This is a genomic window from Vibrio sp. 1874 (assembly GCF_033344395.1).
GTDB classification, from domain to species: Bacteria; Pseudomonadota; Gammaproteobacteria; order Enterobacterales; family Vibrionaceae; genus Vibrio; species Vibrio alginolyticus.
Window position 1 is genome coordinate 54,187 of sequence record NZ_JAWPOR010000005.1, and the last position, 57,671, is coordinate 111,857.

55 protein-coding genes and 1 pseudogene (2 of these 56 only partly in view) are annotated in these 57,671 nt (G+C 40.9%); 20 read left to right on the forward strand and 36 right to left on the reverse strand.

Going from position 1 to position 57,671, the window contains the following annotated elements:
- The 3 genes from galU to R8N46_RS12160 form a co-directional block, all read right to left on the reverse strand.
- Positions 1 to 556 carry the 5' portion of a UTP--glucose-1-phosphate uridylyltransferase GalU gene (gene galU / locus R8N46_RS12150; RefSeq protein ID WP_315874274.1) on the reverse strand. 323 nt of this gene lie to the left of the window's left edge, so 556 of the gene's 879 nt are visible here — the first part of the coding sequence; its start codon is at positions 554 to 556; its stop codon lies off the left edge, out of view.
- 52 nt (positions 557 to 608) lie between these two features.
- Positions 609 to 1,613 (reverse strand): NAD-dependent epimerase, encoded by a 1,005-nt coding sequence (locus R8N46_RS12155; protein WP_318098427.1) that lies wholly within the window; start codon positions 1,611 to 1,613, stop codon positions 609 to 611.
- A gap of 68 nt (positions 1,614 to 1,681) precedes the next feature.
- On the reverse strand, positions 1,682 to 2,848 hold the full coding sequence (locus tag R8N46_RS12160) for a nucleotide sugar dehydrogenase (protein WP_318098426.1): 1,167 nt from the start codon (positions 2,846 to 2,848) through the stop codon (positions 1,682 to 1,684).
- 180 nt (positions 2,849 to 3,028) lie between these two features.
- Between R8N46_RS12160 and wecA the strand changes: the two genes are divergently transcribed.
- The gene (wecA, locus tag R8N46_RS12165; protein WP_318098425.1) at positions 3,029 to 4,099 is read left to right on the forward strand and encodes a UDP-N-acetylglucosamine--undecaprenyl-phosphate N-acetylglucosaminephosphotransferase; all 1,071 of its coding nucleotides are present in this window, start codon (positions 3,029 to 3,031) and stop codon (positions 4,097 to 4,099) included.
- Between the two features lie 741 nt (positions 4,100 to 4,840).
- Here the strand turns inward: wecA and R8N46_RS12170 are convergent.
- From R8N46_RS12170 to R8N46_RS12245, 16 genes are all read right to left on the reverse strand, one after another.
- A complete protein-coding gene (locus tag R8N46_RS12170; RefSeq protein WP_318098424.1) occupies positions 4,841 to 5,659 on the reverse strand; it encodes a glycosyltransferase in 819 nt (272 codons plus the stop codon).
- Entirely contained in the window at positions 5,656 to 6,741 is a 1,086-nt protein-coding gene (locus R8N46_RS12175; RefSeq protein WP_318098423.1) for a CapA family protein, read from the reverse strand. Before R8N46_RS12175 ends, R8N46_RS12170 begins: the two co-directional genes overlap by 4 nt.
- Complete coding sequence (locus R8N46_RS12180) at positions 6,734 to 7,624, reverse strand: glycosyltransferase family 2 protein (RefSeq protein ID WP_318098422.1); 891 nt, start codon at positions 7,622 to 7,624, stop codon at positions 6,734 to 6,736. Before R8N46_RS12180 ends, R8N46_RS12175 begins: the two co-directional genes overlap by 8 nt.
- Before the next feature lie 9 nt (positions 7,625 to 7,633).
- On the reverse strand, positions 7,634 to 8,464 hold the full coding sequence (locus R8N46_RS12185; RefSeq protein WP_318098421.1) for an ATP-grasp fold amidoligase family protein: 831 nt from the start codon (positions 8,462 to 8,464) through the stop codon (positions 7,634 to 7,636).
- Between the two features lie 7 nt (positions 8,465 to 8,471).
- Positions 8,472 to 9,251: a glycosyltransferase domain-containing protein gene (locus R8N46_RS12190; RefSeq protein ID WP_318098420.1), complete on the reverse strand. Its 780-nt coding sequence runs from the start codon at positions 9,249 to 9,251 to the stop codon at positions 8,472 to 8,474.
- A complete protein-coding gene (locus R8N46_RS12195) occupies positions 9,241 to 10,308 on the reverse strand; it encodes an EpsG family protein (RefSeq protein ID WP_318098419.1) in 1,068 nt (355 codons plus the stop codon). Before R8N46_RS12195 ends, R8N46_RS12190 begins: the two co-directional genes overlap by 11 nt.
- A 1-nt stretch (position 10,309) precedes the next feature.
- Positions 10,310 to 11,185, reverse strand: a complete 876-nt coding sequence (locus R8N46_RS12200) for an ATP-grasp fold amidoligase family protein (RefSeq protein WP_318098418.1) — start codon at positions 11,183 to 11,185, stop codon at positions 10,310 to 10,312.
- Positions 11,179 to 12,162: a CapA family protein gene (locus R8N46_RS12205; protein ID WP_318098417.1), complete on the reverse strand. Its 984-nt coding sequence runs from the start codon at positions 12,160 to 12,162 to the stop codon at positions 11,179 to 11,181. The genes R8N46_RS12200 and R8N46_RS12205 overlap by 7 nt, the downstream gene beginning before the upstream one ends.
- Entirely contained in the window at positions 12,159 to 13,403 is a 1,245-nt protein-coding gene (locus R8N46_RS12210) for an oligosaccharide flippase family protein (RefSeq protein WP_318098416.1), read from the reverse strand. Before R8N46_RS12210 ends, R8N46_RS12205 begins: the two co-directional genes overlap by 4 nt.
- Positions 13,396 to 13,935, reverse strand: coding sequence for a dTDP-4-dehydrorhamnose 3,5-epimerase (gene rfbC, locus R8N46_RS12215; protein WP_318098415.1), 540 nt, complete (start codon positions 13,933 to 13,935; stop codon positions 13,396 to 13,398). Before rfbC ends, R8N46_RS12210 begins: the two co-directional genes overlap by 8 nt.
- Positions 13,936 to 13,939: 4 nt before the next feature.
- Positions 13,940 to 14,821, reverse strand: a complete 882-nt coding sequence (rfbD, locus tag R8N46_RS12220; RefSeq protein WP_318098414.1) for a dTDP-4-dehydrorhamnose reductase — start codon at positions 14,819 to 14,821, stop codon at positions 13,940 to 13,942.
- Between the two features lie 2 nt (positions 14,822 to 14,823).
- Complete coding sequence (gene rfbA, locus R8N46_RS12225) at positions 14,824 to 15,708, reverse strand: glucose-1-phosphate thymidylyltransferase RfbA (RefSeq protein WP_318098413.1); 885 nt, start codon at positions 15,706 to 15,708, stop codon at positions 14,824 to 14,826.
- Positions 15,709 to 15,796: 88 nt separating this feature from the next.
- Positions 15,797 to 16,870 (reverse strand): dTDP-glucose 4,6-dehydratase, encoded by a 1,074-nt coding sequence (rfbB, locus tag R8N46_RS12230; protein WP_318098412.1) that lies wholly within the window; start codon positions 16,868 to 16,870, stop codon positions 15,797 to 15,799.
- A 219-nt stretch (positions 16,871 to 17,089) separates the two neighbouring features.
- Positions 17,090 to 18,052, reverse strand: coding sequence for a Wzz/FepE/Etk N-terminal domain-containing protein (locus R8N46_RS12235; RefSeq protein WP_318098411.1), 963 nt, complete (start codon positions 18,050 to 18,052; stop codon positions 17,090 to 17,092).
- 302 nt (positions 18,053 to 18,354) lie between these two features.
- Positions 18,355 to 21,036: an SLBB domain-containing protein gene (locus R8N46_RS12240; protein WP_318098410.1), complete on the reverse strand. Its 2,682-nt coding sequence runs from the start codon at positions 21,034 to 21,036 to the stop codon at positions 18,355 to 18,357.
- Positions 21,037 to 21,102: 66 nt separating this feature from the next.
- A complete protein-coding gene (locus R8N46_RS12245) occupies positions 21,103 to 21,618 on the reverse strand; it encodes a porin family protein (protein ID WP_318098409.1) in 516 nt (171 codons plus the stop codon).
- A 642-nt stretch (positions 21,619 to 22,260) separates the two neighbouring features.
- On the opposite strand from R8N46_RS12245, the gene R8N46_RS12250 reads away from it, so the two are divergent.
- The 10 genes from R8N46_RS12250 (at position 22,261) to R8N46_RS12295 (ending at position 32,754) form a co-directional block, all read left to right on the forward strand.
- On the forward strand, positions 22,261 to 22,485 hold the full coding sequence (locus R8N46_RS12250; RefSeq protein ID WP_020904330.1) for a hypothetical protein: 225 nt from the start codon (positions 22,261 to 22,263) through the stop codon (positions 22,483 to 22,485).
- 73 nt (positions 22,486 to 22,558) lie between these two features.
- On the forward strand, positions 22,559 to 23,233 hold the full coding sequence (locus R8N46_RS12255; RefSeq protein ID WP_318098447.1) for a YjbF family lipoprotein: 675 nt from the start codon (positions 22,559 to 22,561) through the stop codon (positions 23,231 to 23,233).
- The gene (locus R8N46_RS12260) at positions 23,230 to 23,991 is read left to right on the forward strand and encodes a capsule biosynthesis GfcC family protein (RefSeq protein WP_262647395.1); all 762 of its coding nucleotides are present in this window, start codon (positions 23,230 to 23,232) and stop codon (positions 23,989 to 23,991) included. The genes R8N46_RS12255 and R8N46_RS12260 overlap by 4 nt, the downstream gene beginning before the upstream one ends.
- Before the next feature lie 2 nt (positions 23,992 to 23,993).
- Positions 23,994 to 26,192 carry a YjbH domain-containing protein gene (locus tag R8N46_RS12265; protein ID WP_262647396.1) on the forward strand — a complete coding sequence of 733 codons (2,199 nt, stop codon included), beginning with the start codon at positions 23,994 to 23,996 and terminating at the stop codon, positions 26,190 to 26,192.
- 141 nt (positions 26,193 to 26,333) lie between these two features.
- The gene (rfaD, locus tag R8N46_RS12270) at positions 26,334 to 27,275 is read left to right on the forward strand and encodes an ADP-glyceromanno-heptose 6-epimerase (RefSeq protein WP_318098408.1); all 942 of its coding nucleotides are present in this window, start codon (positions 26,334 to 26,336) and stop codon (positions 27,273 to 27,275) included.
- A gap of 126 nt (positions 27,276 to 27,401) precedes the next feature.
- On the forward strand, positions 27,402 to 28,385 hold the full coding sequence (gene lpxM / locus R8N46_RS12275; RefSeq protein WP_318098407.1) for a lauroyl-Kdo(2)-lipid IV(A) myristoyltransferase: 984 nt from the start codon (positions 27,402 to 27,404) through the stop codon (positions 28,383 to 28,385).
- Entirely contained in the window at positions 28,385 to 29,104 is a 720-nt protein-coding gene (locus tag R8N46_RS12280) for a glycosyltransferase family 25 protein (protein WP_043035972.1), read from the forward strand. The genes lpxM and R8N46_RS12280 overlap by 1 nt, the downstream gene beginning before the upstream one ends.
- Before the next feature lie 3 nt (positions 29,105 to 29,107).
- Entirely contained in the window at positions 29,108 to 30,163 is a 1,056-nt protein-coding gene (gene waaF, locus R8N46_RS12285) for a lipopolysaccharide heptosyltransferase II (protein WP_318098406.1), read from the forward strand.
- Positions 30,157 to 31,434, forward strand: coding sequence for a lipid IV(A) 3-deoxy-D-manno-octulosonic acid transferase (gene waaA, locus R8N46_RS12290; RefSeq protein ID WP_213966053.1), 1,278 nt, complete (start codon positions 30,157 to 30,159; stop codon positions 31,432 to 31,434). Before waaF ends, waaA begins: the two co-directional genes overlap by 7 nt.
- A 120-nt stretch (positions 31,435 to 31,554) precedes the next feature.
- A complete protein-coding gene (locus R8N46_RS12295; protein WP_318098405.1) occupies positions 31,555 to 32,754 on the forward strand; it encodes an O-antigen ligase family protein in 1,200 nt (399 codons plus the stop codon).
- Between the two features lie 106 nt (positions 32,755 to 32,860).
- Here R8N46_RS12295 and R8N46_RS12300 read toward each other — a convergent pair whose 3' ends face one another.
- The 9 genes from R8N46_RS12300 to R8N46_RS12340 form a co-directional block, all read right to left on the reverse strand.
- Positions 32,861 to 34,780, reverse strand: a complete 1,920-nt coding sequence (locus R8N46_RS12300; protein WP_395238926.1) for a polysaccharide biosynthesis protein — start codon at positions 34,778 to 34,780, stop codon at positions 32,861 to 32,863.
- A gap of 64 nt (positions 34,781 to 34,844) precedes the next feature.
- A complete protein-coding gene (gene asnB, locus R8N46_RS12305; RefSeq protein WP_064377030.1) occupies positions 34,845 to 36,614 on the reverse strand; it encodes an asparagine synthase (glutamine-hydrolyzing) in 1,770 nt (589 codons plus the stop codon).
- Between the two features lies 1 nt (position 36,615).
- The gene (locus R8N46_RS12310; protein WP_043035978.1) at positions 36,616 to 37,170 is read right to left on the reverse strand and encodes a sugar transferase; all 555 of its coding nucleotides are present in this window, start codon (positions 37,168 to 37,170) and stop codon (positions 36,616 to 36,618) included.
- Complete coding sequence (locus tag R8N46_RS12315) at positions 37,167 to 37,982, reverse strand: aldolase/citrate lyase family protein (protein WP_046874098.1); 816 nt, start codon at positions 37,980 to 37,982, stop codon at positions 37,167 to 37,169. Before R8N46_RS12315 ends, R8N46_RS12310 begins: the two co-directional genes overlap by 4 nt.
- Before the next feature lies 1 nt (position 37,983).
- A complete protein-coding gene (murJ, locus tag R8N46_RS12320; protein ID WP_318098404.1) occupies positions 37,984 to 39,453 on the reverse strand; it encodes a murein biosynthesis integral membrane protein MurJ in 1,470 nt (489 codons plus the stop codon).
- A gap of 8 nt (positions 39,454 to 39,461) precedes the next feature.
- Entirely contained in the window at positions 39,462 to 40,652 is a 1,191-nt protein-coding gene (locus tag R8N46_RS12325; RefSeq protein ID WP_043035981.1) for a hypothetical protein, read from the reverse strand.
- A 261-nt stretch (positions 40,653 to 40,913) separates the two neighbouring features.
- Positions 40,914 to 41,588, reverse strand: a complete 675-nt coding sequence (locus R8N46_RS12330) for a cytidylyltransferase domain-containing protein (protein ID WP_052499839.1) — start codon at positions 41,586 to 41,588, stop codon at positions 40,914 to 40,916.
- 159 nt (positions 41,589 to 41,747) lie between these two features.
- The gene (locus tag R8N46_RS12335) at positions 41,748 to 42,464 is read right to left on the reverse strand and encodes a 3-deoxy-D-manno-octulosonic acid kinase (protein WP_318098403.1); all 717 of its coding nucleotides are present in this window, start codon (positions 42,462 to 42,464) and stop codon (positions 41,748 to 41,750) included.
- An 11-nt stretch (positions 42,465 to 42,475) separates the two neighbouring features.
- Complete coding sequence (locus R8N46_RS12340; RefSeq protein WP_318098402.1) at positions 42,476 to 42,883, reverse strand: diacylglycerol kinase; 408 nt, start codon at positions 42,881 to 42,883, stop codon at positions 42,476 to 42,478.
- Between the two features lie 107 nt (positions 42,884 to 42,990).
- Between R8N46_RS12340 and R8N46_RS12345 the strand changes: the two genes are divergently transcribed.
- Genes R8N46_RS12345 through R8N46_RS12365 form a run of 5 tightly spaced genes read left to right on the forward strand, consistent with a single transcriptional unit; the run spans position 42,991 to position 47,293 of the window.
- Positions 42,991 to 44,046 carry a glycosyltransferase family 9 protein gene (locus tag R8N46_RS12345; protein ID WP_318098401.1) on the forward strand — a complete coding sequence of 352 codons (1,056 nt, stop codon included), beginning with the start codon at positions 42,991 to 42,993 and terminating at the stop codon, positions 44,044 to 44,046.
- A 35-nt stretch (positions 44,047 to 44,081) separates the two neighbouring features.
- Positions 44,082 to 44,864: a glycosyltransferase family 2 protein gene (locus tag R8N46_RS12350; RefSeq protein ID WP_140367259.1), complete on the forward strand. Its 783-nt coding sequence runs from the start codon at positions 44,082 to 44,084 to the stop codon at positions 44,862 to 44,864.
- Between the two features lies 1 nt (position 44,865).
- A complete protein-coding gene (locus tag R8N46_RS12355) occupies positions 44,866 to 45,897 on the forward strand; it encodes a glycosyltransferase family 4 protein (protein WP_262602438.1) in 1,032 nt (343 codons plus the stop codon).
- The gene (gene coaD, locus R8N46_RS12360; RefSeq protein WP_074191918.1) at positions 45,894 to 46,373 is read left to right on the forward strand and encodes a pantetheine-phosphate adenylyltransferase; all 480 of its coding nucleotides are present in this window, start codon (positions 45,894 to 45,896) and stop codon (positions 46,371 to 46,373) included. Before R8N46_RS12355 ends, coaD begins: the two co-directional genes overlap by 4 nt.
- The gene (locus R8N46_RS12365) at positions 46,370 to 47,293 is read left to right on the forward strand and encodes a glycosyl transferase family 90 (protein WP_318098400.1); all 924 of its coding nucleotides are present in this window, start codon (positions 46,370 to 46,372) and stop codon (positions 47,291 to 47,293) included. Before coaD ends, R8N46_RS12365 begins: the two co-directional genes overlap by 4 nt.
- 18 nt (positions 47,294 to 47,311) lie before the next feature.
- On the opposite strand, the gene mutM is transcribed toward R8N46_RS12365, so the two are convergent.
- The 6 genes and pseudogenes from mutM to R8N46_RS12395 form a co-directional block, all read right to left on the reverse strand.
- Entirely contained in the window at positions 47,312 to 48,121 is an 810-nt protein-coding gene (gene mutM / locus R8N46_RS12370) for a bifunctional DNA-formamidopyrimidine glycosylase/DNA-(apurinic or apyrimidinic site) lyase (protein ID WP_213913748.1), read from the reverse strand.
- A 102-nt stretch (positions 48,122 to 48,223) separates the two neighbouring features.
- On the reverse strand, positions 48,224 to 48,700 hold the full coding sequence (locus tag R8N46_RS12375) for a hypothetical protein (RefSeq protein WP_317387604.1): 477 nt from the start codon (positions 48,698 to 48,700) through the stop codon (positions 48,224 to 48,226).
- A 272-nt stretch (positions 48,701 to 48,972) separates the two neighbouring features.
- Entirely contained in the window at positions 48,973 to 49,143 is a 171-nt protein-coding gene (rpmG, locus tag R8N46_RS12380) for a 50S ribosomal protein L33 (RefSeq protein ID WP_004410866.1), read from the reverse strand.
- A 13-nt stretch (positions 49,144 to 49,156) separates the two neighbouring features.
- A complete protein-coding gene (rpmB, locus tag R8N46_RS12385) occupies positions 49,157 to 49,393 on the reverse strand; it encodes a 50S ribosomal protein L28 (RefSeq protein ID WP_005384783.1) in 237 nt (78 codons plus the stop codon).
- A gap of 302 nt (positions 49,394 to 49,695) precedes the next feature.
- Positions 49,696 to 50,285 (reverse strand): annotated as a pseudogene (locus tag R8N46_RS12390) (JAB domain-containing protein).
- A 114-nt stretch (positions 50,286 to 50,399) separates the two neighbouring features.
- Entirely contained in the window at positions 50,400 to 52,073 is a 1,674-nt protein-coding gene (locus R8N46_RS12395) for a methyl-accepting chemotaxis protein (RefSeq protein ID WP_318098446.1), read from the reverse strand.
- Positions 52,074 to 52,266: 193 nt separating this feature from the next.
- Here R8N46_RS12395 and coaBC point away from each other — a divergent pair, with 193 nt between their 5' ends.
- The 3 genes from coaBC to R8N46_RS12410 all read left to right on the forward strand — a co-directional run bounded on the left by coaBC (position 52,267) and on the right by R8N46_RS12410 (position 55,185).
- Complete coding sequence (coaBC, locus tag R8N46_RS12400; protein WP_017820705.1) at positions 52,267 to 53,466, forward strand: bifunctional phosphopantothenoylcysteine decarboxylase/phosphopantothenate--cysteine ligase CoaBC; 1,200 nt, start codon at positions 52,267 to 52,269, stop codon at positions 53,464 to 53,466.
- Between the two features lie 171 nt (positions 53,467 to 53,637).
- A complete protein-coding gene (gene slmA / locus R8N46_RS12405) occupies positions 53,638 to 54,228 on the forward strand; it encodes a nucleoid occlusion factor SlmA (protein WP_005379386.1) in 591 nt (196 codons plus the stop codon).
- 6 nt (positions 54,229 to 54,234) lie between these two features.
- Positions 54,235 to 55,185 carry a Kdo(2)-lipid IV(A) acyltransferase gene (locus R8N46_RS12410; protein ID WP_318098399.1) on the forward strand — a complete coding sequence of 317 codons (951 nt, stop codon included), beginning with the start codon at positions 54,235 to 54,237 and terminating at the stop codon, positions 55,183 to 55,185.
- Between the two features lie 84 nt (positions 55,186 to 55,269).
- Here the strand turns inward: R8N46_RS12410 and pyrE are convergent, their stop codons facing one another.
- Positions 55,270 to 55,911 carry an orotate phosphoribosyltransferase gene (pyrE, locus tag R8N46_RS12415; protein WP_182038436.1) on the reverse strand — a complete coding sequence of 214 codons (642 nt, stop codon included), beginning with the start codon at positions 55,909 to 55,911 and terminating at the stop codon, positions 55,270 to 55,272.
- A gap of 104 nt (positions 55,912 to 56,015) precedes the next feature.
- Positions 56,016 to 56,732 (reverse strand): ribonuclease PH, encoded by a 717-nt coding sequence (rph, locus tag R8N46_RS12420; RefSeq protein WP_017634994.1) that lies wholly within the window; start codon positions 56,730 to 56,732, stop codon positions 56,016 to 56,018.
- Positions 56,733 to 56,916: 184 nt separating this feature from the next.
- Here rph and R8N46_RS12425 point away from each other — a divergent pair, with 184 nt between their 5' ends.
- Positions 56,917 to 57,671, forward strand: partial view of a YicC/YloC family endoribonuclease gene (locus R8N46_RS12425; protein ID WP_005384776.1) — the 5' portion only. Its footprint extends 112 nt past the window's final position; 755 of the gene's 867 nt are visible here — the first part of the coding sequence; it begins with the start codon at positions 56,917 to 56,919; its stop codon lies off the right edge, out of view.

Below are 57,671 nucleotides of genomic sequence, written 5' to 3' on the forward strand. Positions count from 1 at the left end.
TATCAATGCGGAAGAGATCATCTTTGATCATCTCGCCAGCAATCACACCGTATTTATGCGTTTCTGATTCCGGAACTTCTTGTACTGCAACGATTGAACAGCGGAACTGTTTGTACAGATCAACCATTTGCGCTAGAACGCCTTGGTCCTCATTCACACAAAGGTCATCCGCGAGCACAACAGCAAACGGTTCATCACCGACCAGTTCACGTCCCGTAAGAATAGCGTGACCTAAGCCTTTCATTTCACGCTGACGGATGTAAGTGTAACTCGCTGAATCAATCAAAGAGCGGATATCATCTAACAGTGCTTCTTTACTTGTGCCTGAGATTTGATGTTCCAACTCGTAGTTTTTGTCGAAGTGGTCCATCAAAGAATGTTTGCCACGACCTGTGACAATACACATTCCATCCATGCCCGCTTCAATGGCTTCTTCAACACCGTATTCAATTAATGGCTTGTTCACCACTGGCATCATTTCTTTCGGCATGGATTTTGTTGCAGGTAGAAAACGAGTTCCGTAGCCTGCTGCAGGGAAAAGACATTTTTTAATCATTGTGATTTATACCTAGCTAGACATAAAAACGAGGCTTTCGCCTCGTTTTGTATTACTTGTTATAGAATTCTTTATACCAAGAAACAAACTCTGCAACGCCTTCTTTAACTGTTACTCTTGGTTTGTAACCAGTAGCGGTAAATAGATCTTCTGTATCAGCATAAGTTTGATAAACATCTCCAGGCTGCATTTCGCGAAAGTTTTTCTTCGCTTCTATACCAAGCTCATCTTCAATCGCTTTAACGAAGTCCATCAAGTTGATAGGAGAGCCATGACCAATGTTATAAACCGAATATGGAGCAGAACTGCTTGCTGGAGTTCCAGATTCTACAGTCCAGCTTTCATTTCGAGTTGGTAAGACGTCTGCAATACGAACTACACCTTCAACAATATCATCTACATGGGTGAAGTCTCTCCACATATCACCATTATTATTGATATCGATAGTATCGCCATCAAGAATTTTCTTAGTGAAAATAAATGGGGCCATGTCCGGACGCCCCCAAGAACCATACACAGTGAAAAAGCGCAAACCTGTTGTTGGGATGTCATACAGATGAGAATAGCTATGAGCCATTAGCTCGTTAGACTTTTTCGTTGCTGCATAAAGTGATACTGGATGGTCAACACTATCTGAAGTGGAAAAAGGAACTTTTGCATTAAGTCCATACACAGAGCTCGAAGATGCATATACCAAGTGGTTTACTTTGTTTTGACGGCATCCCTCAAGAATATTTAGGTGCCCAACTAAGTTTGAGTCCGCATATGCATGTGGGTTTTCTAGTGAATAACGTACTCCAGCTTGGGCAGCCAAGTGGATAACGCGGTCAAACTTCTCAGTTGCAAACAACTGCTCCATCGCTCCACAATCTGCAATATCTACACTTACAAATTTGAACAGTGGATTTCCAATACGAGCGAGTCGGGCATGTTTTAGATTCACGTCGTAGTAATCATTTAGATTATCGATACCCACAACTTCATGCCCTGCAGCATTAAGTTTCTCCGCTGTTGCACTACCAATAAAACCAGCAGCACCAGTTACTAAGTATTTCATAATTAACAGATTCCTAAAGAAACAAAAGCCAGTCAAATAAGACTGGCTTAACTCAATCAAGTGTGAGGTTAGTCACTACCAAATAGATCGCGTGTATAAACTTTTTCAGCTACATCCGCTAACTCTTCAACCATGCGGTTAGAGACAATCACATCCGAACATTTTTTGAATTCATTCAGATCTTTCACAACACGTGAATGGAAAAACTCAGCATCTTGAAGCACAGGTTCATAAACGACTACTTCTATACCCTTTGCTTTAATACGCTTCATAATGCCTTGAATTGAAGACGCACGGAAGTTGTCTGAGCCAGCTTTCATGATCAAACGATATACGCCTACTACTTTTGGCTGACGTTTAATGATTGAATCTGCGATAAAGTCTTTTCGCGTACGGTTAGCATCAACGATAGCACCAATAATATTGTTCGGAACTTCTTTATAGTTTGCTAAAAGCTGTTTGGTATCTTTTGGTAAGCAGTAGCCGCCGTAACCGAAAGATGGGTTGTTGTAATGACTACCAATGCGAGGATCTAAACCAACGCCCTCGATGATTTGTCGAGCATCAAGCCCGTGTGCTTCCGCGTAAGAATCCAGCTCATTAAAGTACGCAACACGCATAGCAAGGTAGGTGTTTGAAAACAGTTTAACTGCTTCAGCTTCTGTAGAGTCAGTAAAAAGAACTTGAATATCGTCTTTTACCGCCCCTTCCACTAGTAAGCTAGCAAATACTTCGGCACGTTCACTTCGTTCACCCACAATTATACGGGATGGGTGAAGGTTATCATAAAGCGCTTTGCCTTCTCGAAGAAACTCTGGAGAAAAAATTACGTTCTCACAACCCAACTCTTCTTTAATTCGAGCGGTATAGCCAACAGGAACAGTTGACTTAATCACCATCACTGCTTCAGGGTTAATTGACATAACATCTTTAATCACGGCTTCAACTGAAGATGTATTAAAGTAATTAGTTTGCGGATCATAATCTGTAGGCGTTGCGATAACAACGTACGTTGCGTTTTGATAAGCTTTCTGCTTATCCGTTGTTGCAACAAAATTTAGCTCTTTGTGCGCTAAAAAGTGTTCTATTTCGGTATCAACAATCGGTGACTTACGCTCGTTGAGTAAATCAACCTTCTCAGAAATGATATCTAAAGCGACCACCTCGTGATTTTGAGCTAACAACATGGCATTAGACAGCCCAACATAGCCGGTCCCAGCAACTGCAATTTTCATGGATTAATCCTTCATTTATTTTTGGCTGAGGATACCAAAGTTGCTTTAGTTTAGCTATTCCCTAAATGATGACCAACGAGACATGCTCCTTGTGGAGAAGGTGTCATCGATTACAACTTTTTCCTACAACAAACTTGAGTTAAAATTAAACGTACACATACAATAAACGTTGGCTTTTTTATGTTACTTGAACTCAGTTTCATCTTTTTCTCTTCTTTTGCCACCCTTTTTTTAATGCGCAAAGTGGCTAAGAAAATAGGTTTGGTTGACAAACCCAATGCAAGAAAACTCCATCAGGGCTCAGTACCCTTAGTTGGTGGTATTTCGATTTGCATAGTACTCGCACAATACCTAACCTTCAATCCGAGCACTATAGAACATGGTTGGCTATACTTATCGTGCATATGCGTACTGACGGTAGTCGGAGCGATTGATGACAAAACAGACCTAAGCTTTAAAGTTCGTTTAGGTATCCAAGCACTTCTATCAATTGTGATGATGAAAATTGCAGGTCTGGAGCTTCATAACCTAGGAGATATGTTTGGGATAGGCGAAGTGTCTTTGGGTTGGGCAGGTAGTTTAATAACTATCGTTGCCGTAATTGGCGCCATTAATGCTTTTAATATGGTTGATGGGATTGATGGACTACTTGGAGGATTGTCTATTGTAACGTTTGGTGCACTTGCCTTTTTATTGCAAGTTGATAGCCAACATGGGTTAGCATATCTCTGCATCGTCATCATAGTTGCTATGATACCATATATTTTTATGAACCTGGGGATATTAGGGAGAGAACGCAAAGTATTTATGGGTGATGCTGGTAGTATGATGATTGGCTTTACCGTAATCTGGTTATTGCTAGGCGTTAGTCAAACAGCAAACCCGGAACCATTAATACGTCCAGTTACAGCACTCTGGCTTATTGCAGTCCCACTAATGGACATGGCTGCAATTATGATCCGCCGTATTCGTCGTGGCGACTCACCGTTCAAACCTGATCGCGAACATTTACATCATATATTCCAACGCTTAGGTCTTGGTCCGAAGCAAACGCTTGTATCAATATGCCTAATTGCTAGCTTATATGCCGGATTTGGAATCTACGGTGAAGCGACTAATATTTCAGAAGCTACAATGTTTGCGCTATTTATGTTATGTTTTGTATCATACTCCGTGATTTTGGCTTATATATGGAAAATTACTAGTTTTTTAAGAACGAAGTTAAACAAAGCTACTACGGCTAAAATCTAGAAAACGTTGCTTTCCCCCAAATATAAAAACCAAGTGACTATCGAGAGTTCTATTCATAATAAGATTGTCACTTGGGTATCTACTGTTACGGCCCATGTGGAGTTGAGCAGAATCTTTTTCGCCCTGATGCTTAACGCAATTCGCTATAGCCTATTTAATCACGCCTACGCTACTGGCAAAGTGATCTAGTGACCAAACAATGTTCTTTTACAGTACCCCTTAGTTAATCAACTGAACATTTTTTGCAAGTGGTGCGACAATTGGCTTTTTATTTTACTCATGATGACGTTTGAAATACTGTACTTCAGTGGGATAAGCGTCACCTGAAAATGACCTAATTAAAGTCTAACATCTCGCTCTCAACGCCAGGTAAACTTCACAGTAACTTTGGCATAATCTTTCTTTGATAGCTACACATACCAATATTCAGGATTTTCCTACGGCACATAGCCACCCAAACTATGTGATATTTCGTGCAATAGACACTGAGAGATGAGGTGTAATATTGATTTAGCCATCGTACCATCTCCAAAGGTATTCATCCACGGGTAAACCTGTGGTTTTCTTTATATTCACAGAATAAATATAAAATTCCCACTTATAGTTTAAATACGTCTTATGTGTTCTATGAAAAAACACATACTTATTTATGTTTATAAAAATCTAACTCTCGGTTTCTTTATTTCTAAACGACAATTTATAGGACTAACCAACTTGAACTGTTGTGAAAGTTAGCATACGTTATCTTAAATACTTATACGCAATTGTTTTTATAGGTGATGGTGACAATCTAAACAACACCAGAAGCAGTATATAAACATAGTTTTTTAAAGAATGTATTTTTAGTTTATTTAGTGCGTATAATCGTGCATTCAAATCATTCTTTAGCTTGGAAAGCCCTCTCCTTTTATTAAAATTAGCGTCAACCCTGAAACGTAGTAGCGGCTCGTTTATATTAGAAAAAATGAATCCCTGACTTAAGAGGCTAACCCATAAATAATAATCTTGCGTGTTCTTCATATCAACATTGTAATTAATTTCATTAATAGAAATTACATTAAGGTTAAAAATAACCGATGGGTGATTCAAAGGACACTTCTTTATTATATTTTTTTTAAGAATAGAGTGGTTGCTTTCCATTTTCTTATACTGCTCCCGCCCATCAGGGAAGAACTCTAGAATATCTGATCCAAGCACTGCTATTTGAGGCTTATTTTCTAAATATTCGATTTGTTTTTTAAACCTAAAGCTCAAAGATATGTCATCTGCGTCCATGCGGGCAAGATAATCAAAATAAATACCCGACTTTTTAACTCTTTCAATCGCTATATTTAGCTGATAAGCCAGACCCTTATTTTGCTCTTGAAAGTCAATGGTTATATTAGTTCTAGTCCCATACTCTTCTAGTGCATCTCTCAACTGTGCGGATACCAACCCATCGACTTGAATAAATAAATACACATGACAGCTTTCTTGGGACACAATACTATCAATAGCAAGCTTAGTGTTTTTTACCGTGTCATTTTTATATACCGACATGATAACGGCTACATTCTTCATAACAATTTTCTCAAACTATGAACTATCAATCTTTTTACTTTTGACTTCATAGTTTCGTATTTCAATATTGCATAGCCATTAATAGGCTTTGATTCATAAACTACCTGCATGCTTTTTCCATTGAATCTTAAATGGAGACTTAAATCATTTAAGCTATTCTTATAATCAACCTGACTAGTATACTTTTTCAAATCATCATTATTTTTTCTTACTGGAGTAATAGTTTTTTCTGTAAATACTGGATTATAATGCTCATCAAATTTAATGAAATGCTCTGAAAAATTCAGGTTTTTATTTTTATCTATAAAACACTTGACTATCAAACCTTCTTTATTTAGCTTTGTCTGGTAATAGTTTTGATTCTCATCAATTCTAAAATCATTGAATATGAAATTACCTAGCGAATAATAAATTGGCTTACCTTTGTAGTATTCATATGACTGTATTACATGAGGGTGTGTACCAATTATTCCATCTACACCAAAGTCAATTAACTTCCTAGCAAAACTTGTTTGCTCAACTGTAGGTTGGAACTCGTTCTCAATCCCCCAGTGCACTAAGACCAATACTTTATCCACTTTACCTTTAAGTCTTTTTACATCACTCTGTACAAAGTTGAAAATCAGAGGAGAAGTCCCTGGCTGGGATAAATCTGCATAATGCGATGAATTTGTAGAGAAACAGTTGTAGGCTAAGAAAGCAACTCTACAACCATTGAAGTCCTTAATGAAGGGCTTTCTAGCATTGAATAAGTTAGAACCAGCTCCTATATAATCTATTGAGTTAGCATCTAACCAATTGGTCGTGGACACAAAACCAGCTGTTCCTTGATCAAAGATATGATTATTAGCGAGAGTAACCAAGTTACAAAAGTCAAAATAACCCGATAAATCATTCTTATTAATAAGAGAAAACTTATTTTTATTTTCTACCAAGTTTTCATGCAATACAGGTGCTTCTAAATTCCCAATAGTATAACCATTTTTTAACGTATGATATAAATAACTTTTAGTAAATTTACCCTCACTAGCCTTTTTATAAGAATCAGCACATATATCCCCGACAAAATACAAATCACACATTTTTATGTTTCCTACTCGCTAGATCTATGCGTCCGTACTTACCATTAATTCCGTCCCACATACCTTTAACTATATATTTAAATCTAACATTACCATCCTGAAATATAATTGGATACGAGAATAGTTTAAAAATCAACTTAATATAATTACTCACTTTCCAGTATAGAGGAACATATTGTCTTTTTGTTAGTAAGAATAGATTCCTAGTGTGGTAGTAGTGGCGAATCGGACTTGGTACTCGAACGTCTAGCTTTCCTATTATAGACTTTTTACCATTACCAACTCTGTGGGCAAGCATAATATTATTCACTCGAATTGTTAGAAAGCCTAATTGTTTCAGGCGCCAGCAATACTCCCAATCTACAGAGTCAATAAATAAGCCGTCTTCCATACCACCCGCGGCCTCATATGCAACTTTTGGAATTAAGCTAGCTGAACTTATGGTAGCATGAATGACCTCAAAATCCGTACCATCAACACTATTACCTTTTATTAAACGCCCCTCATCAACTTCATTAGTCACTTTATCAAAGTGACGAGGGCCTATTACTCCTACTTTCAAACCAATATCTAACGCTTTTTCATACGATTCAACCAACCGTGGTACCGTATTTTCTTCTAAGATACTATCTTGATCCATCTGAATAACAAAGTCTGCACCATTGTTAAAAGCCCATTCCATTGCCACGGTCTGAGCTTTTGCTATCCCTAGGTTTTCACCAAAGTTGATAACCTTATGATTTGGGACTTCATCAATCAAAGCTCCATTGTCAGAGTTGTTCACAACGACAATAAGTTCGCATTGATTTTCAAGCCTAGAAATGGCCCCCTCAATTTCAGCTTGAGTTGGATTATACGCAACAATAATACCGTAAACTTTCATCTGTTACCTTTATTCTTCAAGTGTTAGCATTCTTCCAATTTCAAAATCAAATGATTTAGGATTGAAAGATTCTAAACAATTCCCTGGGAAATTAGTAAGCTCCCCAAAATAAATACCATCATCAAGTATGTACAAGTCTACGCGGATAAAGTCAAAATCTGATGATAGTTTTTCGGCTATGCGTAAAGCTTGATCAAACAATATTGGTTTTTCGATATCATAACCACTTGGAAATTGATAACAAACAGGTAAGCGAAGAAATTCTCTATTGTACAAATTTCGGCAATGTCCGTTAAACCGGTCTAGATCAACTTGAATAAATGAGACCTTACCATTGAGACAGAAAAATTTATAATCCGGAGGCACACCATCCTTAAAATCGATGAATTTCTCTACGATTAATGTTCTTTCTATACTTTTATAAACCCACTCTTTCCCTTTTTTATAATAGTCAACAAACTGCCAGCTATTAACTTCAGCGCTAACCGACTCGTAGTTATCTCTTGCGTCCGACTTATCAACTATACGAACCATTTTTGAACCATGATTAGCTTTAATTACAAACTTATTAGGCAAATTCTCATAGTCCTCTAAACTAAACCTTGAACCACTCCATAAAAGAGGTATTAATTTACATTCAGTGGACTTACTGTCGATATATTCCCTCACAGCCTTTCTGTCAGAAACTAAAGCTCTCAAATTAGCTTTAGGATGGTCAGGGGACATTTTAATTTTTAGTACTTTGTCTGTTAGTGAAGAGGGGTTGACTATATTTGGCAAAGTCTTTCTCTTTATAGCAGAAGCAAGAAAAGAAAAAATAGAATCAGAATTAATAATCATATCTTACTCATGTGAATCTTTTTAAAAGTGAAAAAAATGAGTTAAACAAAAAATAACCATTGGACTGTTTTTGTCTAACATTAGCTATTAGAGCCATTCGCTTTATAAAGGAAAGATTTTCCTCTTTTTTATGCAATCTAAAATCAAAGTATTGATTTGTATATCTTGGCCCATAGTGAAAAGGGTTACACTTAATATTATTTTTCCAAAGGCAATAACACAAACTGAGTTGATCGCGTTTTGAATGATTTGAAAACTCCAAATGCCAATCTTTCATTAAAGTTTCTATTGCTTCTGTGTGTTTCCTAAAAATAACATTGTTTTCAAATAGGCCATAACCCTTTGGAAAACCTTCACTTTGATATTTTTCAATTTGTAGGCTGACGTCATTCTTACTAGCTTTACCAGTTCTAACACAAACTTCAGCCTCCTCGTATAAACAAGTTCTGAAAGGATGCTTTGATATAGATATATCCTGTTTATTTAGGCATTCATCAAAAAGTAATGACACATCTCCGGTAATCGAAATGTTCCCATCTATATATAAAGAAGATTCATAATCAAAGAACTCCATAGGAAAGAATTTATACAATCTATTTAAGCGAGCTTTATCATTATCATTATCAGTATCAGTATCAGTATTAACATAACGTACATCCCACGTTTTGGAGGTCAAGTCTCTATTATCTGTAATACATATGTAATCGGAATCTGGGTTTACATAACCAACCTCAGCCAATGAGTCATAGTCCCCAAAAATAACTGTATATATCAATTTACGGTTCATCTTTAGCCTTATTCAAAAGCAAATGGTAGAAAGGAGAGACTTTATTTTTATTAGTGTCATACAAGATTTGTGTACATACGAGAAATGATAATGCCACTAACAGCAGAGATGTGAGAAAGAAACTATACCAATTCCTAGAGATTGTCCTTGACACCAAAGCGGATAGAAATACAACTATAAAGTAGAAATACGGAATCATAATTCTTTCCCACATTTCTATCTGGATGCCAGCCAAAAACAAAAGAGAACCATATATATATATGTTAAATGTATCAATTCTTAGTTTATCTTTATGGAAAATACAAAATCCAACAATCATATAATAAAAGATAACCACAAGACCGACGCCCTTTTCTTGAGACGTGAAATTCTCGACCCTTTCTAAATAAATAGAACCATAATAAGGAACAAAAGAAACAACACTTAATAAAATATATTTAACCACTGATAGTTTGTTTATAACAAAGCTAACCAGAAGAGCTAAGAAGTAGACAGTTCGAGTGTGTGTTTTTTGAGGTACAAATATTAGCAGAATACTTAATAAAGAACTATAATGAAATAGACAAGTAGACAAAACCATCAAAAAAACAAACTTTAGTCGACATGTATATACATATCTAGAAGAATAAAGTAAAAAAGATACTGCTAACGCTTGTCTTATCGCATTATTTGAGAAAAATAAAAAACCTGTGAGAAAAACAGCTGGAACAAACCAAGACTGGCAATTATAGTATTCAAGTGCTTTATATGTAAAAATCAACGTTAAGAAAGTATATATGAAAAATACAATAAAGTATCCATATTCTAAACTCAGCTGACCAGCTATATAATTAATCAGATACGCACCAGGCTCGATTGTTATCGCCGTTTTGTAAAAGCTAATAACTTTGAAAATATTTACATATTGCTCCCAATCGTTACCTATAAATTCCCTAAAACCAAAAGAAAGTGTAAGAAACATTACAGAAAGTAACCAAAACCTACCTTTTGCAATTCGAGATAGAAAAGTAGCAAAAATAAAAACACACGCATATATTATTAGTGAATCTATGTACACGTTACTTCTCGTTTCTTGCCTTTGTCAACTTTAATATTTTCCCATACTTGACATCATATTCAAATGGTTCGAATTTTCCATACCCCGAAGTAGGGTGAAAAGTTAACTCTCCAAAATAAATACTACCATGTAATATATAGAAATCAACACGAACAAAATCAAATGGCTCTGCTAACAATTCAGCCAAATCAATTAATTGCTTAAGGTTTTTGGGTTTTTCAATGGCTTTATTAGCGCCGTACTCTCTTGGCCAACGAAAGCTCAAAGCATTCCAATTTGTATCGTAATGATTTCTAAGATGTTTAACCTCTTTATTTGAGTCCACGTGTATTATTTCAACTTTACCGTTGATACAAGCAAGCTTAATGTCACTTGGTATATTTCCATTCTGATCAAGGAGCAATTTTTCAACTATAATTAGAGGTTTAATGTTCTTGTATTGCCACTCTTTAGTATTGTCATAATAGTTCGAATCCAGCCAACTACTTATAATTACCTTCAATTCTTCGATATCTAACTTTGATTTATCTCTAACAATCTTAAATGTTCCACTTGTATGATTGGCCTTTATGATAAATGGTTGACTTGGTAGTTTTTCTAACGTAATTTCTTCTGGGCTTTCAAATACATTCAACAAGGGAATTAAATATTGTTTGCCAATTTTCGTTTCAATGTACTGTCTAACTTCATACTTATCCGCACATTTAGTTAGCAAAGATCTCCGGTCGTTTATTTTCAACCACTGTAATTTCTCATTTAGCGTCCTAGGATTATTTAGGTTTAATTTATAACCTGTGTGTTTTTTAAAAACACTGCGTAGAAATGCTTCGTCAGTAAGAAGGCTATTCCTAATTTTTCTTAAAACTTCAATTAACATAAGCTTACTACTTTTTCCTTTATTCTCTTTAGATAATACTTATATAATTTTATTTTTGAGTCAGCAAAATATACAAATGGAAAAACCTTAACTTTCCATGGTCTAAATTTAAACTGAGACGCAGTTACTTCTTCGATTTTAATTTTATTTTCACTTAAAGAAACCATCAACAAATCTACATCAAGGATTGCATCCAAGCTTATAATTACTACCAGGCCTACTTTTTGATGCTTCGACGTTTTTTTTAAAAATTCACTCCTATCTGTTTTGACTTTAATATCTGGAAAATAAAAATTACCTAGCGAGTAAAATATGTACTTTCCTTTATAAACCTCAATAGGCTGAATTATATGCGGATGATGCCCTAAAATAATGTCGGCACCTGCATCAATGATTTTCCTCGCAAGCTCCACCACTTCAGGACAAGGTATTGAGATGTCTTCAATACCCCAGTGTACTGAGACAATAATAGCTTTGTCACTATAATCTTCTTTTAATTTTTTGATTTCTTCTAAATCTATGGGTTTAGGTCCCAAAAGTTTTCCGGTAGCATTAAGAAAGGGTGATGAAAGATCCGCGCTATGATGTGTATATGCTATGTTTACATGTGTATTATGTATAGATACATGCTTACAATCATGAATGCCCCCAACACCAAAACTATCAAAACCTATCTCGCTAATTCTTTCGATAGTTTGTTCCACACCTTTATTACCGAAGTCATTTATGTGATTATTACTTAAGTTAATCAAAGTTGGAGATAAATATTTTAAATGTTTAACTGTATCACTTACCGCATTGAGGCATATTTTATCTTTAACCTTATTCAAACCTTCAGTTATTGGTGACTCTAGATTAATAACTAGCTCCCTACATTCTCTCGCTTCCAAAGCATTTGAAAAACAAGAGAAGACATATTCCGAATCAAAAAGTTCAGAATCTTGTAAAACTAAATCTCCAGTGTAAGCTATCTTCATAATATTTTATATTTCCTACAAAAGTATATTCGATAAAGCATTTCATATAAATACACCAATACTGTCAATGTCGCGTATGCAGAAAGCTTAGTTTCCACACCAATAGCAAAAATAATCCCTACCCCAGTTAAGTACACAACTGTAGTCGATATCATACCAAGTAAGTGTAATTTGCTAAACCCTTGCACTATTAAACCGTTCTGTGCAAGTGTTAAACCCACAGAGAATAGAGGTATAGAGATCAACAGTACAGCCAATATAGAATGAATATCATCAACTCTATTGCCATTTGACATAACTTCTATGGCAACAGGTGATATAAAATACACTACTGTACATATTATAATACTTACTAAAAACGTATTTTTTAACGTGGACTTAAGAAATTTAGTATTCTTACCTTTTGCCATGTGAGCAAATATCGCATTATTAATAACACTTATAGGCATCAAAGATATATTATATATCTTCAACGCCATATCATATATGGCGACAGCCTCTTTTCCTATAATCGCACCCACAATAAAGATATCAAACTTATTTTTTATAGATATGACCGCTGATGTTAAAAAGAAGTGAGAGCTCTCTGTAAAGATAGACCTCACTTGTTTATAATCAATGGCTACAAGCCTAACTTTATTCTTATAGAGTAAATAGGATGAAACAATACCAACTATTAAATATCCAACTCCAGTCATTAGTGGCACATAAATATAATCTAATTCCGACTTGATAAACAAAAACAAAGAGAAGAGTGAAACCAGTTTTACTACAAATGAAAGTAATGTTACAAACTTTAATTTTTCTTTTGCTTGAAAATACCATTGGGGAAAAAGAAGTTCATTAAATACAAGAGTCAACGATGATAGCAATAAAATGTGGTTTATTTTTTCATATACACCTAACAATACACAGAGAAATATTATTGAAATCAAGAACAATGATAATTTTATTAGATATATGGTTGTTACTATTTTATTCGTTTCAAGTTCTGACTTGGACTTAGATATCAATCTCACACCAGATATATTGAAGCCATAATTTACTAAAATACTAACATAAGCTATTGCAGTTTGATATAAAATAACCTCACCATAAAGATGCAAACCCAATTTTGAAATCAAATAAGGATAAGTGACAAATGGAAAACATAAATTGAAAATTTGAATAAGCCCAAGGTAGGATATATTCTTTAGCACTCTACCATTCGATCTTATTTTCTTTACGATCTGATCAAACATTCTTCAAAAGTATACCATTCTTATCTTTTTCTGACAAAATAGGAGTTTCTTTAAACGTTGGCCACCCTATATTTAAGTCAGGATCATCCCACTTAATAGAAATTTCTGATGCTGGGTGGTAGTAATCTGTACATTTGTAGACGAATTCAGCTTCTTCGCTCGTAACGTAAAAACCGTGGGCAAAACCTTCTGGAATCCAAAGTTGACGCTTATTTTCAGCAGAGAGATATTCTCCAACCCATTGCCCAAAAGTAGGAGACTCTTTTCTCAGATCTATTGCGACATCATAAACTTCACCAGCTATTACACGTACGAGCTTTCCTTGTGTGTTTTGTTTTTGGTAGTGTAAACCTCGTAAAATACCCTTTTTAGATTTAGAGTGGTTATCTTGCACAAATTGAGTTGGCTTACCTGTAACTAACTCTTCAAAACGCTTTTGGTTCCAGGTTTCCATAAAAAAACCGCGCTCATCACCAAACACGGATGGCTCAATGATTTTTACATCTGGAATGTTCGTATCGATAACTTTCATGACTCTATCCCGCATATGCTTTAAGGTTTGTTAGAGCGGCTTTCCAATTGCTTGCGTCAATTTCAAAAGCATGAGTAATTTTGTTTGAACTCAATGTCGAGTTAATCGGCCGCTTAGCCGGAGTCGAGTATTGATCAGTAGTAATGCTAAATAGTTTGGGTTTATCGCGTAAGATACCTTGATCAACAGCATTATCAAAAATCGTGTCGGCAAACTCATACCAGCTAACATGAGGCTGTCCTGAATAGTGGTATATTCCATACTCTACTGATTCACCATTCGATATTTTTTTTGCAATTTCAACAAGCGCTTTTGCAATATCACGAGCATAAGTCGGGCCACCAAATTGGTCACCAACGATACTCAATTCATTACGAGTTGCAGCGAGGCGAAGCATTGTTTTGACGAAGTTGTTGCCATGTTCACCAAATACCCATGCAGTGCGCAAAATCACGTGCTTGTCACATGCTTCAGCGACTGCGACCTCTCCTGCTAACTTGCTAGCGCCGTAAACTCCCTGAGGGTTAGTAACATCGCTCTCTACATACTCACCGATTTTGTTACCCTCAAAAACATAATCTGTAGAAATATGAAGGATTGCAGCACCAACTTCTTGCGCTGCTTCAGCAAGAAACTTAGGACCATCGCAATTGATAGCGAATGATAACTCCACTTCATCTTCAGCTTTATCTACGGCAGTATGTGCAGCTGCGTTGATGATTATTGTGGGCTTGAAAGCTTTTACAATATTACTTACCGCTTTTTGAACTGTGATATCAAGCTCTTCTCGGTCAACTGACAGCAATGAAACATTTTCAGCATTAGAGAGAATTTCTGTCAAGCAATGTCCAACCTGTCCATTACAACCAGTAACTAAAACTCTCATTTTCACTTCACCTTATTTTTACTATCTGCAATCAAGCGCCAAATATACTGGCCATATTCATTTTTCATCATTGGCTCAGCAAGTGCTAAAATTTCATTATCACTAAGCCATCCATTACGCCAAGCGATTTCCTCCAAACACGCAACTTTTAATCCCTGTACATTTTCAATAGTCTGAACAAAGGAAGATGCCTCGTGTAAGCTTTCATGAGTTCCTGTATCTAGCCATGCAAAACCACGCCCCAATAGCTCCACATTAAGTGTACCGTCATTTAAGTACATTTCATTCAACGTTGTGATTTCTAGCTCTCCACGATGCGAAGGCTTCACTCGCTTAGCCATTTCTACCACACGGTTGTCGTAAAAATATAAGCCTGTTACTGCGTAATTTGACTTCGGTTTAGTTGGTTTTTCTTCAATCGATACAGCTTTCTTATTGTCGTCAAATTCCACTACACCAAAGCGCTCTGGGTCTTTTACTTGGTAGCCGAAGACCGTCGCACCTGATTCGCGTGCAGCTGCGCGCTTTAACGTGTCTGAAAATGATTGACCATAGAAGATGTTATCGCCTAGCACTAAGCACACACTGTCGTCACCGATGAATTCTTCACCAATAAGAAATGCTTGAGCCAGACCATCTGGACTCGGTTGAATTGCGTACTCTAAATTGATACCAAAATCAGAACCATCCCCGAGCAAGCGCTTAAAACCAGCATTGTCTTCTGGTGTGGTAATAATCAAAATATCGCGGATACCCGCTAGCATTAAAGTTGATATTGGATAAAAAACCATCGGCTTGTCGTAAATAGGCAGTAGTTGCTTAGAGACGCCGCGAGTGAGTGGGTAAAGACGAGTGCCAGAACCACCCGCAAGAACAATACCTTTCATTAGAAATAGTTCCTAAATCAATAGATTCTAGAACATAGGAAGTTCTAAGTTCCAGAACGTGAAAATATATGTATAAGAAATAACGAAATTAGTTAATACCTAAGCGTTCACGTTGATAGCTGCCATCTTGGACATTTTGACACCACTTTTGATTGTCAAGATACCATTGGACGGTTTTTCGAAGTCCGGTTTCAAACGTCTCAATTGGCGTCCAATCCAACTCATTTTGCATTTTACTTGAATCGATCGCATAACGACGGTCATGACCAGGACGATCTTGCACATAAGTAATTTGCTCAGCGTACGATAACTCTTTTGGCACTAACACATCCAGAATTGAGCAAATAGTTTCAACAACCTCTAAATTTTTCTTTTCGTTGTGCCCACCGATATTATAGGTCTCACCCACTTTACCTTCTATGACGACTTTGTAGAGAGCACGGGCATGGTCCTCGACAAACAACCAATCACGAATTTGGTCACCTTTGCCGTAAATAGGAAGGTCCTTACCCTCTAATGCATTGAGAATCACCAACGGGATTAGTTTCTCTGGGAAATGATAAGGACCGTAGTTGTTAGAACAGTTGGTAACAATTGTCGGTAAGCCATAAGTACGCAGCCAAGCACGAACTAAGTGATCGCTTGATGCTTTAGACGCGGAGTAAGGACTTGACGGCGCATACGGTGTAGTTTCCAAGAACATTGGAAGCTCGGTGCCGCTGACAACCTCATCTGGATGAGGAAGGTCACCGTATACTTCATCTGTTGAGATATGGTGGAAGCGGAACGCTTCTTTAGCATCCTTATCCAGAGTACGCCAATACTCTCGGGTTGCTTCGAGTAACGTGTATGTTCCAACAATATTAGTTTCTATAAATGCAGCAGGGCCCGTTATAGAACGGTCAACGTGTGATTCCGCCGCTAAGTGCATCACTGCATGCGGTTTGTGCTCAGCGAACACGCGATCAAGCTCTGTACGATCACAGATGTTCACTTGCTCGAATGCATAACGTTCACTGGTATCAACCACCGCTAAGGACTCTAAGTTACCTGCATAAGTTAAACAATCTACGTTTACCACGCTATCAGATGTATTTTCGATGATGTGGCGAACCACAGCAGAACCAATAAAGCCTGCACCGCCAGTGACGAGAATTTTCATAATTTTTTGTTCTTCCAATATACTTTAAAATATATACTACTAATAAGTAGATACTTTATTTTTGCAAAGTCTTTGTTTAATCACTCTGATTACTTACAATCAGAATAATATATAAATCAAAATAAAATGGCCTAATGCTGAGGTCTCGGCTAGTTAACTTATTAATTTTATCTTTCCATTCAAAAAATTAACCCTAAGCGCTTGTTTGATAACCTCTACCTAATCCTTTCTTCGAAAAGCAAAACTTATTAGTACAATCGCAATGCCTAACATTCCACCAAATAAAGTACCTAACACACAAATTAAAGCTCGCTTAGGGGCGTCTTTCAGCTCTGGTACAACGGCTGGATCAACCACTTTAAAAACAAACTCTTCCTGTACCTCAGCTAGCATCAAGCTCTTAGTTTGTTCTTCTATCAGCTTATAAAAGGTACTTTGCATGTCAGCTACAGCGGTTTTTTGTAGCTGAGTATTTAGATAGGCTAGGTTTTGTGACGTTTCGGCAATCGTACGTTCACGCATTACTTTGTTGATATCTTCAATCAGCCAGTTCACCCATTGCTGAGCAATGTAAGGTGAGTAGTATTTTACTGAAACGGTGTATAAACCACTTTCTTTGTCTTGGCTAATACTCAGTACTTCTTTATTGAATACTTCAAAAGCTTCTTGCGCGGTAGGGGTTGAACCGCGTAGACCATTAGGCTCACGCAACCACTCCCTCGAGTTTGGATTATAAAGCTCTTCATCTAAGATGAGCTTGTTATTCGCTAAATCCCAATCTTTTGCTGCCATTAGTGGTACAAGTAAGTCATGCTTGTCGATGAACGCTTCTATAAACTGACGAGACTTCATTACCTGAACGGCTAAATCTGTTTGCGAGGATTCGCTTGCGCCCAAGTTAACGCCCGCTAAAGCAGCAAGACCACCTAACTGACCAGCCATTTTTGAGAGACCACCTCCACCAGAACTTTCTGCTGGCGCAAGCAATGCATCTGCTTTATAGATGTTTGGTAAGCTCAAGGCATAAAGTACTGAGCCGACAGCAAAAGCAAAGGTTGTTGCGATAATAGTCAACTTTCCTTTCCATAGTGCTTTAAATAGCTCACGTAAATCGATTTCATCATCTGCAGGTTGGGGTGGATATGGTAGATAGTTTGGATTGGGTTCTTTTTGTGGTTCCATTGGTCTTTAATCCTAAGCTCTGAGGTTCGTTATATTGGACTCAGAGATTGGTGAAACTTGATAGATTAATTTCACTTTCAACATTCAGCCATGCAGCAACTAGATTCCTAGTCTCGCTTCGGCTCGCTGGAATGACAGGTTGTTAAGGTGACTAATACCGTTAAGGTACTTTCAGCTATATTTATTGCATTAGATTAGTCGTACTAACTAGCGGAGCTCATGCGATTTAAACAATCACATAAGCTCTCACTATTAATGAGTTTTACACCTTGTTCAACGGCTGAAAGTTACTTATTAATACATTACTTCAGCGCGTTGATTGCTACACCTGTTTGGTAAAGGATCTGTGTAGCTGCCGTCCAAGTGCTTAATGCATCGCGGTAGTCAGTATCGATTGGCACGACAATGGTATCGCCCGCTTTTAGTTCTTCATGGTTATTACCGAACCAGTAACCTGACGTTGGTTTGTAAACCGAGCCGTCTGCGCGTACAACGAAGATACGGTCTTCATCTGCTTGTTTTTTCGCACCGCCGGCTTTGTTCAAGTAATCATCGACATCTAGTTTGTTATCCAGCAGATATGTAATTGGAACTTGAACTTCACCCATGATCGAAACCGTGTTGCGGAAGGTCGGTACAAATAGGAAATCACCATCTTCCAACATAAAGTCCGCAGAACGCTCGTCTTTAAGAATACGATTAAGCTGCACCACCATACGGCCGAGCGCTTTACTGCGGCTAGCCTCTTCAACAAACTTCAATGTTTTATCTGGGTCAGAAATCACCGAGCTCATATTGCTGTCTGCGCGGAAGGTCTTCTTCGCGGTTTCAGCGCGCATATCTGCGGCATATTGGTTTAGTAGTTTTTGCTCTTTAAGGCGTAAAGCCTCACGAGTAAAGATGGCCCCTTGCGGATGCGCAAATTCGGTTAGACCACCAGCACGTTCAAGTAACTCGCCTAAGGTCTCTCCTTGACGAACAGTATAAGTACCTGGGAAGCGAACTTCACCTTGCAGTGTTACTGTGCTTTGTAGTTTGACGTTGGGCTTCTCAAGAATGTTTAGGCGATCACGACCAACAATAACGACATCGTCAGCGGAACTACCCTTGATGGCTTGGCGCAAATCAATACGCTCTACGTCAATTACAGCACGCTCATCTTTACTGTTAATTACCGTACGTGCTAACTCGGCGTTGATGGTGAATGCGTTATAAGTTAAACCACCCGCAGCTTCAATTAAGGTAGAAATCGTCATACGTGGGGTAATTGGGTAACGACCAGGGTGTTTTACCTCACCGAAGACTTCGGCAATTTGCGGAGCCAAACCTAGACGAGATTGCTGTTGAAGCTGAAGCAACACAGGAGCAAGCAACGTACGACGCGTATTTTGTTTTAATGCTTCAAAATCATCTTTAGTGATTTCTTTGCCACGGAACACGATCTTTGGTTGTTTTGAATCTTTTTCTAGTGGAGTGCCAGAAGACACCGCCACTGATGAGCTCATGACTTCTTGCTCTTTCAATTGCTCTTGTTGTGCTTGAAGTTGAGCCTGCTCTAAGGTTTTCGCTTTGGTAACGGTTTCTTGATCCGCTAATGTATCCAAATCTTCGTTATTGAAACGGTTAAATACCAAGACTCGATCGCGAGAGTTTAGCTTCAAGTTATCTTTACTAGTTGGAGAAAGAATCGCATTAGCAAGGTTAACTTGGTAAACCTCAATATCGCGTTGAGGGTTAATCTCACGTACAACAACAGCGTAGTTAACATCGGCTGTAGAATTGAAAGACGTATCGACAGATTGGAATAAATCTGCGATTTGCAGACCGCTCTTCCATTCAATATAACCCGGATGACGGACATCACCTTCAATTTGTACGTAACGGGTCAGCTCTTCACTTTTCTTAAGCACATCAACCACATCACCATCTTTGACTTTAATCTGTTGATCGTATGACTGGCTGAAGTTCAGGGTTAATGCATCGCGAGCACCTTTCTTTGCATAACGTTTGACTTCAATTTGATCGCTATGAGCGTTAGCGGTAAAACCGCCAGCCATTTGAATCGCTTGCTTATAGGTTTCACCTGGTTTGATTTCATAGATTGCGGGGCGGTTTACTTCACCATCAATTGAAATCGTGTTACCCAATGCGCCGATGAAGACCACGTCTCCTGGTAATAAGCGAATGTCGTTACGCGCATCACCTTTAAGTAACAGGTCGTACATATCAAGTTTACGAATAACCTGACCATTACGCTTAAGTTGCACGTTACGCAGGGCACCACTCTCACTAAAGCCACCACTGTAATAAATCGCTTGAGAGATTGTGGTTAGTGCACTAACTGTGTAAGCACCTGGTTTGTACGCATCACCCATAACAAAAACTTGCATGGTGCGCATTTCACCTAGCGAAATGTCGCTGCGCACACCAATCATTTGCTCTTTTACTCGCTGGTTTAGAGAATCACGCACATTAGAGAATGTCATGCCGGCCACGTGAACAGGACCAAGGGAAGGGAAGTTGATGATGCCTGCACGATTAACACGAAGACGATGCGTTGTGTTCTCTTTACCAAAAAGTTGGATAACGATTTCATCACCAGCTCCTACCGTGTAGTCAGCAGGCACAGGTACATCACTGATTGGTGCAAACGTCGTCGGTGAACCTGCAAATAAATCTAGACCAAAACGCTTTAAACCTTGTTCACCTTTTCCTGAGTCTTCTGAGTCGTTAGCTTTTGCCTCAATAGCACTACTAGCAGCCGGGCGTTGCTCAATCACTTGAGGGTTCTGATAACTACTTGGCTGAGAAGAAGCGCCGGAAGGAATAGAGATACCATACTTACTCGCCAATGCTTGTTGCTGGTCTGCTGGCAAGTTCTGAAACATTTGAATTTGTTCTGGGGTTGGAGTCTGCGCATGAGTAAGTGGCGCAAATAGGCTTGCTAGAATGCAAGCACCTATCGAGAAATATCCTTTGAGCATGATAATTCGCTATTTAAAGTCAGGAGTTAAAAATCCTAGCCACAAAACTAGGCGCTAGGTCTTTAATTAAAATCGGTGTTGAAAGCCAAGAGTAAGTGCGTTCAAGCGTGCCTGGTCTTCAGATGTGCTATCAACAAACTCAAAAATAACTGCATTCTGCTTGTCCAAAGCATAATGCATACCTAAGCCAAAGCTAAAGCCTTGATCTTTATTAGGGCCTACATTTTGTTGGTCGATCTGGACACTAGAATAACCGGCAAGTCCGTAAAGTGCTACACGCTCGGAGACAGGCATATTCAACTTAATAAAACCACTCGCAAGACTATCTACTGCAAGTCCGCTATCTCGTTGTACAGAAGTTCCGTAACGTGCTTCAAAAGCGAGGTAATCATTGAAGAAGTAACCAGCTTGCGCTTGAAGAAGGAAAGGGTTTCCCTCGGTTACTGGAGAAGAGGAATGATGATATTCAGCGTTAGAGTAACTTACTAACGCACCAGCATAAAAATCTGCTGAGGCAGAAAATGAGCACAAGCCTAAGCTGATTGCACTCAACGCCCCTAGCCATGGTCGTTTATTAATCACGTAAGTGTTCCTTGGGTGTCGACTGACCGCTGCACATTATGAACGACGCGCGCAGTGAATGTCTGTTAACTTTTTTCAATTTCGCTTGTGCGTTTACACGCTACCGCCCGGCGGCATTACGCGTTAGCCACTGTTCGCTGATTCCCGATTCATTCGGTTTATTGATATAAATATTCTTTTTAAGCCTCACTTTTGCGACTAACCGTTCAAAAAAAACAATCTTTTATAAACGCAACACAAAAGCTGGCAAATTATGCATGTATTAGCGCAAAACGGCAAGGGGGCAAAAACGTCTCAGATTTCTGTTTATGGTTCGTAAATTCTCACGAATGAGAAAAACACTGGCTGCCAGCCTCTTAAAACAGAACACAACTACGGATGCATTGAGTAAAAAATGTGAACGTTTGCGTAAATTCAGAGGTGACCGGAAATAACGCAGTCGAAGACGCATTTTGATTCAGTACAAATATCAAACCTAAGCAGCTCTCTCTTCTCAATTTTGCAACAATTCTTCTTTAACGTTAGGTAAATTCACATAGGAAACTATTTACATGCTGATTGTTTTTTAACTAAAATGACTAGTGGTATGTTCTAAACAGACCAAACATCGATGTTTTAAAATCTGAAATACAAGGATTAATAATGAAGAACACAGCTCTAGCTATTCTTATGGCTTTAAGCGCATCAACTGCATTTGCAGCGACTGAAGCTGGTACTACTGGTACAGCAGCAGCATCTGCAACTGGTACAACTGCAGTAGCAGTAGGTGCAGCAGCAGCAGTAACTGTAGTAGCAGTTGCAGCGTCAGACAGCGATTCAACGTCTACTTCTACTTCTACTTCTACTTCTACTTCAGTAACTAAATAATTTTTTAGTTTTGTAGATATCGAAACAATCGCCCTGATCTATTCAGGGCGATTTTATTTGTAATGAGGGAATGATGAACACCTTTCTATCGCTAAAATGGATGCGCTTACTTATTGCCCTACCTTTACTGAGCTCAATCTTCGGCTGTACACAAAAATTTAATGACGTATCCGCTACAGTCCAGGAAGCTTATGGCAACTACATCGATGTCGAACTAACGCCAGAAGAAATTGAAGCAGTTCCTTATGCCAGTGCTTACTTAAAAATTGGTAACCAAAAACAGGTCTTCGTAGTGTTAGCCTTTGCCGAGCAAAACCCATTAACTGGCAATACCCAGTTAAAGTGGGTAAGTGCAGACAAAGCAATGGTGGTAACCGAGAACGGTCATATCGTCAAAACTATTGGCTTGCAAACTACCAATCTAGCAGGCATTTATGGCAACGTTCCTGCCTACTCAGCGCCCTCTGTGCAATATTCTCTTTCTTACGATTGGGCTGACAAATACCGTTATGGGTTCCCGGCTAAAGTCCAACGTTCTCGTCAAGGTGAAGAAACCGTCATAACCCCTACTTCATCTACCTCTACTGATGTTTATACCGAGGTTGTAACGTTTACCAGCTTAGAAAAAAGTGTAGAGAACCAATACTGGGTAAACGGTAAAGGTGAAGTAGTGAAAACACGTCAACACTTAGGTCCAAACATGGTGCCTGTTGAGTTGACGATTCTGAAAGGGTACAGCAAATCATGAATAAGCGACTGCTATCTTTATTAAGCCTAAGTTTAACGGCAACGATTCTGGCGACACCTACTATCGTTCAAGCTCAAAATTACACCCCACCACCGCTCAATATAGAACTTGTCGGAACAGGCAAAGCATTGCAGTTTCAACAAGCGGCACGATTAGAGAGCGTACTTAAGCATGCCCAAGAACAACAAATCGCCCTGCAATACCCTTTAGCAGTGACTCTATTTGATAATTCCGAAACCGCAGTGCAAGAAAGTACTGCCTTAAAGAATTCGGTGTTAAACCAAATGATTCAACATAATTTAGTTGCGCACCCATTTTACAAGTTTATCCAACGAAGCCAGTTTGCACCTCGCGTGCTATCGGCCATTGATGTTGATCGCATCCGTCTAGATAAATTTGATAACCCACTTTTACAAGGTCAACTTGCGTTAAGTGCACCAAAACGTGAAGAAAAAGTGTTGTATGTGGGTAACTTGGAAAAAGTCTACGCGGTAGAAAACCAAGCGGGTGTCGCTCTGCATAAACAGATCGATAACCTACGTTCAAGTGATATTGATGAGCTTTCCTATCCGCCAATCCTAATTTATCCGGATGGCAAGGTTATTCATCCTCACCATGGCAGTTGGTTAACCACTCAATATTACTTGCCACCACTTACTTTGGTGTACATCCCATTTGATGAGTTCGAAACATCACAAATGGATAAAGACATTGTCGCTCTGCTTGCACAACGTAAACCAACCTCATCGAAGAACTAAACATGAACCTGATCAGAACCAGTTTATCCCTTTCTTTAATGGGTCCAGCGTTGGTGTGGGCTCAAGACATGCCTTTCGAAGCACCGCCATTGCAACCATCACAAATGGACTTTGGTGGTGTCGGCTTAATGCAGATGCCTACAGGTCGTATGGCACCTGAAGGCGAGTTTAACTTTGCTGTTACCGGTAGCGACGAGTACCTATTTTACAATGTGACTTTGCAAGTGATGCCATGGCTAGAAACAACCATTCGTTACACCATGGTGAACGATCTTTTCTACAGTAACGATCCGAGCTTTTCGGGTGATACCAAGTACACCGACAAGGGAATCGACTTTAAAGTTCGCTTGTTAGAAGAATCCGAGTACCTGCCAGAGCTTTCTGTTGGTGTGCGTGATTTTGCAGGTACCGGTCTTTTTGATGGTGAGTTTGTTGCTGCAACAAAACGTTACTCTAACCCAAACCTTGGTACCTTTGATTTCACTTTAGGCATGGGCTGGGGCTACTTAGGTACGCGCGACAACATCAGCAACCCAGCTTGTAAGCTGTCCGATAGTTTCTGTGAACGCCCTTCAGACTTTAAAGGTAATGGCGGTAGTGTTGATTTTGAACGCTGGTTCAAAGGTCCTGCTGCACTCTTTGGTGGTGTCGAGTATCAAACTTTGCATGCGCCACTGCGATTTAAGCTTGAATACGACAGCAACGATTACAGCGAAGATTTCCCTGTGGTACGTGGTGGTGTAGACATGGCACCTCATACGCCTTGGAACTTTGGTGTTCTATATCGTTTAGGACATATGGCAGATTTGCGCTTGAGCTACGAGCGAGGCGATACGTTAGTTGCAGGCGTAAGCCTTTACACAAACTTCAATGATATGCCGTCTTTCTGGCGTGATACACCAACACCAGAAGTTGAAGACAAGCAACCAGAACAACTGTCTGATGTAGATTGGGAACGTGTTACCGAGGAGCTGGATAAAATTGCTGGCTACCAAAATACCCAACTCTACGTTGAGGAGAATACCGTTTCAGTTGTTGGCGAGCAGAAAAAGTATCGTGATCGCAATGAAGCTCATGAAAAAGCGGCGGCAGTCCTTTATAACGAAATGCCAGACAACATTGATACCTTTACTATCAATGAACGCAGTCGTGGTCTGATCGGCGATCAAACGGTTATCTCCAAAGAGAAATACCGTGACTTTGCAGAAGTTAACTACATCAATCCAAATATCGAAGATGCAACATCGACCTCGAGCGATAAACCGCAAGGTAAACCTGCTTACGATGGTTTTGAGCGCTTTGATTGGGGCTTTTCACCAAAACTGGCTCAGACCTTAGGCAACCCAGAAGAGTTCTATCTGTTCAGTGTCGGTTTAAGTGGTAGCGCGTCTTACTGGCTGACAGATAACCTAGAAATTGGTGGCTCGCTATACTGGGATTGGTACAACAACTACGACAAGTTTAACTACGTCACCCCACCAGACGGCACTTCGATTCCTCGTGTACGTACCATGTTCCGTGCTTATCAAAATGAACACGCGGTAACCATGTCCAACCTACAGTTAACTTGGTTCCAAGAGTATTCAGATACCATGGACCAGCAATTCTACGCGGGCTATCTGGAGAGCATGTTTGCCGGAGTCGGTACCGAGTTTCTTTACCGACCACAAGGAGCTAACTGGGCGATTGGCGCTGACGTTAACTTAATTTCTCAACGTGATCCACAAAGTTACTTCGGTGTTTACGATGAGAAATGGCAAAATGTGCCAGAATATGGACGTCCGTTCCAAGTTGTAGATAAAGGCTTTACTGGTTTTGTGTCGGGTTATTACTACCCTCAATGGGATTTCCTACAAGATTTGATGATTCAAGTTGATGTTGGTCAGTTCCTAGCGGGTGATATCGGTACACAAGTGAATGTATCTAAACAGTTCAAGAGTGGTGTCATTGCAGGTGCATTCGCATCAATCAGTGATTTGTCGGCTGACGAATTCGGTGAAGGTAGCTTTACTAAAGGCTTCTACATTTCGATTCCATTCGACATCATGACCGTTAAGCCAAGCAACAACCGTGCGTTCTTTAGCTGGCAACCATTGACTCGCGATGGCGGTCAGAAGCTAGGTCGTAAGTACAGCTTGATTGAGCTGACGGATGAGCGTAATCCTTGGTATCAACGCCCAAATACGTCAAACGCTAAATAACAGCCTACTTGAGGGAGCTTCGGCTCCCTTTTGTTTATTCCTCCCCCAAGTGCTCTATACCTTTCCTTTTCCTTCCAATAGCGCTAATTTCTGTTTCTTGCTAGAATTCCTGAGAAAATTTTAATCTATGGTGGAAGTCTTATGATCATCGTAACTGGTGGTGCTGGCATGATCGGCAGCAACATTATTAAAGCACTAAACGAAACTGGTATTAACGATATCCTGGTTGTCGACAACCTAAAAAATGGCAAAAAGTTTAAGAACTTAGTTGATCTGGACATCACAGATTACATGGATCGTGACGACTTTCTGACCCAAATTATGGCGGGCGATGATTTTGGTCCGATTGAGGCAATTTTCCACGAAGGTGCTTGTTCTGCAACGACTGAGTGGGATGGTAAGTACATGATGCTAAACAATTACGAGTACTCTAAAGAGCTGCTGCATTACTGTTTAGATCGCGAGATTCCATTCCTATACGCTTCTTCAGCAGCCACTTACGGCGATACAGAGACTTTCGTTGAAGAACGCGAATACGAAGGCGCACTGAATGTATACGGTTACTCGAAACAGCAGTTTGATAACTACGTTCGTCGCCTATGGCAAGACGCTGAAGAACATGGTGAGACCCTTTCTCAAATCACTGGCTTCCGCTACTTCAACGTATATGGCCCACGTGAAGACCACAAAGGTAGCATGGCATCAGTTGCGTTCCACCTAAACAACCAACTTAACGCAGGTGAAAATCCTAAATTGTTCGCGGGCAGCGAATCATTCAAACGCGACTTCGTTTACGTTGGTGATGTATGTAAAGTTAACCTGTGGTTCTTAGAAAACGGCGTATCAGGCATTTTTAACTGTGGTACTGGCCGTGCTGAATCTTTTGAAGAGGTAGCAAAAGCAGTTATCAAGCATCATGGCAAAGGCCAAATTGAAACCATCCCATTCCCTGAGCACCTAAAAGGCGCTTACCAAGAATTCACACAAGCGGATCTGACCAAACTGCGCACCGCAGGTTGTGATGTTGAATTCAAGACAGTTGCAGAAGGCGTTGCCGAATACTTAACTATCCAAAACAGTTAAGCACCACAAGGTGGTAGAACCATAACCTGCCACCTTTACTCAAGTGCAATTGCCTGTATCATTCCTAACTATCTTTTTCTCATTTAAACCACTTCGCCCGTACACGAATAGGTAACTAGACACGCCATGACCATAAAACGTGATGACTTCGACCCCAAAGCATATAACCCTGAGTTTAAGCGCCACTTTCTGTCGCCTAAGTACTGGGGCACGTGGCTAGGTGTTATCTTATTTTTACCTTTATCATTAATGCCACTGGGTTTACAAAAGTGGTTGGCGAAAACCATAGCCAAAAAACTGTCTAAATCCCACAAAGGTCCAGCTCACCGAGCGAGGGTGAACTTTGAGCTGTGTTTTCCGGAAAAGTCGTTCCAAGAACGTGAAGCTTTGATAGAAAAAACACTCTACACAGCAGCCATGTTCTTTTTTCGCTTCGGGTTACTAAGTTTACGCTCACCAAAGTGGCTTCAGAACCGTTGCCAAATTCGCGGCCTAGACATTTTACGACAGCACATTGATAACAACGAAAATGTGATTTTAGTGGTTCCCCACTCTTGGGCAATTGATGTGCCTGCTATCTTGCTCGCTTCAATGGGAATGCCAGTGTCTGCAATGGCGAAGAAACAAAAGAATGATGTTGCTGACTGGCTGATGCACAAGCAAAGAGTCCAATACGGTGGTCGTGTTTATGAACGCTCAGGTGGCATTAAGCCTTTTCTGAAATCCATTCGAGATGGCTATGTAGGGTATTATCTACCCGATCAAGATCACGGCCCAGAGCATAGTGTGTTTGTAGATTTTTTTGCTACACGTAAAGCAACACTACCTGGTTTAGGCAAAATTGCGAAACTATCACGCTCAAAAGTACTGCCTCTATTTGCGTCGATGAACACTGAAGATGGTACGTTTGATATTGAGATTTTACCGGCGTTTGAGCTGGATAAAGGCGAAGAGCAAGACGCTCGTACCTGTAATGAAACCATTGAATACTTTGTCGGTGATAAACCCGAACAATATATGTGGGTATTGCAGTTGCTGCACTCTCAAGAAGACGGCAGTAACTATTACAATTTGTTTAAACCAAGATATAACAGCGACTGGAAAGTGTAATGAAAGTCATAGTTATCAGTTTAAAGCGCTCTGTCGAACGAAGAGAGCGTATTGCATCACAATTAGAAGCGTCAGGAATAGAGTTTAGCTTTTTGGATGCCGCTGACGCTCAACAAGGAAACTTCCCTTTATCTGAACGTAGAAACGATCAACTAACAAAAAAAAGATTTGGTTATAAACTTGTTGATAGCGAAGTTGCTTGTTTTTCCAGCCACCTTCAAGCTTGGCAGATCGCAGCTGAATCCAGTGCTCCTTTGTTGATATTAGAAGATAACTGTGATCTTACTGATGAATTTTTTGAGTACTTTAAACATCTGCCAAAGATCGCGGTTGAGTTCGATTTTTTAAAGCTATGCGCAACAAGCCCAAAGAAGTATAAAAACATCAAAGCTTTTGATTCAAAAATAAAAATCATCCGTTATTACAGAAGAACGTGTGGAATTATGGGCTATATCATTTCACCAAAAGCTGCACAGTCATTCATTCACAATGCTGCTCAGTTTATCGAGCCTGTCGATGATTATATGGAAAAACCATATAAACACGGTATTTTCACATACTGTCTCAAACCTGATTTAGTTGTTCGAGCAAAAATAGACTCAACTATTGGCAGCTCAAGGAAGAACAAACAAGGTATAACTCTTATCGACAAGCTTTATATTGAGTCTTTTAGGCTTTATGAACAAATAAAAGACTTTTCTATGAGAGCACCGGATTAAACCATGAAAATACTCATTATTGGCCCTTCATGGGTTGGCGATATGGTGATGTCACAATCACTATACAAAGTCATTAAACACCAACACCCAAACTGCACTATCGATGTCATTGCTCCTGGATGGTGTAAACCGATTCTTGAGCGTATGCCAGAAATCCACCAAGCGATTGAAATGCCTATCGGTCATGGTGAGTTTAATTTATTAGGCCGCAGAGAAATTGGTAAATCATTACGTGAAAAGCAATATGACCACGCCTATATCTTGCCTAAATCAGCGAAATCAGCACTGATCCCATGGTTTGCCAACATTCCTCTTCGTACTGGCTGGAAAGGAGAAATGCGCTATGGTTTATTGAATGACTTACGCCCTAACATGAAGTCTTTTCAGTACATGGTAGAGCGCTATGTAGCGTTAGCTTATCCAAAAGCAGAAATGGTGGACTCTAATTCTCTTGGCGGGCTTGAAACCTTACCTCGCCCACGCCTTGCAATCAACGAAGCAGAGCAACAAGCCACGATCCAAAAATTCAACTTAACGCAAGACCAACCAATTATTGGACTGTGCCCAGGAGCAGAGTTTGGTCCCGCAAAAAAATGGCCCGAAAAACACTACGCTGAAGTTGCGACGCAAATGGCTCGATCTGGGTATCAAATCTGGTTGTTTGGTTCTCAAAAGGACTTAGAGACTTGTAACAATATTCGCGCACTTGTTCCGACGCAATGCCATGAGCACATTCATGTTCTAGCAGGCCAAACCAGCTTAATTGAAGCTGTCGATCTGCTTGCTGCATGTAAGACTGTTGTCGCGAACGACTCAGGCTTAATGCATGTGGCAGCTGCGGTTGGTTGTAATGTTGTTGCCGTGTATGGCTCAACTTCACCGAAGTACACCCCTCCACTTGCAGAAAAAGTGGAGATTGTTCATACCGATATTGATTGTCGCCCTTGTTTCCAGCGTGAATGTCAATACGAACACCTCAAGTGCTTGACAGAACTTTCGCCTAAGCAAGTGCTAGATAGCATCCAAAAACTTGACGCCATTACGATAAGCTCATGTTAGTTCGTATTGTTTATACCTTACTACTCGCTCTAGCGTCACCGCTGCTTTTATTTGGTTTGTACAAGAGCAAACCAAATAAGCCTAAGTTCGGCTCTCGCTGGAAAGAGCACTTTGGTATCACTCCCAAGCTAAAAAGCAACGACAAACCTATTTGGATACATGCCGTATCTGTTGGTGAAAGCATAGCAGCAACACCTTTAATTAAAGCCCTTAAGGAACAAAACCCCAAACAATCTATTCTAGTTACTACAACAACAAGTACCGGAGCTGAACAGATTGCTAAGTTGGGTGATTTAATTGAACACCGCTATATGCCAATTGACTTTGGGTTTGCTATCAAAGGCTTTCTTAAAGCAGTGCAACCAAAACAGATGTTGATCATTGAGACTGAGCTGTGGCCAAACACGCTTCACAATGTTCACAAAGCGGGTATCCCTATAACTGTCGTGAATGCGCGCCTATCTGAAAAATCATGTCAGAACTACGCCAAAATACAGCGGCTTTTTAACCAGCTTCATCCATGCCTAACTCAAGTACTCTGCCAAACGGATTCAGATGCAGAGCACTTCGAACGCTTAGGCGTTGAGAAAAAGAAACTATCCGTTACTGGCTCGATTAAGTTCGATATTCAAATATCAGAGCAAGTGAAACAACAAGGACAGCAGCTTCGAGCCCAGCTTGGAAACGATCGTCCGATTTGGATTGCAGCTAGCACCCACAAAGGCGAGGACGAACAGGTATTAGATGCACATAGACAAGTTTTAAAATCTCATCCAAATGCTTTACTCGTTTTGGTTCCTCGCCATCCAGAACGATTTGATGATGTCTTCACGCTTTGCCAACAGCAAGGCTTTAACACTGTGCGTCGTACTTCAACACATTCAGTAGAGACTAATACTCAAGTATATCTCGGCGATACTATGGGCGAGATGCTAACTTTGATGGGCGCTGCGGACATCTGCTTTATGGGTGGCAGTCTAATCGGAGATAAAGTCGGTGGACACAATGTGTTAGAGCCAGCGGTTTTGGGCGTTCCAACCATAACCGGACCTAGTTTTTTCAACTTTGAAGATATTGTCGTCACCATGAAGAAAGAAGGTGTTATAGATATTGCCCAAAATTCTCAGGAAATTGCACTTTATACAGCACTCTATATGAGTAACAAAAATCAACGGAATGAAATAAGTAGCAAGTTAAAAGCATTTACGTCTAAAAGATGTGGGGCTTTAAAATCCACAATCCAGAAGCTTAACGCTATAAATGGTCAGTAAATTTTATAATATAAAATTAACATTTAAGCCAAGCATTGAGCATACACATAAAGCTTAGTAATAAAGTGGTGCCTTGATAACAAATAAGCCATCACATTGAGTTCTCAAAGAGCTGTCAAAATGAAATTTATTGATAAAGTAAGTATAAGCAAGATATCCCTACACGAATGGCTAATATCCACGCCAATAATATGGGCTTTTTCGGGTCAACTGGTAAACTCTGATTCTTACAAAGCGATGATCGTACTGTCAGTAATTTCTCTAATTAGTTCAGTTTGGAACTATGGTTGCAAAACAATCATCCATAACATCACCAAGAATAGGTGGACTCAAGTTATTGGCATAATGTTATTATCAACTATATTTTATAAAGAATACAATAGTTCAATCTCCAACGACTCCTTGCGTGCTTATGCAATCATGTTTGTCTTCCTTGTTTCTTTTCCAGATAAACTATCGGACAAACTATTTCACAATCTTCACTGGCTTTTGCTTATTTCCAGTTTATTCATGTTAACGTACACCACTCTTAACATGTATATTTGGAACAATCCTAGAGCACTATGGGATATAAACCCTATACCATACACAACAATTTCCGCAGCTGTGGCAACTGCCTCGATATGTTACTTTTTAACTACTAAAACAAAAGAAATTCGAAATATAAGTCTAATAGCTTTTATATTTAGCTTTAATTCATTGGTAATAAGCCTTTCAAGAGGACCATTTTTAGCTTTACTCTGCTCTTTATTTATTGTTGTTATTTTCACTCAAAGACAGAAATGCCTTAAATATGGTAGGTTGCTATCTATTATTACTGTCACTATTTTATCTTTCACAATTCATTCTTCTATTGTTTCCGAGAGAGTAAAAAGCACCGAAAATGCGATTGAAACAATCAAGCAAGGTGGAACAGACACATCGATTGGAGCAAGAATAAAGTTATGGCATTCAAGTGTCTATTCGATATTTGAGAAACCGATATTCGGTTTGGGCAGTAAAGAGAAATCATTTCGAGAAACGTTAGCTAATAAAGGCATTATTGAGCAAGATACAGCTCAATGGGGGCACTACCACAATCAATACATCAATACTCTTGTAAAACAAGGCCTAGTAGGGCTGGCACTACTTATCGTATTATTTTTCTTCCCTTTATCACAGGTACGAAAATTAGACACACTGCCGGCAAGCATTGTGCTTGGTGTATTAACTGTTTTCTGGGTTTCAGCTTTTACGGACATACCTATAAATCATGCTCAGCCACTCATAATGTTCATCGCACTCATATCTTTATGTTGGATACAAAGTAAAGAAGAATAGAGTGAACACTAAGAGAAAGTTTATAAAACGCTACGTTCTAAATTTTTTACCTAAAAACGGCCCATGAGATACTCGAAGGCCGCTTTCATTTTTAACCTACGAGCCTCTACAGGTTAGCTTTCCAAACAAGATCGCATATTCCATCAGTCGGCTTAAAACCTGTTGGAGCTTCAAGCAATATGCTCCGAATTTTATCATGCTCAAAGTTATGACAAGCTTCATCTAACTTGCAGAGTATGTCTTGGTACTGATCAAGCGGTAAGTAGGTCTCATGAGCGGTCATAATACGCTCATGGCTAGTTTTCTTGACATTATCTCCAATTAATAGCTCCTCATAGAGCTTTTCACCAGGTCTTAAGCCTGTACAGCGTATTTCGATATCACCATCAGGATTCTCATCATCTCTTACCTCCAGCCCCGAAAGATTAATGAGGTTTTTAGCTAAGTCGATGATCTTCACAGACTCTCCCATATCAAGTACGAATACGTCCCCTCCTTTACCCATTGCTCCAGCTTGAATAACCAACTGTGCAGCTTCTGGAATGGTCATAAAGTATCGAGTGATCTCTGGGTGAGTCAGAGTGATCGGGCCTCCATGCTCAATTTGCTGCTTGAACAAAGGCACGACAGAGCCGGATGAACCGAGAACATTGCCGAAGCGAACCATACAGAACCTTGTACCTTTAGCGTCATGAAGTTGCTGCTCAGCGAGTGCCTGTAAGCCTAGCTCAGCTAAACGTTTCGTGGCTCCCATAACATTTGTCGGCCTCACAGCTTTATCGGTTGATATCAATACAAAAGACTCGACACCACTCTCGATTGCGGCCATGGCGGTGTAGTACGTACCAAAAACGTTGTTTCTAACGCCCTCTACAACGTTGTGCTCAACTAATGGAACATGTTTGTATGCTGCAGCATGGTACACCGTGTTTACTTTAAACGCGTTCATCACAGCCGATAAACGATTTTGGCGTTGGACGGAGCCAAGCAAAGGTATCACCTCTGAATCTAAGCCTTCATTCGTAATGTAACTATTTAACTCTTTATCTATCTGATACAACGCAAACTCTGAAAGCTCATAAAGAACCAGCTTTCTTGGTTTATTCTTAATAATCTGGCGACATAACTCAGAACCAATAGAGCCTCCCGCCCCAGTCACCATTACAACTTTACCTTTAATATTCGCTTCTAACAGTTTCTGGGTTGGTGCGACTGGTATACGACCAAGCAAATCCTCTATCGCTACCTCTTTTAACTCGTCTATCTTTACAATGCCTAAGACAAGATCATCCAAGTTTGGAATTGTCAAAACATCAATCCCCATTGTAGACAGCAGAGAAGCAGCTTCCGCTTTCTGTTTTTTCGGCGCTGAAGGAATGGATAAGATCGCTTTTTGAATACCGTACTTACGCTTTAAGCCTGCAATATTCTTGGGTGAGTAAACTTTAACGCCAACAATCGTTCTTCCAACTAGAGTTGGGTTATCATCAATAAATGCTTTAGCATTGTACAACTCACCTTTTTGCAACATTACAACCAATTGCCGTCCGGCTTTTCCTGCACCATAAACAATGATGTTTTCTTTACCTTTCGATGAAGCCCCTTCAATAAGACTTACAATAACAAACCTCGAAAAGAAGGTTAAAATGAAAGAAAAACAAAAGAATAATATTGGTAATGTTCGCGGCAGCATTACCTGATTAAAATAGGAGGTAAAACCTAAAAAAAGTACGACAATACATAATGAGCTTACAATTAACTTTGCAATACTATTCATCGCATGTCTTAGCACGTGTTTGTAAACACCTCGAATCCAACAGATAAAGACAAAGAGAGTAGCGGATGAAATAGATAGGTATAAGTAGCTAGAGTAATCTATCAAGTACTCTAGCTGATAAAACCTTGTGAAAACTGCCATCCAAAAGGACAGTAATATAAAGTTAAAATCGGAGAGGGCTACTAACGTATCCTTCACTCTACGTCTCAAAAAAAACTCTTTCATTACGACCAACTTGAGCTTACTCATGCATTTCGTACATGAGAATACATATTGTTAATCAGCCATGAGCATAAACCCATGACTGAATACACTAATCAATAAACTCTCTAAACCAAAGTTCAACTGCCATTAAAGCTCGAATCTCTCGAGTATTATTTGAGGTGCCTTTACAATGATTTTCATAAAGCTCTTGGACAAAATCATGGTTGAAAATTCCTCTTGATTTGGCTTTTTCGCTAAATAAGAGATCGGAAACCATGTCCTTTAAGTCCGTTTTGAGCCATTCGCCAATTGGAACTGTGAACATTTGCTTTTTACGGTAAGCTAACTCCTCGCCTATCAGGTTAGATACAGTCTTTTTGAAAATGTACTTCGTCTCACCATCGTGTAGTTTTAATTCACCTGGAATTGAAAAAGCTAGCTCAATCATTCTAAAGTCTAGAAATGGAGCACGGTTTTCAATAGAGACCGCCATTCCCATTCGGTCCGGTTTAACCAAGTTATTTCCAGGCAGTAATAGCTTGGTGTCTATATATAAGGCTTGGTTTACTCTGTCCTGATGCTTTACTTTCTTAAATGCTTGTTTCGCAAAGTAGTGACTGTCTACCCCAGCCAAAGCTTCCATCATAGAATCGCTGTATAGCTTACTCTTCGATGTTTGTTGGAATAGCGAAATACTTTCCAAAAACTTAATCTGAAACTCTTCGTCACTTAGCGAGTCAGTGTCTGAATCAAAAAAGTTTTTGTATTTATCATATCCCGCAAACAGTTCATCAGCCCCATCGCCTGTTAAAACCATTTTCACTTCTTTTGAAGCAAGTTCTGCGACTTTATACGTCGGCATAAATGAAACATCACCATGCGGTTGATCGCAATGATATGTTGATTTCCCCCACAAGTTCAGGAGGTTTGCTTCTACTTTTTCGCAAACATGCTCAGTATTGAACCTGTTGGCCGCAGCCTCTGCGTAGGGGGATTCATCGTACTTTTTATCATGAAACCCAATCGAAAATGTTTTGACTGGTTGTTCTAAATGCTTCGCCATATACCCAACAACGGAGCTTGAATCTACTCCTCCAGATAAGAACGCACCAAACGGGACATCAGCTCTTAAACGAAGTCGAACTGCATCATCTAAAGTCGTGTCCAATTGCTCAATCCAGGCCGCTTCACTTGCTTCTTCTGGATTGACATCAGCGACATCCCACCAAGAGACTTCTTCAATGCCTGAATTAGAAATAGAGAGGTAGCTTCCCGGCATGACATGCTCCACACCAGAAAACATTGTCATGGGTGGTACCACATAATTGTAAGAGATATAACTATCTAATGCTTTCTTGTTTAGTTCTCTTGGAATACCTACCTTCAAGATTGATTTTATTTCCGAACCAAAGGCCAACATTCCGTTGTGATTTGCATAATATAGTGGCTTTTCTCCAACGCGATCACGAATGAGAAACATAGTGTCTATGCGCTTATCGTAAATACTGATTGCAAACATACCGTTTAGCATTGAAATGAAGTCAATACCGTACTTTTGGTAAAGTCTTAACAATACTTCTGTGTCACATGTTGTTTTACACTCGAAAGGGGTCCCAGCAAGTTTTTGAGCAAGTTCAACATGGTTAAATATTTCACCATTTTGAACTACAACAATATCGTGCTCATCAGAATAAAAAGGCTGTTGTCCGTGCTCTAAATCTAAGATTGCTAATCTCTGGTTTCCGAGTGCTCTACCTTCCCGGTGGTAATACCCCATGCCATCAGGTCCTCGATATACAATCGCCTCCCCCATGGCACGCACCGTTTCTTCGCTTAAAGAACGATTAGAAAAGTCGAAGTAACCGAAAATACCGCACATATTAATTCCCACCTTTTCTAATAACTTGCTTCACTGTCATCGCTATAATTTTAAGATCGAGATAAATGCTATGAGTCTTTACATATTCTAGATCTAATCGGGTTCTCTCTTCTGGTGTCGTATTTGAACGCACCGTAGCTTGAGCCAAACCCGTGATTCCCGGTTTGACGCTATTACGTAATTGCCACTCATCTGGCGTATAGTTTTTTTCTTGGACGGGGACGTCAGGACGAGGGCCAACGATGCTCATATCACCCAATAGCACGTTTATAAGTTGCGGTAATTCATCAATACTTGTTCTTCTGATCACTCGTCCAACTCTAGTGATTCTTGGATCATTTTGTTGAGTGAAATAAGGACCTACTTCGGATGCATTGCATTTCATACTACGAAATTTATACATCCCAAACTCTCTCCCTCCTAACCCCACTCTTTTTTGTTTAAAAAATGGTGAACCTGGATCATCGACGAAGATGATGATCGCAACAACAAACAAAAGTGGCGCGAGTAAAATCAATGCCAACGCCGAAACTAAACAATCAAAAATAGTTTTCACATCTCACCTTCTACAATGCCGTCCACAATTCTTTTTAGTTCGTTTTTATCATGTTGAATCTGCTCATAAGTCCTATTTTTCAATCTCTCTATCTCGGAATACAAGCGCGATACTTCTAGCTCTAGATCGAGTTTACTCTTTAGTTCCTCAAGGTTTTTAGAACGCTGATGAAATGCTCTGGACAATATAACCGCACTTGAACCAAGACGAGCATGTTCTCCCAAAATCAAACTAGCAGGTAATGTCCCTTCGCCGACTCTAGCCACGCCCCCAAAGCCAAATGGCTTTCCAGAAGTTTTTATTGCCGCAACTAATTGATCCAAGTATCCCGTTGAAATGATCTCGAACATAAAACGAAAGCCTAACTCTCTATGCAAGTCATTCAACCCTATATAGAACTCTGATACATACGGGCTATCAACATAAGTTTCTAGAGACTCGGCTGCAGATTTTGTCTCAATAAGAGGAATGAATTTGGCTCTGCCATTTATCATCTTACCAACACTGTTCACCTCTTCTTTTGAGTGAAACATTGGTAACATAATGATATCAGCACCCTCGGCAATAGCTCGATCGACTTCTTTGCTAATGTTTTTATTGAAAGGGTTGATGCGAACTAATACTTCAGATGAACCTGATGCCGTTTTAACCTTATTGATATCTTCTTCAGAATGATTACTTATTACAGTATCTAAATGCCCTTGACGCTCATATTTACCAAGAACTTCCAGGTCAACAAAAATACGACTAATACCACAACTGTTAGCATAAGAAGCAATCTCTGGATTATTAGTTATATACATTAAATTCATACTAACTCCTACTAGTCATAAACCTAAACATTAAAACAAACACTAATAAAACTGATGTTACGTATACTCCTATAGTAAAGGTTCCAATAATAGGTTCTAATGTAATAACAAAGTTCTTTGCAGAGTACAAAATAACAAACGTCATCAATAGCAAGGAAATACCAAGCACAAGTATTCTCATATCTACATAGAATGGAAAAATCTTATGCCCGGCTCGAAGAGCAATCAAAAAACATATTGCTGTAGTGGCGTAAAAAGTTATTAGAGAATAAAGCAAATCTTCAATTGGTGGTTTTACCAATATTAAAAAAGAAAAGACGACAATACCCAATAGGGTAGTAACTATGAAAGGTCGCTTAGTATCCCTTCTTGATGAAAAAACAGCCAGAATAATGCCGTTCACGCACTGAAACGGCAAACTTATGGCATACGTTTTCAAATATTCAGAAATATTCATCAACTGATGGTGACTTAACGCCCCCCAACCATAAATAGTTTCAACTATAGTATCCGCATAAAGAACCATTGCTGTCGTCACAAGTATGGACATAAAAAGACTAAAACATAATATATTGGATGCTAGTTTTAAGAACTTACCTTCATTACCATTCGAGTATATTCCCGATAGTTTAGGAAGAAATATTATACTAAATACCGTCGATAGGATAATTAAAGGCAGCTCTACCAACTTAATTGTGTAGTTCACTAAAGACAACGACCCTCCCCCATCAATGGAAGCGACGGTACGGACAATTATTGGTAAAAGGAAGATAACACCACCTGCAGCCAAAGCATAAAAATATCTAGATAATAAATCTCTGCTTATTAAATTTCTTTCATGTTTGATAAAAAATGGGGGTAACCCTATAGCAAGTACTTGTGACAGCCACCTCATTAGAGACGCTAACACCAAGCCAATCGATATTAAGATAAACCCACTATCTAAAAAGGCTGTTAAGCAAACAAATACAATAATAGTAAGATTAACTATTAACGTACTCAAAGAAGTAGTTGTGAACCTTTCTTTGGAATTTAGATAAGCTAACGAAGCACCAGTTGCCAATGAAAAAGGCAATGCAATTAAGCTAAAGAAGAAGTAATCTTGATTGGTTTCTATAAATGTCTCATTCATTCCCAAAGCAAGAAATGATATTAAGTCACTCCTAAGTGGATAAGAAAGCAAGCAAACTGTTAAACCAAAAAGAAACATTACTGAAGTTACTTGTTTGTAAAGTAACTGACTATCTTCTTCATTTAATTTCTTAAACTCAGGAACTAGTGCCATACTCATGGCACCGCCCATGAGTAAGTTGACTAAAAAGTCTGGGGTTGTAAGCAATAAAACAATAAAATCACTGTTTTCTGTTGCCCCAAAATTATTTGCGATTATTATTTCACGAAGAAAGCCACTAAAACGACCGATAAACAGTCCCAGCGAAACAATTAATGCACTAAGGAAGATTTTCTTCATGGGTATAGCTAGGAACCTAGATATCTAGAAATTTCACGTGAAATATTTTCTGTAGCTAAGCCTTCATATAGACTTATGCCGTGAGTGGCTCTTTCAAGCTCTTCAATAATGGCATTGTACAGCTCACTTTCATGAAATACGGGGGTGGATAAACCAGCCTTATAGAATGAATTGTAGCGGTTGAAAACAGTTCCTTCTAATGTAACTAATCCCAACCCCATGGCTTTGCCCTCTAAGCCAACGGTACTCATATTAGTCAAAACAATATCTGACTGAGCTAACTGCTCATGAAGTGAATCATTCTTACCTGAGACATGCAAGTTACTGTAGTCTGAATAATCAATAACTTGATTTGGATGCGGCCTTACAATAACTTTCCAATCATGTTCTTGAGCAAGAACATTGAGCTTTTCTCGGACTCTAAATGCAAACTCCGGGTCACCTACAATATCAGGATATAAATGAAAATGTTTAGGCAGGTGGCAGTCAGCGAACAAAAGCGTTAACTGATTTGTTTTTTTTCTTCTTTCTGTCAATTTGATACTGTCAAAAACTGGCGTACCGGTGGCAACAATTCGAGCTGAGCGACTTTTTCTTGATGCTTCCAAGTTAGATTTAACTTCACTGGAAAGGACGCAAATGATATCAGCTAACTCGTCATTAGCGATATCTAAAACTCCTGAAAGCCCACCTTCAATCCATAACCCATCGTTGATACAAAGCGTCGGTACACCACACTTCTTCGCCGCAGACAAAGACGCTCGTTCTGCTCTGATTGCATTCGTTGTGATAAGCATATCAGGAGAAAGAGATTGAATAATTTTTATTAACGTGGGCTCTGGATAAAAAGCAGCTCTTCCTTTGCTTTCATACAATGACTTTGCCTCCTCCAGACCTACGCTCTCGACAAGATCATAGTATGAGCAACCCATGTAATATAAGCTATCTTCATATTGTACTTCACCATTATGCTCGAGGTTCGCAAGGAGGCCTTCACCAGTAGTAACGACTTCCGGATCGAAGAGTTCTTTGAAAGATCGGAATGTCACATAAGGTACGCCCCGAGCAGCTAAGTAAGGAGCGGCCAAAGTCAAAGCTAGGACCGTTATCTCGTATTTATCTTTGAGCTGCTGGTAAAGGGGCTCAATGATCGTTACGTGCCCACCACCGTAACATACCATTAGCAGTTTTTTTTTCATTTCCTGACCTTAAAACTAAGATTTTACAGCGTTGCTTATATTCTTTAACTGCACTTTTAATCTATGTCGCAATAACTTAGTCATTATTTAATAATATATAAACTATAGGTAGCTAAGGACACTAATATGCAAGCAATGTATTATTAGATAAAACGAAAGAACAAATAGCATTACTAGATAGTAATAATCGAAAGTCGTTGTGATAATAGCCTTGTTGCCTACTAGCTTCATATTTTTTGTATTCAATAGCTTTGTAGTTAACTATTCATCTTCACACCGAGATAGTAATATCTCAGCGATTTTGAACTCTACAGGGAAATTGATATCAAAAACTTCTTCTACTGGCATTATAAAGTGCTTAGGCTTAGCACCGAAGAAGTAACTATTTTTCAACATATTTTTGTGCCTTTGAATAAAAATAGCACCATCTTGTGCATAAAGCGGCTCCAGCTCTGATGCTAGCGTATGCCTTTCCGCATATGGGTTATAATTTAAAACTTGAAAATTAGAGTCCCATAAGTGCTCTTTCAATTCATACACCGATAACAAAGAGTCGTACCCTTCTTGTTCAGCCTCAAAAAAAGCGTTAACAGCACTCTCATAAGTATCGACAGATACTAATGGGTTTGTACAGTGAGCCCAAACAACAACATCTGCGGAAATCAAACTACACATGTTTCCTATCATATCATTGGCACTAGCTCGTGCTTCATCACAGTAGTAGTCTGGTCTCTTTACTACTTCTGCACCTCTTGCTTTTGCTAGTTCTAAAATCGTTACGTCTTCAGAACCGACAACAACACGGCTAATAGAGGGACATTGCTTTAGAGTATCAATTTTCCGCTCTAAGAGGCTAACGCCATTGATTGGAAGAATATTTTTATTCGGAATTCTTTTGCTTCCACCGCGAGCAACTATTACTGCTACAACATCCACATTAATCACCTGTATAAATATTAGATTGGTATTAAGGATTATACCGCGTCAAGCATCGCACAATCCTAAAGTTTCTTAAACTAATCAAGTTTACACTGACTATAACAAGTTAACCACACAATCAAAGATTTGTTGGTAGCGTTAGGTGGACACTTCAAATTATTGCGTAGTGTTTTGGTTATAACCATCTCGTAAGGCTTCAAAGTTAATTTCTTGCCACTTTATCCGGCGTTTATCTAACTCCTTCAAAAATGAACGCTTCAGTCGCGATAAATTGGCACTTTGCCACTCAGAGCTTCGCTCAAAACGGCACTTATCAAAATCGATAATCCATACCTTATCTTTGTCGTCGATCAAGATATTGTGGATATTCAAATCGGTATGGTTAACGCCAACCTGATGCATCTTGGCAATTTCTTGCCCTATTTTCTGATACATTTCTACCGATAAAGACTGTTCTTGCAAGATACTAACCAGATCTCTGGCGTTTGGGATTCGCTCACTTAATAAATCAGCTTGATAGAAGAGTCCTGACTTTACGGCTCTTGCTGCAATAGGACAAGGAACGTGCACCCCAGCCTCAATTAGCGCCAACAAAAGCTGAAACTCTTGCGCACAACGGGTATTATCCCAGCCAGAGAACCAATAATGATCGTTAACTAACTTCCCAAACAAACCGCCACGACGGTAATGACGTAGTGCCGCTTGCATGTTCTCTAGTTGGATAAACCATGTCGTACCTCGCCCCGTCGCACTGCCAACCACCTTGTCGGAGGACTGCCAGTATTCCGCATCAAATATCGGTTGGCTAGGGTCTGTAATGATCTCGTCATCAAACCATATCACTTGGTTGTTGTTTTTATACTGTTGAGTCATACGCTCATCCTCTAGCCTAAATATCGGCTGACTAATATATACAACCAAGTAAATGCAGCAAACGCCAAAGCAACCATAACGGCAGCAGAGCCTATATCTTTAGCTCGACCACTGAGCTCATGCCGTTCAATACCGATACGATCCACTACCGCCTCAATCGCTGAGTTTACAAGCTCTACAATCAAGACTAATACCACGACCCCGATCATTAAGATACGCTCAACCATGTCGACATCCACTAGCCAAGCCAAAATCACAGCAATACTCAACAGAGCCAACTCTTGTCGAATGGCAGCTTCATGCTTAAAAGCCGCTTTTAATCCTTGGATCGAATAACCCGTCGCTTTAACGATGCGCTTTAGCCCGGTGTTACCCGGCTTGCCAGATTCTTGCGATTGATGTGGTCTTGTCTTTGACATTGCAGAACACTTATCAGTACTTAGCTATATTCGAGCCGTGTATTTTACATTTATTGGGGATGTCTGCATAATTTACCTGCCTCTATTCATCGAATCAGACAATAATTATGTTCACTTCTGCCCCATCGTCACTATGCGTCTTGCGTTTGTCAGCTATCGGAGACGTTTGCAATACTATCGCCACCATTCAAGCTATTCAGAAACACTGGCCTTCGACCCAGATTACTTGGATAACGGGTAAACTTGAAGCCCAGTTATTAACCGCCATCGATGGTGTAGAAGTGATTGTTTTTGATAAAAAAGCGGGACTTGATGGCTACAAATCACTTTGGCGACAGCTGAAAGGCAGAGAGTTTGATGCGCTATTGCATATGCAGTACGCGATTCGAGCGAGTGTCGCAACGTTGGGCATTAAAGCAAAATACAAACTTGGTTTCTCTTCTGATAGAAGCCAGGACTTTCAAACACTATTTACCAATGTCAAAGTGCCTTCCCCGCAATCTCTGCATGTCGCAGATGGCTTAATGGCCTTTGCCCATCAAATTGGGGTACCAAAGGCAGAACTAGACTGGGTACTTTCTTATTCAGACCGCGACCAAGCTTGGGCAGAGTCTCATATTTCTCGTAGTAAACCTAACCTGTTGATTGTGCCTGGTGCGAGCAAAGCTTATAAAAACTGGAACGCGGAAGGTTATGTGGATGTGATTCATCACGCCAGAGCAAAAGGCTGGAACGTGATTCTGGCAGGCAGCCCTGCTCAGGTAGAATTGGACCTGGCAGAGGCCATTCAATCTCGCTTGGAAGAACCGTGTCTAAATTTAGTTGGACAAAGCTCAATTCTGCAAATGCTTGCGTTAATAGATAAGGTTGAAATGGTCATCGCCCCCGATACCGGACCAGCACACATGGCAAATGCCATGAAAACGCCAATCATCGGGCTCTATGCACACCATAATCCGCTTCGAGTGGGACCTTACCGCTACCTAAAATACGTTGTCTCGGTTTATGAAGAAACGATCTTTGCGGAAACAGGCAAAAACAGTCACGAGTTAAGCTGGCGAACTCGCGCTAAAGATGAAACGGCAATGAACCGCATTACTAACATTCAAGTAATGAGCATGTTCGATCAAGTCTTAGAAGATTTGTATCCTCAATACCAGTAAACTTACTGTCTTGATTTGTTAAGAAGGAAATGACCTTGTCCAAACCAACCTTAGCCGTTGCCTTAATCGTAAAAAATGAAGAGAAGCACTTAAAAGCTTGTCTAGACACTGTGAGAGATTGGGTCGATGAGATTGTCATCCTAGATTCTGGCAGTACGGATAATACTGAATCCATCGCAAGGCAATACACAGATAAGTTTTACTCTAACTTAGACTGGCAGGGGTTCGGCAAACAGCGCCAACTTGCTCAAACTTATATCGAGTCCGATTTCGTTCTTTGGCTAGATGCTGATGAGCGCGTAACTGGCGAACTGCGTCAAGACATACTGAATGCTATCAGTCAGCACAAAGACAAAAACATCTACCAAGTTAATCGTCTAACCACTGCCTTTGCCAAAGAAATTCGTCACTCTGGCTGGTCTCCTGACTGGGTAGTCCGTTTGTATAAAACTTCACAAACTCAATACAACGATGCATTGGTGCACGAAAGCGTGGTCATTCCAAATGGATTTAACATCGTGTCATTGAACGGGCGTCTCAAGCATTTTACCTACGAAAGGCTAGGTGAATATACCCGCAAGACTCAGTTGTATATGCAGTCTTGGGCTGACCAGAGAGAAGGAAAAAAAACCGCTTCTCTACTTAGTGCATTTACGCACGGTTTTTTTCGATTCTTTAAAATGTATATCATCAAGCGTGGCTTCTTAGATGGACGACACGGATTTTTGCTAGCCGTGTTAAGCGCAAACACCACTTTTACCCGTTATGCCGATCTGTGGCTGCGTGACTACGTGAAAAAACACAATAAAGAGCAATAATATGAATATTTGCCATGTGAATTTGGCTTCTGGCTACCATGGAGGAGAAAACCAAACCCTTCAACTCATCCAGCAACAAGTCAAATTGGGTTATAACCTTACGGTAGTCGCTAACCCTAAAAGCCCTTTTGCCGATGCCATCCGTAAACTGAACGTTAAGCTAGTGCTGGCGACTCACTTTACCAAGGCACACTCTAAAGCTGTAACTCAAAATTGTTCAATCATTCATGTTCATGAAGGACGCGCAATTTATTGGGCTCTCATTCAGCACATGCTTTATGGTAAGCCTTATATCGTCACGCGCCGTATAGATAACCCTCTAAAGAAAAAGTGGCTGGCAAATTTAGCCTACACGAAAGCGAGTGCTGTAGTTGGCTTAAGCACAGCCATAGTTCAGAGAATCAAAGACGCTTACCCAACGTCTACCACTTACAAAATACCAAGCTCCCCAGTGGTATACTCTGTAGATAAACAAGCAGTTAAAGCCCTAAGAGAGCGCTTTACGGGTAAGTTTTTGGTGATTCATGCCGCAAACATGCTCAAACATAAAGGCTTCAATGTCACTATCGAAGCGACAAGGCTACTAAAAGACATTGCGCCCTCTGTTCACATCTGTTTATTGGGCGATGGTCCAGAGCGACAAACGCTTGAAGCACAAGCAGAAGGTCTGACTAACATTAGCTTTGAAGGTAAACAGAACAACATGGGTGATTGGTTTGCAGCGGCAGACTTACAAGTGCACCCATCGTATACCGAAGGGCTTGGTTCTGTCATTTTGGAAGGTATGGGCTCTGGTTTACCTGTTATTGGTACCAACGCAGGAGGCATTCCTGACATCATCGACCACAACTCAAATGGATTACTGGTTGAGCCAGGTAATTCACAAGAACTGGCAGATGCAATAGTAAAGGTTTCCCAAGATGATGAATTGAAGCAACACTTCATCGCTCAGGGGCAAGAGAAATTGAAATTGTTTGATATCAACTACACTGCTAATCAATACGTAGACATTTACGAGACAGTTTTACGATGAAAAAAGTCATATACCCAGGAACTTTCGATCCAATCACAAATGGTCACCTTGATATCATCACTCGTGCCGCAGACATGTTTGATCAAATTGTTATTGGTGTCGCGGCAAGCCCTTCTAAAAATACGCTTTTTAGCCTAGAAGAACGCGTAAAACTGGTTGAAGAATCAACAGCACATTTAAGTAATGTATCGACAGCCGGTTTTAGTGGTCTACTTGTTGATTTTGCCAGAGAGCAAGAAGCAAACGTATTGGTACGCGGCCTGAGAACAACGGTAGACTTTGAATACGAGTTCGGCCTTACCAGCATGTATCGCAAACTGTTGCCAGGCATGGAAAGCGTGTTCCTTACTCCAGCCGACGAATACGCCTTCCTTTCTTCCACTATTGTTCGTGAAGTTGCCATTCATGGTGGAGATGTGAAGCAATTTGTACCTGAATGTGTTTATATCGCTATCAATACAAAGGTAGCACAATGAGTTTCAGGAAATTTAAGTATTACGCTTCAAATGGTCTGCAAGTCTTAGTACCTAACTCCATTAGAAGTAAATCAACTCGTCGTCTTATCGATAAATACCCGATGGATTCCTATATCCAAGAGCGAGTAGACTACTACAACAAGGTTAACGAGTCATTTGAACTTCCTGAAAACGAGTCGACACGTGTTGGCGGCTACAAAAAGACAGGCGGTACAACATACTACTTCGACCTACACAAAGTAGTTAAGTCCTTCCCAGCTCAATACTTTTTCCAGTTTTTGAACGGTGATATTCGTTATGTACCAGAATACCCATCCTTTCTTAAAAGTCGACCGATTGGGGAAGACAATCAAAACTCCGTCTTACTAAAGTTAAATGAGATTCGTCACTTCCAGTTTGTTACTGATAAACTGTCATTTAGAAGCAAGAAAAACATGGCGGCTTGGCGTGGTGTTGGATACCAACCACACCGTAAAAAAGTGATTGAGCAGTTCTATAACCACCCTCAATGTAACATTGGTCAGACACAGCCAGTCAACGGCGATCCTTGGGAAAAAGGATTTATGTCGATTGAAGAACAGCTTAATTACAAGTTTTTGCTCGCCATCGAAGGCAATGATGTTGCGACTAACCTCAAGTGGGCGATGTCTTCAAACTCACTGGTAATAATGTCCAAGCCTAGGTATGAGACTTGGTTTATGGAAGGCCGCTTGCAAGCAGGTGTTCACTATGTAGAGGTGAAAGCCGATTACTCTGATTTGATAGAGAAAATGGAATACTACATCGCTCATCCTGAAGAGGCAGAAGCCATCATCCATAATGCGCACGAATGGGTAGAACAGTTTAAAAACCCTCAGCGAGAAAAATTAATCTCTCTATTAGTGGCAAAGAAGTACTTTGAAAAATCAGGGCAAATGTAATTTGCCCTAATCCATATTTCACTTCTGACACTCACCACAAAAGAAGGTATTACGCTGCCCTATTTTTAGCTCTTGAAGTCGTTCGCCGCATTCTGGGCATGGCTCTCCGGCTTTTCCGTAAACTAATAACTCTTGTGCAAAGTAACCCGGCTTTCCATCGGCTTGCGCAAAGTCTTTCAGCGTAGTCCCACCTTGCGTAATGGCAATCTCAAGTGTCATTTTGATATTTTCAACAAGTAACCCCCACTCTTGAGAAGTTAGCTTACCTGCAGGCCTTGAAGGGTGAATTCGAGATTTAAACAACGACTCATTCGCGTAGATATTTCCTACACCAACCACGACTTTGTTGTCCATGATGAACTGCTTGACGGCAACACGCTTATTTTTAGCTTTCTCTACTACATATTCCGCATTGAACTCTTCAGTTAAAGGCTCAGGCCCCATGTTTGCTAGTACAGCATGGGACTCACCAGGAGCACACCACAGCCATGCCCCAAAACGACGCGGATCGTTATAGCGCAGTATTTTTCCACTGCTTAGTTTGAGATCCACATGATCGTGCTTTGCTGGCGGAAAGTCGGCGTCTAGAACACGTAAAGACCCCGACATGCCCAAATGAACAATGGCTGTACCTGTGTTTGTCTCGATCAGTAAGTATTTCGCACGACGACTAATCGCACGGATCACCTGCCCTTCCAATTTTTTAAGCTCTGTAGGAATATCCCAGCGCAATTTAGGCGTTCGAAAAGTAAACGACTGGATCGTTTGTCCAACCATGTGGGGGCTAATCCCCATACGGCTGACTTCAACTTCTGGCAACTCAGGCATTAGATTCTCCAATTCACCGGCTAATAGTTCTCGCTGCTAGCATAATCGAAAAGAAAAACGATAAATAGGGAAGCTTATTAGGGGTATAGACGCAAAAAGGCTCTACTCTGGCATAAGGTAGTTTTCATCGACGGAGATAGCGACCCATTTGTCTTGCCAGGTTTTAAATAGCCAAAACTCAGGTAAACGAAAGAAAGTCACCCGCTGCGGCTCTTCGAGATCCTGATACCAAACTTCTACCGTTTCAGGTACCGTCAGGTTAGGTTTTAAATGATCGTACTGTTCTGAGGTGAGCTCGGTCCCTTCCAATGATTGCCAGCGTGATACAAGTTCACTGATCGGTGCATCAACTTTGATGTTGGATTGCCATCGTCCATCATGCAGTTCAAACTCCCAGCCACTATAGTACAAAGACTCCACCGTATAGTCGGAGCGAAGTACATTTGGGTAAGGGTCTGCTTGGTCTGTTAATAGGTAAGTTTTGATCCACATCGGAGCATTTAAGATCACTATAAACGCAATAATGCCCAGAATAAGAATATTGTTCCATCGGCGGCGACGAGCCGGACTCACACGCATAACCATCTCTACTCTCTTATCGTTATGAGTAAATTACCAAAGAGTATTGAGCTTGACTAGAACAACTGTGTGCAAGTGTGTAGGGAGTGGTGACTAAGCGGCAGAGGCGATCAATCAAAAATTCGAGTATAGAGTCGGACCAGTAGAATAACTTCAGCAGTGCCTTATAACCCGATGACGTACTGAACCTTTTCTTCAGCACTTTTATTCACGTAATAAAAAACCCAACTCGAAAGTTGGGTTTTTCAATTCATCAAAGAGACTGAAACCAATTATTTGATTTTTGCTTCTTTGTACATAACGTGCTGGCGAACTACTGGATCAAACTTTTTGATCTCAAATTTGCCTGGCATGTTACGCTTGTTCTTATCAGTTGTGTAGAAGTGGCCTGTACCTGCAGAAGATACTAGACGGATTTTCTCACGAACGCCTTTCTTTGCCATTGCTTATTTCCTCTTAAACGTTTTCGCCACGTGCACGCATGTCTGCAAGAACAGTATCAATACCTTTCTTGTCGATGATGCGCATACCTTTAGCAGATAGACGTAGTTTAACAAAACGTTTTTCGCTCTCTACCCAGAAACGATGAGTTTGTAGGTTCGGCAGAAAACGACGCTTAGTAGCATTTCGTGCGTGTGAACGGTTGTTACCCGTTACTGGACGCTTACCAGTTACTTGGCATACTCGTGACATGAATGTCTTCTCCAAAATCGTTTCAGCTCGATATCAACCTTGGTGGCCGAACCTCTCTATCTCTCGAAAAGAAGTTAGAGGTTAAGAACCGCTATGGAAAATCCATACAAGGCTATCAAAGGTCGCGCATTATACTAACTTGATATGCATTGCTCAAGACCCGAACAGATCCTTTTTACAGGTTTTCGTGATCTTTTTTTAGACAGCAGATTTTTTTAGCAGTCCAAGCTGAATTCAGTTAAAAATTTAGTGGCGTGGATGATAGCAGATTTTTAGCAACTAACAACCTAAAAAACGCACAGTTATATCCAGCCTCTTTCAGCAAAAGAGACACTTTCCCCATCTCCGATGACGAAATGGTCCAAAATACGAATATCCACCAATGCTAATGCGTCGGTGAGACGCCTTGTAATCCTTCTGTCAGCTTGGCTCGGCTCAGCGACGCCTGAAGGATGATTGTGCGCTAGAATCAAAGCCGCCGCGTTATGATGCAGAGCACGCTTGACGACTTCTCTCGGATAAACCGACGCGGCATCCAACGTTCCTTCAAATAAAATTTCATCTTTTATCACTCGGTGCTGGTTAAGGCGTCACCACGCTTTAGCGTTTCCGCTAAATAGCGCTGCGTCATTTCTAGTACCGCTTGCAATTGAACATACTTGGCTTGCCCCAATCCTTTGTGACGACAAAACTCTTCTTCTGATGCTGAAAATAGTTGTCTGAGCGAACCAAAGTCTTGAATAAGGAAGTCTGCGAGCTCAATCACGTTCATTCCGCGGGTGCCTGTGCGCAAGAAGATGGCCAGTAGCTCAGCATCGGTCAAAGCTTGCGGCCCTCGTTGCAGTAGCTTCTCTCTGGGCATGGACTCATTTGGCAAAGCTTTCAGTATCATCTGATGTCTCTTTATATGGAAAGTGTCCCTATTCCACAAAACAAAAAGCGAAAGTCGAGTATGACTTTCGCTTTCTTCGTGCCATCAGTGCTTTCCATGCAACTTAACAGTTCATCAGAGTTTAAAGTTGCCAACCAAGCCGTGAATTTCTGTTCCAGACTGTGATAGCTGTGTGCTGGTTGACTCGGCATGCTGCAACGTCTCATTAATGTTGTTCACGATCTGTTGAATAGCCACTAAGTTTTGGTTGATGTCTTCTGCAACCGCACTTTGTTCTTCGGCGGCAGACGCGGTTTGAATACCCATATCTCGAATCGTACCGATAGAATTATGAACACCAGAAAGAGATTGCTGAATGAGCGCCGATTCTTCCGCCGTTTTGACACCTCGTTTTTGGCTCACCGACATCGTACTGACCGCTCTTGATACACCATTTTGTAGCTGCTTAAGCATGTCACCAATTTCATGAGTACTATTTTGTGTACGACTGGCTAACGAGCGCACTTCATCCGCAACGACGGCAAACCCTCGACCTTGCTCACCGGCTCTAGCCGCTTCAATCGCCGCATTTAGGGCCAACAAATTCGTTTGCTCGGCTATCTCGCCAATCACATCCAGCACTTTGGTTATTTTTTCGGTCTGTAAACTCAACTCAGAAATTGCATCTGACGTGCTGTCTATCTCCGTCACGAGTTCGGTAATGCCTTCTATTGCTTGCTCGACCTCATGCTGAGCGGCGGTGACTTGACTGTTGGCATCGTCAATTGCCTGCGCGGTCGCATTAGTATTGCTGGCTACTTCTTTGGCAGTCATGCTCATTTGCGTCACTGCCGTCACGACTTTGTCCGTCTCTAAACAGTGATCCTGCATTTGAACGCTCGCTTGGCTGGTCTGAGTGTTCAGGCTTTGAGAAACGGTCTGTACTGTTGTCGCAGAGCGATGAATGTCCTGCATTAGTGGGTGCAGCTTATCCATAAACTCATTAAACGCGGCCGCCACTTCACCGACTTCATCCTGACTTTCGACTTTTAAACGAGCCGTTAAGTCACCGCCGCCTGCGGCAACATCTTTTAATGAAGCCGCGACATGTTGTAATGGCTGAATGCCTTTAGACACCACGATACTGGTGAGAACACTGGTAATGATCAATCCAATAGCGGAAATCAACACGGCAGATAATGTATGCTCTTTTAGCTCTTGAGTCTTTAACTCTCTGTGCATCGCAACTTGCTGGTCGATGTCATCAATATAAACGCCAGTACCTAAAACCCAGTCCCATTTCGATAGATATTCTGCATAGCCCAACTTAGGCGCTTGTGCGTCAATGGTCGGTTTGTGCCACGAGAAATAGAGGAACCCATCCCCTTTTTGAGAAGCGTCAATCAAGCCCGCAATAACTGCGACCCCATTTTCATCTTTTAAGTCGTAAAGGTTTTTACCCTCTAATGCAGGTTTGATGGCGTGCAACGTATTCACACCTTGAGAGTCGTAGGCAAAAAAGTAGCCATCGCTTTCAAAGCGCATGGCTTTCAGAATTTCTTTTGCTGCCTCTTTATTACTTCCATTTACATCCGCGTCGTATAACGGTTTTATCGCCGTCACGCCCATCATCATGTAGGCTTGTAACTCTTTCTTTTTCGTTTCGATGAGCTCTTGCCTGTCTCTTGCTAGCTCCGCTTCCAAACTTTTACTGCTGTTGATGTAATACACCACTGAGATCAACGTAGTGATCAACAACAGCGGAATTAGGGTTATCAGCAGCAATTTGTTTTGACTTTTCAACACCATGGTTTCCACTACCTCTTTTTCCTTTCAGACTTGCAAACTCCGCGCAACTTGTCTGTGAGGTAGGCGAGAATTTTCCCTTCCTCGGTCAGATTAATACTCTGGAGTTTGATGTGAATTATCTTCTCGTTATATATGCTCGGGCGGTCAGACTTTGAATTGTGTTAAAATCCGGTCATCAAATTGGAGATCTCACATGCAAACACTAGCAGGAAAGAAAATTCTACTCGGCATCAGTGGCGGTATTGCCGCGTATAAATGTGCGGAGCTAACCCGTCGCCTCATAGAGAGAGGAGCGCAAGTTCAAGTTGTAATGACGAAAGCCGCAAAAGAGTTCATTACCCCTTTAACCATGCAAGCCGTTTCTGGCCGTCCTGTCTCGGACAGTTTACTAGACCCAGCAGCGGAAGCCTCTATGGGCCATATTGAATTGGCCAAATGGGCAGATTTAGTGCTACTAGCGCCCGCGACCGCGGACTTAATCGCGCGCATGTCCGCAGGCATGGGGAACGATTTACTTACCACGCTCGTGCTCGCGACGGATTCCCCTGTTGCTGTTTCTCCTGCGATGAATCAACAGATGTATCGCAATATCGCAACCCAAGAGAACATCGCTACGTTAGCGCGTCGTGGTATGCACATCTGGGGCCCTGCGGCAGGAGAGCAAGCCTGTGGTGATGTGGGACCAGGTCGAATGCTGGAACCAATGCAGCTAGTACATCTATGTGAACAGTTCTTTCAACCAAAATTGCTAGAAGGTAAGTCGATACTCATTACCGCCGGACCAACTCGCGAAGCGATTGATCCAGTGCGTTACATTACTAACCATAGCTCCGGGAAAATGGGCTATGCATTGGCGAGCGCCGCAGCGCAGATGGGAGCAAAAGTCACCCTCGTGAGCGGTCCTGTCAGTTTAAATACGCCCGTAGGTGTTGAGCGCATAAATGTTTCCAGTGCCCAAGAGATGCACGAAGCCGTTATGACACATGCAAACCAGCATGATGCCTTTATTAGCTGCGCTGCCGTTGCCGACTACCGCCCACAAACGATCGCGTCTCAAAAGTTGAAAAAGACAGAAGACAACGACGAAATGGTCATTAATATGGTTAAAAATCCTGATATTGTTGCATCTGTGGCAGCAATGACGGAGAAGCGTCCGTTTACCGTCGGTTTTGCGGCTGAAACCAATGATGTAGAGACCTATGCTCGAGGCAAATTAACAAAGAAAAACCTCGATATGATCTGTGCAAACGACGTTTCGGTTGCAGGGCAAGGATTTAACAGCAACGACAACGCAATTACCCTTTACTGGCCTGAAGGTGAACTTGCGCTCGCTTTAGAATCAAAAGAAGCATTGAGCTTTAAAATTCTCGAAAAAATGCATCAATTGATGTAACTAACGTTTGAAAACCCTGCCAATTTTTTACAAAAGCTGGCATAAATTTGGTACAAAAATGACAACTAAGGGTGTTAAATCTCCCATTCCACCCTTAGTGGTCTAGTTTGAGGCGAAATAGCGTCTTATAATCCCCTCCGCTCAACTTTGTATTTTGAAAGGAAGTAACTAATGGCCGGCAGTAAAAAATCCAACCGTCGTGAAGAGATCTTACAAGCATTGGCAGAAATGCTTGAATCAACAGATGGTGCTTCACGCATTACTACGGCAAAACTGGCCAAGCAAGTCGGCGTTTCAGAAGCCGCTCTGTATCGTCATTTCCCAAGTAAAGCGCGCATGTTCGAAGGATTGATTGAGTTCATTGAAGAAGCCTTGATGACACGTATCAACCGTATTCTAGACGACGAAAAAGATACACTAGAGCGTATTCGTATGGTGATGCACCTTATTTTGGCGTTCTCTGAACGTAACCCAGGTCTGACACGCATTTTGTCGGGTCATGCTCTAATGTTTGAAAATGAACGCCTACGTGAACGCATCAATCAACTCTTTGAGCGTATAGAAACACAATTGCGCCAAATCCTGCGTGAACGTAAGATTCGTGAAGGGAAGTCTTTCCCTGTCGAAGAGCGCATCCTAGCCGCGCAAATTCTGGGACAAGTTGAGGGGAGCCTAAACCGCTTTGTGCGTAGCGACTTTAAATACCAGCCGACTGCAAACTTTGACGAGTACTGGGCGCTTTTGAGTGCACAAATAAAGTAAAAGACTATGAGTAAAGACAAATACACGCAGCCCGAGTTTTCTCTTTCACTTCTTCACCCTCGTAACTGGGGCGTATGGCTTGGTTTTGGTCTGTTGGCCATCCTCGTCAATATTCTTCCTTATCGGCTGCTGCTTTCATTAGGTCGTTCACTCGGTAAACTTGGCATGCGCTACGGTAAAAAGCGTGTCCACGTTGCTCAGCGTAACTTAGAATTGGCCTTTCCAGACAAAACAACTGAAGAGATTCAATATATTGTTGAAGAGAACTTCAAAAATACCGGTATGGCACTGATAGAAACCGGAATCACTTGGTTCTGGCCGACTTGGCGCTTTAAAAACCTGATCGTCGAGAAAGATCTCGGCGCACTGCGTGAAAAAGCCAAAGAAGGTAAAGGCGTCCTACTTTGTTGTGTCCATGCTCTAAATCTAGAGATCACTGCGCGTGCTTTCGCCGTGTTAGGCGTGGCCGGGTACGGCGCGTTTCGTCCGCATAATAATCCTGCTTATAACTTTATCCAGTATTGGGGACGGACACATAACGGCAATAAACTGATTGATCGTAAAGATGTAAAAAAGATGATTCGTGTTTTACGCAGCGGTGAGCGTCTGTTCTATTTACCGGATCACGATTACGGTCGCAAAAAATCAGTATTTGTGCCCTTCTTTGCCGTAGACAATGCGTGTACGACAACAGGCACGAGCATTCTGGCGTATACCTCAAAATGTGCGATCATCCCAGGCTCAGGGTTTCGCAATGACGAAGGAAAATACGACATCATCGCCGATAAGTGCATTGAAGCCGATTATCCACAAAAAGACGAAGTCGCCGCTGCCGCTTATATGAACAAGTATGTGGAAGAAGTCATTCTACGCGCTCCAGAGCAATGGATGTGGCTCCATAAACGCTATAAAACCATGCAAGATGAGCATGTCGAGAAAGGCATTCGCTATAAGTAAGTGGTCAAGGCGATGAATCCAAAAACAAAAAAGGGCAGATGAATATCCATCTGCCCTTTTTACTTTTTCAGAAAAAGTAACCAATTAAATGCCGTATTCTGCGCGGTATGCTTTGACTGCTTCTAGATGCTCTTTGTCTTTGCCTTTCTCTTCAAGGAAAGTCACAAGGTCAGTCAGGCTAACGATCGAGATGATTGCACAACCAAAGTCACGCTCCACTTCTTGGATCGCAGACAATTCACCTTTGCCTTTTTCTTGGCGGTCAATCGCAACCAACACACCAGCAAGGTCTGCACCATTCGCCTTGATGATTTCCATCGATTCACGAATCGCAGTACCTGCTGTGATTACGTCATCCACTAGCATGATTCGACCTTCAAGCGCAGAGCCTACAAGGTTACCGCCTTCGCCGTGATCTTTCGCTTCTTTACGGTTGAAGCAGTAAGGCGTGTCGATATCGTGGTGATCCGCCAGCGCGACTGCTGTTGTCGTCGCGATTGGGATACCTTTGTACGCCGGGCCAAACAGTACATCAAACTCAATGCCAGAATCAGCGAGCGCGGCTGCGTAAAAACGACCAAGACGCGCTAGGTCACGACCAGTATTGAAAAGACCAGCGTTAAAGAAGTACGGGCTTTTACGGCCAGATTTCAAAGTAAACTCACCAAACTTAAGAACTTCTTTCTCAAGTGCAAACTCAATAAATTCACGCTGGTATGCTTTCATTATTTTCTCTCTATGTCCTTGGTTTCTTGTGTCTCTTCTCGACAATCATTCATTTCTCTATTGTCGAGATAAAAAAATAGCCCCCATAATGGGAGCTATCTAAATCAATTGGCTAACGCCGCCTTCTGCGCTGCGACAATTTCCGTAATGCCGACTTTCGCCGACTCGAGCAATGCCATCAGCTGTTCGTGACTGAACGGTTCACCTTCTGCGGTGCCCTGAATTTCAATCATCTTGCCTTCTTCTGTCATTACCACGTTCATGTCTGTGTCTGCCGCTGAATCTTCAACGTATTCAAGGTCACACAGAACATCATCACCTAGCAAACCAACTGAAACTGCCGCTACGTGGCCTTTCATTGGGTTTGCTTTTAGCTTGCCGCTATCTACTAGGTGTTGGAATGCATCGGCCATTGCAACACTTGCGCCGCTGATGGATGCAGTACGCGTACCACCGTCAGCTTGGATAACGTCACAGTCAACGGTGATCATGAACTCACCCATGGCTTTTAGGTCGACAACAGCGCGTAGGCTTCGCGCGATAAGACGCTGAATTTCCATCGTACGGCCGCCTTGTTTGCCACTTGCCGCTTCACGACGAGTACGCGAATGTGTTGCTCGAGGTAGCATGCCGTATTCAGCTGTAACCCAGCCTTTACCTTGACCTTTTAGCCAACGTGGCACAGATTCTTCGACGGTCGCATTACACAACACTTTGGTGTTACCGAACTCAACTAGCACTGACCCTTCAGCGTAAGCTGTGTAGTTACGAGTAATTTTGATAGGGCGAACTTGATCCGCCTTGCGATCGTTTGGACGCATGGGCATCTACCTTAAATATGAGGAGAAGACGATTTGGTTGGGCGAAGATTATAACGGAATCGATTCCGGATTCATAGGTTACGCCGCTGGCACAACATAAACAATCCATACATCCCGCGCACCTATCGACGCAGCGTGATACACTCTTGAAGTAATTTTCAAAAAATGAAGACAGGAAAATTCGATGATTTACAGTATGACAGCGTATGCACGCAAAGAAGTAAAAGGCGATTGGGGTTCTGCGGTATGGGAAATCCGCAGCGTGAACCAGCGTTATTTAGAAACATACTTCCGCATGCCAGAACAATTTCGCGGATTAGAGCCCGTTTTACGTGAGCGCTTTCGTAAGCGCTTAGCGCGAGGCAAAGTAGAATGTAATCTGCGTTTTGAAGCAAACCCTGCCGCAAAAGGTGAGCTTAGCATCAATGAAGCGCTTGCTAGCCAGGTAATTAAAGCCGCTGAACAAGTCATGCACATGACTGGTGAACTGAGCCGAATCAATCCATTTCAAGTCATGCAATGGCCGGGGGTAATGGAAACGCCAGAGCAAGACATGGATGCGGTAAATAAAGTGCTACTAGAAGCGTTTGATGGCGCAATGGATGAATTTATTGAAGCGCGCGCTCGTGAAGGCGAGAACATGAAGGCGCTGATTGAGCAACGCCTAGAAGCGATCACATCAGAAGTTGTGAAAGTGCGCGCACGCATGCCAGAAATACTAGAGTGGCAACGTGAGCGTCTGTTCTCTAAATTTGAAGATGCGAAAGTAGAGCTAGACCCATCTCGCGTTGAGCAAGAGCTAATCCTTCTGGCACAGAAATCAGACGTAGCAGAAGAGCTAGACCGTCTTGATTCTCACGTAAAAGAAACCACAAACATTCTGAAAAAAGGTGGCGCAGTCGGTCGTCGTCTGGACTTCATGATGCAAGAGTTCAACCG

Excerpts from the sequence above, each read along its gene's own strand:
- pyrE (WP_182038436.1), bottom strand. The coding sequence starts at position 55,911 with ATGAAAGCATACCAGCGTGAATTTATTGAGTTTGCACTTGAGAAAGAA.
- R8N46_RS12375 (WP_317387604.1), bottom strand. The coding sequence starts at position 48,700 with ATGCGTGTGAGTCCGGCTCGTCGCCGCCGATGGAACAATATTCTTATT.
- R8N46_RS12355 (WP_262602438.1), top strand. The coding sequence starts at position 44,866 with ATGAATATTTGCCATGTGAATTTGGCTTCTGGCTACCATGGAGGAGAA.
- R8N46_RS12255 (WP_318098447.1), top strand. The coding sequence starts at position 22,559 with ATGAACACCTTTCTATCGCTAAAATGGATGCGCTTACTTATTGCCCTA.
- R8N46_RS12155 (WP_318098427.1), bottom strand. The coding sequence starts at position 1,613 with ATGAAATACTTAGTAACTGGTGCTGCTGGTTTTATTGGTAGTGCAACA.
- R8N46_RS12200 (WP_318098418.1), bottom strand. The coding sequence starts at position 11,185 with ATGTTAATTGAAGTTTTAAGAAAAATTAGGAATAGCCTTCTTACTGAC.
- R8N46_RS12260 (WP_262647395.1), top strand. The coding sequence starts at position 23,230 with ATGAATAAGCGACTGCTATCTTTATTAAGCCTAAGTTTAACGGCAACG.
- R8N46_RS12250 (WP_020904330.1), top strand. The coding sequence starts at position 22,261 with ATGAAGAACACAGCTCTAGCTATTCTTATGGCTTTAAGCGCATCAACT.
- slmA (WP_005379386.1), top strand. The coding sequence starts at position 53,638 with ATGGCCGGCAGTAAAAAATCCAACCGTCGTGAAGAGATCTTACAAGCA.
- R8N46_RS12210 (WP_318098416.1), bottom strand. The coding sequence starts at position 13,403 with ATGTTTGATCAGATCGTAAAGAAAATAAGATCGAATGGTAGAGTGCTA.
- rfbA (WP_318098413.1), bottom strand. The coding sequence starts at position 15,708 with ATGAAAGGTATTGTTCTTGCGGGTGGTTCTGGCACTCGTCTTTACCCA.
- R8N46_RS12410 (WP_318098399.1), top strand. The coding sequence starts at position 54,235 with ATGAGTAAAGACAAATACACGCAGCCCGAGTTTTCTCTTTCACTTCTT.
- rfbD (WP_318098414.1), bottom strand. The coding sequence starts at position 14,821 with ATGAGAGTTTTAGTTACTGGTTGTAATGGACAGGTTGGACATTGCTTG.
- R8N46_RS12335 (WP_318098403.1), bottom strand. The coding sequence starts at position 42,464 with ATGACTCAACAGTATAAAAACAACAACCAAGTGATATGGTTTGATGAC.
- R8N46_RS12280 (WP_043035972.1), top strand. The coding sequence starts at position 28,385 with ATGAAAGTCATAGTTATCAGTTTAAAGCGCTCTGTCGAACGAAGAGAG.
- asnB (WP_064377030.1), bottom strand. The coding sequence starts at position 36,614 with ATGTGCGGTATTTTCGGTTACTTCGACTTTTCTAATCGTTCTTTAAGC.
- rfbC (WP_318098415.1), bottom strand. The coding sequence starts at position 13,935 with ATGAAAGTTATCGATACGAACATTCCAGATGTAAAAATCATTGAGCCA.
- R8N46_RS12185 (WP_318098421.1), bottom strand. The coding sequence starts at position 8,464 with ATGATTATTAATTCTGATTCTATTTTTTCTTTTCTTGCTTCTGCTATA.
- wecA (WP_318098425.1), top strand. The coding sequence starts at position 3,029 with ATGTTACTTGAACTCAGTTTCATCTTTTTCTCTTCTTTTGCCACCCTT.
- R8N46_RS12190 (WP_318098420.1), bottom strand. The coding sequence starts at position 9,251 with ATGAACCGTAAATTGATATATACAGTTATTTTTGGGGACTATGACTCA.
- R8N46_RS12325 (WP_043035981.1), bottom strand. The coding sequence starts at position 40,652 with ATGAAAAAAAAACTGCTAATGGTATGTTACGGTGGTGGGCACGTAACG.
- R8N46_RS12265 (WP_262647396.1), top strand. The coding sequence starts at position 23,994 with ATGAACCTGATCAGAACCAGTTTATCCCTTTCTTTAATGGGTCCAGCG.
- R8N46_RS12180 (WP_318098422.1), bottom strand. The coding sequence starts at position 7,624 with ATGAAAGTTTACGGTATTATTGTTGCGTATAATCCAACTCAAGCTGAA.
- murJ (WP_318098404.1), bottom strand. The coding sequence starts at position 39,453 with ATGAAGAAAATCTTCCTTAGTGCATTAATTGTTTCGCTGGGACTGTTT.
- rpmG (WP_004410866.1), bottom strand. The coding sequence starts at position 49,143 with ATGGCAAAGAAAGGCGTTCGTGAGAAAATCCGTCTAGTATCTTCTGCA.
- R8N46_RS12240 (WP_318098410.1), bottom strand. The coding sequence starts at position 21,036 with ATGCTCAAAGGATATTTCTCGATAGGTGCTTGCATTCTAGCAAGCCTA.
- R8N46_RS12235 (WP_318098411.1), bottom strand. The coding sequence starts at position 18,052 with ATGGAACCACAAAAAGAACCCAATCCAAACTATCTACCATATCCACCC.
- R8N46_RS12315 (WP_046874098.1), bottom strand. The coding sequence starts at position 37,982 with ATGAATTTAATGTATATAACTAATAATCCAGAGATTGCTTCTTATGCT.
- rpmB (WP_005384783.1), bottom strand. The coding sequence starts at position 49,393 with ATGTCACGAGTATGCCAAGTAACTGGTAAGCGTCCAGTAACGGGTAAC.
- R8N46_RS12205 (WP_318098417.1), bottom strand. The coding sequence starts at position 12,162 with ATGAAGATAGCTTACACTGGAGATTTAGTTTTACAAGATTCTGAACTT.
- waaA (WP_213966053.1), top strand. The coding sequence starts at position 30,157 with ATGTTAGTTCGTATTGTTTATACCTTACTACTCGCTCTAGCGTCACCG.
- R8N46_RS12175 (WP_318098423.1), bottom strand. The coding sequence starts at position 6,741 with ATGTGTGATTTGTATTTTGTCGGGGATATATGTGCTGATTCTTATAAA.
- R8N46_RS12160 (WP_318098426.1), bottom strand. The coding sequence starts at position 2,848 with ATGAAAATTGCAGTTGCTGGGACCGGCTATGTTGGGCTGTCTAATGCC.
- rph (WP_017634994.1), bottom strand. The coding sequence starts at position 56,732 with ATGCGTCCAAACGATCGCAAGGCGGATCAAGTTCGCCCTATCAAAATT.
- R8N46_RS12295 (WP_318098405.1), top strand. The coding sequence starts at position 31,555 with ATGAAATTTATTGATAAAGTAAGTATAAGCAAGATATCCCTACACGAA.
- mutM (WP_213913748.1), bottom strand. The coding sequence starts at position 48,121 with ATGCCTGAGTTGCCAGAAGTTGAAGTCAGCCGTATGGGGATTAGCCCC.
- rfbB (WP_318098412.1), bottom strand. The coding sequence starts at position 16,870 with ATGAAAATTCTCGTCACTGGCGGTGCAGGCTTTATTGGTTCTGCTGTG.
- coaD (WP_074191918.1), top strand. The coding sequence starts at position 45,894 with ATGAAAAAAGTCATATACCCAGGAACTTTCGATCCAATCACAAATGGT.
- rfaD (WP_318098408.1), top strand. The coding sequence starts at position 26,334 with ATGATCATCGTAACTGGTGGTGCTGGCATGATCGGCAGCAACATTATT.
- lpxM (WP_318098407.1), top strand. The coding sequence starts at position 27,402 with ATGACCATAAAACGTGATGACTTCGACCCCAAAGCATATAACCCTGAG.
- R8N46_RS12395 (WP_318098446.1), bottom strand. The coding sequence starts at position 52,073 with ATGGTGTTGAAAAGTCAAAACAAATTGCTGCTGATAACCCTAATTCCG.
- R8N46_RS12300 (WP_395238926.1), bottom strand. The coding sequence starts at position 34,780 with ATGAGTAAGCTCAAGTTGGTCGTAATGAAAGAGTTTTTTTTGAGACGT.
- coaBC (WP_017820705.1), top strand. The coding sequence starts at position 52,267 with ATGCAAACACTAGCAGGAAAGAAAATTCTACTCGGCATCAGTGGCGGT.
- R8N46_RS12170 (WP_318098424.1), bottom strand. The coding sequence starts at position 5,659 with ATGAAGAATGTAGCCGTTATCATGTCGGTATATAAAAATGACACGGTA.
- R8N46_RS12345 (WP_318098401.1), top strand. The coding sequence starts at position 42,991 with ATGTTCACTTCTGCCCCATCGTCACTATGCGTCTTGCGTTTGTCAGCT.
- R8N46_RS12365 (WP_318098400.1), top strand. The coding sequence starts at position 46,370 with ATGAGTTTCAGGAAATTTAAGTATTACGCTTCAAATGGTCTGCAAGTC.
- waaF (WP_318098406.1), top strand. The coding sequence starts at position 29,108 with ATGAAAATACTCATTATTGGCCCTTCATGGGTTGGCGATATGGTGATG.
- R8N46_RS12340 (WP_318098402.1), bottom strand. The coding sequence starts at position 42,883 with ATGTCAAAGACAAGACCACATCAATCGCAAGAATCTGGCAAGCCGGGT.